Here is a 57671-nt window from a genome sequence, read left to right on the forward strand (position 1 = left end):
TGCCCGCCGGCTTGCTGAGGTTGTAGTGCAGGTTGCCGTCCCCGATGTGGCCGTACGTCACGATCCGGATGCCCGGGACGGTCTCCGTGAGCGCCCGGTCGGTGCGCGCCGCGAACGCCGGGATGCGACCGATCGGCACGCTGACGTCGTGCTTGAGGCTGGGACCCTCGTGGTTCTGCGCCTCCGAGATGCCCTCGCGCAGGGTCCAGAGGGCGGCCGCCTGCGCCGGTCCGGCGGCGACGACGCCGTCCCGCACCACCCCCCGCTCGACCGCCTCGCCCAGCGCGGACTCGATCATCCCGTCCAGGTCGGTGCCCGGCAGCGTGTCCCCCAGCTCCACCAGGGCGTACCAGGGGTGGTGGTCATTGAACGGGTCGCGTGCCCCCGGGACGTGCCGCAGCACGAACGCGACGCTCTGCCGGGACATGACCTCGAAGGCGGTCAGCCGGTCGCCGGCCAGCTCCCGCAGCAGACCGATCAGGTCGACCGCCGCTTGCGGATCCGGCAGGGCCACCCACGCCGTCGCCCGGCTCCGCACGGCGGGGAAGAGCTTCAGTACCGCGGCGGTGATGACGCCGAGGGTGCCCTCCGCCCCGATGAACAGCTGCTTGAGGTCGTAGCCGGTGTTGTCCTTCCGCAGTCCGCGGAGCCCGTTCCAGATCCGCCCGTCCGGGAGCACGACCTCCAACCCGAGGGTCAGGTCCCGCATCGTCCCGTAGCGGAGCACGCCCATGCCGCCGGCGTTGGTCGCGAGGTTGCCGCCGATCGTGCAGCTCCCCTCCGCGCCCAGGGACAGCGGGAAGAGCCGGCCGGCGGCCGCCGCGGCCTCCTGGACCGACCGCAGGACGGCGCCGGCCTCCACGGTGATGGTCTGGTTGGCGACGTCGAGGTCGCGGATGCGCCGCATCCGGGTCAGGGAGAGCACCACCTGACGGCCGGAGCGGTCCGGTACCGCTCCGCCGCAGAGTCCGGTGTTGCCGCCCTGTGGCACCACCGCGACGCCCGCCTCGGCGCAGAGCGCGACGACCGCCCCCACCTCGGCGGTGCTGCTGGGCCGCACGACGGCCGCGGCACGTCCCCGGTACGCGCCGCGCCAGTCGGCGAGGTAGCCGGCCATGTCGTCCGGGTCGCTGATCGCCGCGGCGGGCCCGACCACCTGCCGCAGCCGGTCGACGAGGTCCGCCGTCACGCCGCCCTCCCCTGGCTCGCCACCGCTCGACCCGCTCACGGCCTCACGCTAGGAGCCGAGGACGATGCCTGTCCAAGTCCGGCCAGACATGGCTGGATACCTTCCCGGCATCGTCCTCACTCGAGCAGCACGGCGATCCCGACGAGCACGGGCACGGACAGCACGGTCGTGAGCAGTACGACGTCCCGCGCCAGCAGGGTGCCCCGGTCGTAGGACGAGGCGTAGACGAAGACGTTCTGCGCGGTCGGCAGGGCCGAGGTGACGGTGACCGCCAGCAACGCCACACCGGAGAGGCCGGCGACCCACCGACCGAGCGCGTAGGCGAGGGCCGGCTGCGCGACGGTCTTGAGCGCCACGGCGAGCCACACCCGGGGGGCGCTCTCCCCGGCCGCGGGGCGGGGTGCGCCGTGCAGGCTCATGCCGTACGCCAGCAGCGCGGCGGGCACGGCCAGCGCGGCGGTGAGCTCCACCGGCTTCAGCACCGGCGACGGCAGCTGCACGCCGGCGGCCGCGACCAGCACACCGAGGCCGCAGCCCAGCACGACCGGCGTCCGGAGCGGCTGGGTGAGCAGCCGCCACCCGGGCACGGCCTCGCCCGCCGGGCGGGAGCCGGCCAGCACGGCCAGCCCGACCGGTGCCATCACGAGTACCTGGAACAGCAGCACCGGGGCCACGAACGACGCGTCGCCGAGGACGTAGACGGAGATGGGGATGCCCAGGTTGCCGGCGTTGACGTACGAGGAGGCGAGCCCGCCGACCGTCAGCTCGGCCGCCGGGCTCCGCCAGCGCCACCGGGCCAGCGCCGCGTACAGCAGGGCGCTGAGCAGCGCACTGCCCGCGGTCGCCACGAGCGCGGCGGACAGGAGCTCCCCCGGGTCGGCCCTGGCGAGCGTGAGCAGCAGCAGCGCGGGCGTCGCCACGAAGTAGGACAGCCGCGACAGCACCGGGCCGGCGTCGGCGCCCAGCGTGCCGGTCCGGCCCAGGAGCCAGCCGACCGCGATCACCGCCACCAGGGCGGCGAACCCGCCGATGACGCCGTTCACCCCGCCGTACCCCGGTCCGCGCCGCTCACGCGGTGCGAGCCGGCCCGGCCACCGCCCGCCGCCCGCCGCGGTGGCCGCCCGGGCGTCGTCCCGCCCGTTCCTCGCCGGCGGGCGGTGGTAGCTGTCCGCGCAAGGTCATCGGGGCAGCTCCAGAACGCCGTCGACGCGGCGCGGGATGCGCCGGTACTCGTCGGTGAGCTCGGCCGGGAGCAGGTCGGCGGGCGCGCCCTGCCAGGTGACCGGACGCAGGAAGCGCCGGATCGCGGTGGTGCCGACGGAGGTGTGCTGCGAGTTGGTCGACGGCCACGGCCCACCGTGGTGCTGCGCCCAGGAGACCGCCACGCCGGTGGGGTAGGCGTCGTAGACCAGCCGGCCGGCCAGACCCCGCAGCTGTGCGGACACCGCCCGGGGTAGCTCGGTCTCGCCCCGGCCGCGGAGCACGGTCGCGGTCAGCGACGAGGGCAGCGCCGCCAGCGCGGGGAACAGCTCGGCCTCGCCGGCGTAGCGGGCCACGACCGACACCGGCCCGAAGCATTCCTCGTTGACCTGCGGCGGCAGCTCGCCCGCCGCTGCGGTCAGCAGCAGCGGCGCGGCCTGGAAGCCGGTTCCCGCCGGCTCCGCGCCCCGGGCCAGCACCTCGACGCCCGGTGCCTCGGCGAGGCCACCGGCGATGGTGCCGTACGCGGCGGCGATGCCCGCGTTGAGCAGCACCGGGGCGGCGGTCCCGCGGACCGCGTCGGCCATCGCGCCGACCACCGCGTCGCCGTCGGGGCCGGCGGGCACGAACACCAGCCCGGGCTTGGTGCAGAACTGGCCGCCGCCGAGGGTGAAGGAGCCGACCAGCTCGGTGCCGATCGTCGACCCGCGCTCCGCGGCGGCGCACGGCGTCACGACGACCGGGTTGAGGCTGCTGAGCTCCCCGTAGAAGGGCACCGGGTCCGGGCGCTGCTCGATGATCCGCAGCAGCGCGCGCCCGCCGGTGAGCGAGCCGGTGAAGCCCACGGCCCGGACGGCCGGATGGGCGACGAGCGCCGCGCCGGCCGGTACGCCGTGGACGATGCCCAGGGTGCCGGCCGGGGCGCCCGCCTTGCCGGCCGCCGCGGCGAGGATGTCGAACACCAGCTGGGACGTCGCCGGATGGGACCCGTGGGCCTTGACGACGACCGGGCAGCCGGCCGCGAGCGCCGAGGCGGTGTCGCCACCGGGTACGGAGAACGCCAGCGGGAAGTTGCTCGCGCCGAAGACCGCGACCGGCCCGATCGGGACGAGCATCCGGCGCAGGTCGGGACGGGGCCCCATCGGGGTGTCGCCGGCGTGGTCGATGGCCGCCTCGAGGTAGCTGCCCTCGTCCAGCACCTCGGCGAAGATCCGCAGCTGGTAACAGGTGCGGGCCAGCTCCCCGGTCAGCCGTACCGGCCCGAGCGCGGTCTCGCGGTCGGCGACGGCGACGATCTCCTCCCGGCGCTCCTCCAAGGCGTCCGCGAGGCCGCGCAGCAGGGCCGCCCGGCCGGCGCGGCCGAGCGCCTCCAGTCCGGGGGCCGCGGCGAGGGCCGCCGCGCAGAGCGCGTCCACCTCCGTGCTGGTCGTCTCCGGCGCGACCTCCTCGACCGCCTGACCGGTGCGGGGGTCGATGCTGACGACTGCGGCCATCGGGTGTTCCTCCAATGCTGCGGTGAATGTGCTTCAGCGGGACGCGTTGACGTGGACGCGGTCCACCGTCCAGGCCCGGGCCTGCTCGCTCAGCGTGATGCCCAGGCCGGGGCGGTCCGAGAGGTACATGCGGCCGCCGCGCGTCTCCAGACGCTCGTTGAACAGCGGGTACAGCCAGTCGAAGTGCTCGACCCACGGCTCGTGCGGGTAGGCGGCCGCCAGGTGTACGTGGATCTCCATCGCGAAGTGCGGCGCCAGCTGCAGGTTGCTGTGCTCGGCCAGCGTGGCGAGCTTGAGGAACTGGGTGATGCCGCCGATCCGTGGCGCGTCGGGCTGCAGGATGTCCACCGCGCCGGCCCGGATCAGCTCGTAGTGCTCGGCGACGCTGGTCAGCATCTCGCCGGTCGCCACCGCCGTGTCCAGCGACCGGGCGAGCTGGGCGTGCCCCTCCGCGTCGTACGCGTCCAGCGGCTCCTCGATCCAGACCAGGCCGAACTCCTCCAGCGCCCGGCCGACCCGCATGGCGGTCGGCCGGTCCCACTGCTGGTTGGCGTCCACCATGAACGGCACCGTGTCGCCGAGGTGCTCACGGACGGCACGGACCCGGCGCAGATCCTCCGCCGAGTCGGGCTGGCCTACCTTGATCTTGATGCCGCCCACGCCCGACTCGAGGGTGCGGGTCGCGTTCTCCAGCACCTGCTCGATCGACTCGTGCAGGAAGCCACCGGAGGTGTTGTAGCAGCGCACCGAGTCGCGGTGCGCGCCCAGCAGCTTGGCCAGCGGCAGTCCGGCCCGCTTCGCCTTGAGATCCCACAGCGCCACATCGATCGCGGCGAGCGCCTGGGTCGCCGCGCCGCTGCGCCCGACCGACGCGCCCGACCAGACCAGTTTGGTCCAGAGCCGGCCGATGTCGCTGGGGTCCTCGCCGATCAGGTCCGGCGCGACCTCCCGGGCGTGCGCGAACTGCGCCGGCCCGCCGGCCCGCTTCGAGTAGCTGAAGCCGACCCCCTCGAGCCCCGCCTCGGTACGGATCTCGGCGAAGAGGAAGGCGACCTCCGTCATCGGCCGCTGCCGACCGGTGAGCACCTTCGCGTCGCTGATCCCGGTTGCCAACGGAAGGGTGACGGACGAGAGGGTCACCGACTCGATCCGGTCGAGGATTGCGGGAGGAGTGGCAGTGGTCATGTCTTTCCTTTCCCGCCAGGGCGGCGGTCAGCGGACCAGGCAGGGGCGCTTGGGGTCGAACGTCCAGCCCGGGAGGACGTACTGCATCGCGACGGCGTCGTCGCGAGCGCCCAGGCCGTGCTCCAGGTACAGCTCGTGCGCCGCGGCCAGGGCGTCGCGGTCGAGCTCGACCCCCAGCCCGGGCGCGGTGGGCACCTCGATCCGGCCGTTCCGGATCTGCAGCGGTCGGCGGGTGAGCGCCTGCCCGTCCTGCCAGATCCAGTGCGTGTCCAGGGCGGTGATCTCGCCCGGGGCGGCCGCCCCCACGTGGGTGAACATCGCCAGCGAGATGTCGAAGTGGTTGTTCGAGTGCGAACCCCAGGTGAGGCCGAAGTCGTGGCAGAGCTGGGCGACCCGGACGGAGCCGCGCATCGTCCAGAAGTGCGGGTCGGCGAGGGGGATGTCGACCGCGTCCGACCGGATCGCGTGGGCGAGCTGACGCCAGTCGGTCGCGATCATGTTGGTGGCCGTCGACAGCCCGGTGATCCGCCGGAACTCGGCCATCATCTCCCGTCCCGAGAACCCGCCCTCGGCGCCGACCGGGTCCTCGGCGTACGCGAGCACCCCGTGCAGGTCGCGGCAGAGCTCGACGGCTTCGGCCAGCAACCAGCCGCCGTTCGGGTCGAGCGTGACCCGCGCGTCCGGGAACCGTTCGGCGAGGGCGCGGACGGCAGCGACCTCCTGCTCGCCGGCGAACACGCCGCCCTTGAGCTTGAAGTCGGTGAACCCGTAGCGGGCCTGCGCCGCCTCGGCCAGCGCCACCACCGCGTCGGGAGTCAGCGCCGGCTCGCGGCGCAGCCGCTCCCACTCGTCGGCCGGCTCGGTCTCCGTGAGGTAGGGCAGGTCGGTGCAGCGGCGGTCTCCGACGTAGAAGAGGTAGCCGAGCATCGGGACGCTGTCGCGCTGCCGCCCGTCGCCGAGGAGTTCGGCCACCGGCACGCCGAGGTGCTGACCCAGCAGGTCCAGCAGGGCCGACTCCAGCGCGGTCACCGCGTGGACCGTCGTGCGCAGGTCGAAGGTCTGCAGGCCACGACCGCCGGCGTCGCGGTCGGCGAAGGTCCCGGCGATGCCCCGCAGCAGCCGGCCGAGGTGGGCCACCGGCTGTCCGACCAGCAGCGCGCCGGCGTCCGAGATCGTGCGGCGGATCGCCTCGCCGCCGGGCACCTCGCCGACGCCGACCCGGCCCTCGCTGTCGGTGACGATGGCGATGTTGCGGGTGAAGAACGGGCCGTGCGCGCCGCTGAGGTTGAGCAGCATGCTGTCGTGTCCCGCGACGGGTACCGCCTCGACACGGGCCACGGTCGGGGTGCGGCCGGTCATCGCCGTCCTCTCGCCGTCGGTGAAGGGGGTCACGGGACCTTCTGGATCAGGGTGGTCAGCTCCGCGAGCTCGGTGTCGGTCAGGTCGGACAGCGGGGGCCGCACCCGGCCGCCGTCCCGCCCCACCGCGGTCAGGCCGGCCTTGATGATGGAGACGGCGTACCCCTTGGCCCGGTCCCGGAGGTCCAGGTACGGGATCACGAAGTCGGTGAGCATCTGGTAGACCGCCGGCCGGTCCTGGGCGCGGACGGCCGCGTAGAACCGGAGCGCGAACTCGGGCAGGAAGTTGTACAGCGCCGAGGAGTAGGTGCTCACGCCGAGCTGGAGGAGCGGGAGCGCGAACGTCTCGGCCGTCGGCAGCCCGCCGATGTAGATCAGCCGGTCGCCGACCCGGGCGTAGGTGCGGGTCATCCGCTCGATGTCGCCGACGCCGTCCTTCAGCCCGATCAGGTTGGGGTTCCGGTCGGCGAGCTCGGCGACGGTGGCGTCGGTGAGCACGGCGTTCGCCCGGCTGTAGACGATGACGCCGAGGTCGGTCGCCCGGCACACCGCGCTGACGTGCTCGACCAGACCCTGCTGGCTGGCCTCGGTGAGGTACGGCGGGAACAGCAGCAGCCCGTCGGCCCCGGCGGCCTGGGCGGCCCGGGCCTGGGCCACGGAGACGGCGGTGCCGCCGGTGGCCGGCGCGATGACCGGGACCTTGCCGGCCACCTCGTCGACGGCGACCCGGACGACCCGGTCCAGTTCGGCGGAGGTGAGCGAGAAGCCCTCACCCGTGCCGCCCGCGGCGAACAGGCCGGCGACCTCGAAGCTCGCCTGCCAGGCCAGGTGCTCCCGGTAACGGGCCTCGTCGAACTGCAGGTCGGCGTCGAAGTGGGTGACCGGGAAGGAGAGCAGGCCCGACTTCAGCCGGTCGGCGAGAACGTCCGGGGGCAGCAGCGTCACGATGATCTGTCCTTGGGTCCGACGGGTCCGCGCCCGAGTTGGCGGGCGACGCGGACGGTGGTCGGGATCACCGTAGGAAGCTGTGACGATGCATGTCCAAGAGCGCTTCCGCATCGAACGATGCTCCTGGGGTATCAGGAGTTGTCCGTCCGTCGCTCCAGTGCGGCGAGCGCCCGCCACAGCGCGGGATTCTTCGACTCCCGGGACCACAACAGGTGCAGCTCCACGGGTTCCGGCACGGGGGTCTGCAGCGGGACGAAGCCCACCCCGTCGATCGGCAGCCGGGCGGCGCCGGCGGGGACGAACGCGACCCCCCGGCCCGCCGCCACCAGCCAGAGCATGGTGAGCACCTGACTCACGCTGTGCACGGTGTTCTCGGCGGCGATCGGTACGACGCCCGCGACCAGGTCGTAGAAGTACTTGGCCTTGGTGGGTGAGTGCATGATCACCGGCTCCGCCGCCAGGTCCGGCGCTGCCGCGGGCCGCCCCAGCCCCAGCAGCCGGTGCCCGGCGGGTGCCGCGATCAGCAGCGCTTCCCGGTGCAGCAGCCGGGAGCCGAAGGCCTGCTCGTCGAAGGGCGGGCGAGCCAGCCCCAGGTCGATCTCCTCCTTGAGCAGCCCGGCGACCTGCTCGCGGGTCACCATCTCGGCCAGGTCCACCCCGACGTCGGGCAGCTCGCGGGACAGGTCGTTCAGCAACCCGCCCAGAATCCCGTACGCCGAGGCGGCGGTGAACCCGATCCGGACCACGCCGCTGGCCCCGGACGACACCCGCCGGGCCAGTTCCGGCGCGGAGCCCGCGAGCGTGAGCAGCCGGCGGGCCTCGACCAGGAACGCCGCGCCGGCGGCCGTGAGGGCGACCCCCCGGTTGTCCCGCTCCAGCAGTTGGGCGCCGACGACCCGTTCCAGCTTCTGGATCTGCCGGCTCAACGGGGGCTGCGTCATCTGCAGCCGCGCGGCCGCGCGACCGAAGTGCAGCTCCTCCGCGACCGTGACGAATCCGCGAAGTTGCTCGAGTGTGAACGCCATGTCAAGAAGGTATCAATTGATGCCGCATTGGATTTGGACAGGCATGAGTCGAGGTCCCTAGGCTCCCGTCATCCAGGCGTCCGTGACTCGACTCACAGCGCCCACCGCTGAAACATGGCTCTGCTAATGAGGAGAACGACATGACGATCAACCGCGTGCGCCGGTGGGCGGCGGCGGGTGCCGGCTTCGGCCTGGCCCTCTCGCTCGCCGCCTGCGGCGGCAACGTCGGCGGCGGATCCAGCGACGACGCGAAGTTCCCGGGCAAGGCCCCCATCACGATCCTGGTCGGCCAGGACCCGGGCGGCAGCACGGACCTCATCGCCCGGGCGTTGGCGAAGCAGGTCTCGCACGACCTCGGCGTCCCCGTCACGGTGGAGAACAGGCCCGGCGCGAACGGCGCCCTGGCCGCCAAGGAGCTGGCCGGCGAGAAGGCCGACGGGCACACCCTGATGGTCTACAACGGCAGCCTCGCCTACATCACCCCGCTGGCGGTGGCCAAGGGTCAGGCGCCGGACATCGCCGACTACGAGATCGTCACCGGCATCAGCCAGGACGACTACGTGCTCGTGACCTCGCCCAAGTCCGGCTTCAAGACCGTCGACGACCTGGCCAAGGCCGGCCGGCAGATCACCTTCGGCACCACCGGCGTCGGCACCGGCAGCCAGCTCTCCCAGGCGCTCCTGTTCGCGCAGGCCGGCATCAAGGCCAAGGACGTCCCGTTCGACGGCGGATCGCCGACGCTGACGGCGGTCCTCGGTGGCCAGGTGGACGTCGGCTCGATCCAGCTCGGTGAGGCGATCGAGCAGATCAAGGCCGGCAAGCTCACCCCGATCGTGACCTTCGCCGAGAAGCGGCCGTCCTACCTGCCCGACACCCCCACCGCGGTGGAGACGGGCCGCGACGTGCCGGTCCAGCAGTCGCGGGCGATCTTCGCCCCGAAGGGCACGCCGAAGGAGGTCGTCGACGCCCTCCGCGCCTCGTTCCAGAAGGCGTTCCAGGCCGACGAGTACAAGAAGTTCAACGAGGACAACCAGCTCACCCCGAACGAGGTCGCCGGCGAGGAGCTGCGCACGCAGTGGACCGGCAACCTGGACAAGTACCGCGGCGTGATCGAGAAGTACCAGATCAGCCTCGGCGGAGCGAAGTGACTTCCGCACCCGACGGGACGCGCAGCGCGGGTGTCCCCGGCGGCCGGGTGGCCGCCGGGGACACCCCCCGCCAGGCCGGGGCGGCCGCGCTGGGCGGCCCCACCGCCGACGGGCCCCGCTCCGGCGAACCCCACCTCGACGAGCTCAGCCTCGAGGAGGCGATCCAGCGGGTCGAGGAGGTGGAGCACGAGGGGCGGCCACCCGCCGCCGGTCCGCTCAGCAACGCGCTCATCGCGGTCGCCGTCGTCGCGCTCGGCATCGCCGCGCTCGTCGGCTCCACCCGCCTCGGCCTCGGCACCCCCCGCAGCCCCGAGTCCGGCACGTGGCCGCTGCTGGTCAGCGCCGTGCTGGTCGTGCTGGGTATCGGCCTGCTCGCCACGGCCCGGCGGACGACGGACGCCGAACGCTTCTCCGGGGCGAGCTGGCTGGTCCTCGCCGGCCTGGCCACCATGATCGGGTTCGTCGCCGTCATCAGCGTCATCGGCTTCGAGATCCCCGCCACCCTGCTCACCTTCGTCTGGCTGCGGTTCCTCGGCCGGGAAGGCTGGCGTACGTCGATCGTGACGAGCATCGCCGTGGTGGTCGCGTTCTACCTCGTCTTCGTGGCGGCCCTCTCCGTCCCCATCCCGCACCTCTTCTAGGAGGGTCCGTGGACTTCGGCCCTGTCCTCGACGGTTTCGGCGTCGTACTCGAACCGACGAACCTGCTCTACTGCCTGATCGGTGTCGTCATCGGCATGCTGATCGGCGTCATGCCGGGCCTCGGCCCGGCGGCGACCATCGCGATCCTGCTCCCGGTCACCTTCGGCATCGAGCCGGTGACCGCGATCATCATGCTCGCCGGCATCTTCTACGGCGCCCAGTACGGCGGCACGATCACCTCGGTCCTGCTGCGGCTGCCCGGCGAGGCGTCCTCGGTGGTGACCGTCTTCGATGGGCACGCGCTGGCCCGCCAGGGCCGGGCCGGCACCGCCCTGGGCATCGCCGCCGTCGGCTCCTTCATCGGCGGCACTGTCTCGATCATCGCGCTCACGCTGGTCGCCCCCCTGGTCGCCGGGTTCGCGCTGGACTTCGGCCCGCCCGAGTACACGGCCCTGGCCCTGCTCGGCATCCTGCTGGTCGCCACGGTGAGCAGCGGGGGACGGATGAAGGCGGTGATCGCCGCCTGCGTCGGCCTGCTGCTGGCCACGGTGGGCCGGGACGGCTTCACCGGTGCCGAGCGGTTCACCTTCGACAACCTGTCCCTCGCCGACGGCCTGGACTTCGTCCCGATCGCCATGGGCCTCTTCGGCCTCGGTGAGATCCTCTACAACCTGGAGGAGCGCCACGGGGCGGTGCAGGCGCCGACGAAGGTGGCCAACGTCTGGCCGTCCCGCGCCGACCTGCGGGAGTCCGCCGGGGCCATCGGGCGCGGATCGCTGCTCGGCTTCGTCCTGGGCATCCTGCCCGGCGGCGGCGCCACGCTCTCCTCGCTGGCCGCGTACGCCCTGGAGAAGCGCCGGGCCAAGAACCCGGAGCGGTTCGGCCGGGGCGCGGTCGAGGGCGTCGCCGCCCCGGAGACGGCGAACAACGCCGCCGCGACGTCGTCGTTCATCCCGCTGCTGACGCTCGGCATCCCGGCCAACGCGACGATGGCGGTCATCTTCGGCGCGCTGCTGATCCAGGGCGTGAGCCCCGGCCCGCAGCTGGTCAGCCAGGAGCCCGAGCTGTTCTGGGGCGTGGTCAACTCGATGTACATCGGCAACATCCTGTTGCTGATCATGAGCATTCCGCTGGTCGGCCTGTTCGTGCGGATCCTCCGGGTACGAGCGACGATCCTCGCGCCGATCACGGTGCTGATCACGCTGGTCGGCGTCTACACGGTGAACAACGACGTCTTCGACATCGTGCTGGTGATCTTCTTCGGTGTCCTCGGGTACCTGATGAAGAAGTTCGGTTTCGAGCCGGGCCCGCTGGTGCTGGCCTTCGTGCTCGGCTCGCTGCTGGAGGACTCGCTGCGCCGCTCCCTGCTGATCTTCGACGGCGACGCGACCGGCTTCTTCACCCGGCCGATCTCCGGAACCCTGCTCGCCGTGTTCCTGCTCGTGGCCCTGCTGCCGCCGCTGCGGGCCGCCCTCCGCCGACGGCCGGCGGCGTCCCGTCCCGACCCCGCATCCCAGGACACCAAGGAGCTCGTGTGACCGTCCTCGTCGCCTACATCCCCACGCCGGAAGGGAACGCGGCCTTCACCGCCGCCGTCGCGGAGGCCGGCCGCCGCCAGGAACGGTTGGTGGTGCTCAACACCCCGCGCGAGGGCGCGCCGGTCAGCGCGGACCTCGCCGGCGGGGCCGAGATCGAGAGCCTCGTCCAGCGGGCGACGACGGCCGGTGTCGAGGTCGAGATCCGCCAGGACGCGCACGCCGGGGACCTCGCCGAGGAGGTCGTGCGCGTCGCCGAGGCGATCGACGCCTCGGTGGTCGTGATCGGCCTGCGCCGCCGCTCACCGGTCGGCAAGCTGATCATGGGCAGCGCGGCGCAGCGCATCCTGCTCGACGCCGACCGACCGGTACTCGCCGTCAAGCCCTGATCCGGGCGCCGGGCCGGGGAACACCCGGCCCGGCCTCACCTGTGGGCCAGGCCGAGCGCGCCGGCGGTGGCCAGCCCCCAGCCGGCCGCCACCGCCAGCAGCAGCCGCTCCAGCACCCCGACCAGGCCGCCCCGGCCCACGGTCAGCATGGCCAGCCCGACCGCCCCGGACAGCGGCAGGGCCAGGGCCGCGCCGACCCCGGCGATCCGGCGCAGCGGCGGGTCGGCCGCCGGGGAGACGAGCAGGACCAGCATCGCGAAGACCACCGCGGCGGTCGCCGCGATGCTCGCGCCGCCGTGCACCAGGTCCGCCACGGTGGCCGCCTCGAACGGCGGCAGCGGGCAGCCCGCGCTGCACGTCACCGCCCCGGAGAGCACCGTGCCGACCCCGCCGGCGGCGAGCAGCGCCGCCGCCGTCCGCAGCGCCGGGGGCAGCGCCGCGGCGAGCAGCAGCAGCGCCGCGGCCAGGGCGAACACCCCGATCCGGTACGCCCCGGCGTACCCGCTGTCGGTGACGCCGGCCTCGCTCACGTACCCGGTCAGGCCCGGACCGGGACCGGCGACCACGGCGACCGTCACCGCGACCGCCCCGGCGAGGGTGCAGCCGGCGGCGGCGGACGCGGCGGCGGCCCGGACGACGCCGGGCTCAGCCACGCCCGTGCGGCGTGGTCCAGCCGGAAAGGTCCGGACCCAGCGGCACGATCCGGGTCGGATTGATCATCTCGTGGGTGGCGTAGTAGTGCCGCTTGATGTGGTCGAAGTCCACCGTCTCGCCGAAGCCGGGGGTCTGGAACAGGTCCCGGGCGTACGCCCAGAGCACCCGCATCTCGGTCAGCTTCTGCCGGTTGCACTTGAAATGCCCGTGGTACGCCACGTCGAAGCGGACCAGCGTGGTGAACAGCCGCACGTCCGCCTCGGTGATCCCGTCGCCCATCAGGTAACGGCGACCGGCCAGCCGCTCCGACAGCGCGTCAAGCCGGGCGAAGAGCGCGGTGTACGCCTCGTCGTACGCCTCCTGGGAGGTGGCGAAGCCGCACCGGTAGACGCCGTTGTTGACGTCCCGGTGGATCTCCGCCATCAGCGCGTCCATCTCCGGCCGCAGCTCGACCGGGTAGAGATCCGGCGCGTCCGGCTTGTGGAACCGCCGCCACTCGGTGGAGAAGTCCAGGGTGAGCTGCGGGTAGTCGTTGGTGACCACCCGGCCGGTGAGCGTGTCGACCAGCGCCGGCACGGTCACCCGGCCGGTGTAGTCCGGGTCGGTGGCCAGGTACGCGTCGGAGAGGAAGCCGATCCCGAGGACCGGGTCGAAGCCGTCCGGGTCGAGGGAGAAGCGCCAACCCCGCTCGTCCCGGATCGGGTCGACCGTGCCCAGCGAGATCACGTCGTCCAGGCCGAGCAGGCTGCGGACGATCCGGGCCCGGTGCGCCCACGGGCAGGCCCGGCACCAGATCAACCGGTACCGGCCGGCCTCCAGCGGCCAGCGGTCCTGGTCGTCGGGGCCGCCGCCCTCCGGCGAGGTGGAGTGCGGGGTGACCCGACCGGTGAACCGGTTGGGCTGGCGGACGAACTGACCGCTGCGGGTGCTCTCTGCGCTGAACTGGGCCCGGGCCATGCCGCCAACCTAGCCGTTCCGGGCGTGGATATCCTGGCGCCGGGCGTCCCCGTGACCCGGTGGGCGACCCGCCGCCCGCCCCTTCCACCCCCGAAGGACGCAGCACCATGACCGTGGCATACCTCGTGGCCGGAGTCCGCACCCCGATCGGCCGGTACGCCGGTGCCCTCGCCGGGGTCCGCCCCGACGACCTGGCCGCCCATGTGATCCGCGAACTGGTCGCCCGTCACCCCGGCGTGGACTGGGCCCGCACCGACGATGTGATCCTGGGCTGCGCCAACCAGGCCGGCGAGGACAACCGCAACGTGGCCCGGATGGCGGCGCTGCTCGCCGGGCTGCCCGAGGAGGTCCCCGGCAGCACGGTCAACCGGCTCTGCGGCTCCGGCCTGGACGCCCTGGCCACCGCCGCCCGGTCGATCGTGGCGGGCGAGGCCGATCTGGTGGTCGCCGGCGGGGTGGAGAGCATGAGCCGCGCCCCCTTCGTGATGCCGAAGGCGACCACGGCGTTCGCCCGCACCGCCGAGGTCTACGACACCACCATCGGCTGGCGGCTGGTCAACCCGCTGATGAAGCAGGGCTGGGGCATCGACTCGATGCCGGAAACGGCGGAGAACGTCGCCGCCGACCACGGCGTGGACCGCGCGGCGCAGGACGAGTTCGCCCTCCGCTCGCAGCAGCGCGCCGCCAAGGCGCAGGCGGACGGCCGGCTGGCCGAGGAGATCGTGCCGGTGACCGTGCCGGCCGGCAAGCGCGAGACAAAGCTGGTCGAGGTCGACGAGCACCCCCGAGAGACCTCGCTGGACAAGCTCGCCGCGCTGCCCACCCCGTTCCGGGCGGGCGGCACGGTGACCGCCGGCAACTCCTCCGGCGTCAACGACGGCGCGGTGGCCCTGCTGGTCGCCTCCGAGGCGGCCGTCGACCGGTACGGGCTCACCCCGCTGGCCCGGGTCACCGGCGCGGCGGCGGCCGGCGTGCCGCCGCGGATCATGGGGATCGGGCCGGTGCCGGCCACCCGCAAGCTGCTCGACCGGTACGGCCTGGGCCTGGCCGACGTCGACGTGATCGAGCTGAACGAGGCGTTCGCGGCCCAGTCCGTGGCGGTGCTGCGCGAGCTGGGGCTGCCCGAGGACGCCGAGCACGTCAACCCGAACGGCGGCGCGATCGCGCTCGGCCACCCGCTCGGCGCCAGCGGCGCCCGGCTTGCGCTCACCGCCGCGCTGGAGCTGCGTCGCCGGGGCGGCCGGCGGGCCCTGGCCACCATGTGCATCGGCGTCGGGCAGGGCATCTCGCTGCTGCTGGAGTCGGCCGCCTGAGCCGCTGTCCGGACGGCCCGTCGGCTCCACCGCCGGACCGTCCGTCGACAGTGGATCTCCCGGATCTGGGGGCGCGCGAATAGAGTGGTGTGGACCACAGCTACGCGGTGACGACCTGGGGGACCGAGCGATGCAGACGCCGGACGGACTTCCCGCCGAGATCGACCTGAGCCGGCCGAGCGCGGCCCGGGTCTACGACTACTTCCTCGGCGGCGCGCACAACTTCGAGATCGACCGGCAGCTCGCCGAGCAGATCGCGGCGATGACCCCGAACCTGGCCGCCACCATGCGCTCCGGCCGGGAGTTCCTGCGCCGGGCGGTACGGGCGCTGCTCGACGCGGGCATCGACCAGTTCCTCGACATCGGCTCCGGGATTCCCACCGTGGGCAACGTGCACGAGGTGGCCCAGGCGGCCAACCCGCAGGCGCGGATCGTCTACGTCGACATCGACCCGGTCGCGGTGGCGCACAGCCGGGAACTGCTCGCCGGCAACGACCGCGCCGTCGCCGTCCACGGCGACCTGCGCGAGCCGAAGCTGATCCTGGACCAGGCCCGCACCAGCGGCCTGATCGACTTCGACCGGCCGCTCGGCATCCTGCTCGCCGGGGTGGTGCACTTCATCCCCGACGCCGACCGGCCCGCCGACATCCTGGCCACCCTGCGCGCCGCCGCCGCGCCCGGCAGCTTCCTGGTCATCTCCCACTCGACCTTCGAGGACCAGCCACAGGAGATGCTGGACGCGCAGCGGCTCTCCGCGCGTACCGCCACGGAGATCACCCTCCGGTCCCGCGCCGAGATCACCGGCTACTTCGGTGACTGGACGATCCTCGAACCGGGCGTGGTGCACATGCCGCTGTGGCGGCCCGACTCGCCGTCCGACGTGGACGACCACCCCGAGCGGTTCGGGGCGTTCGGCGGCGTCGCCCGGTACGACCGGCCCGCCGGCTGAGCCGACATGCGCGCCCCGGACCCCGACGGGGGCGGGTTCAGCCGACCGGGTGCCCAGGCGTACGCGGCCGAGTGGGCCCGGGCGGTGCGGCGCATCGGATTCGTGCCGCTCAGCGCGGCCGAGACCGAGCGGCTGCTGCTGGTGCACACCGTACGCCTCGGGCAGGCCGTGCTCGCCCCGGCGTTCTCCGCCGAGGCGGCGGAGGACGTGGGGCGGGCCCTGGTGGAGACGCACCTCACCGAGCCGGGCGTGCTGGACTGGTCGGTCCAGGCGCTCGGCGACCGGTTCCTGTCCTGGGTGCTGGCGTCCCGGGCGGAGCAGCCGGAGGCGCGGGAGCGGGTCGCCGCGCTGCAGGGCGCCCTCGCGGCGGGCTTCGCCCGGGCGCTGCGGGACCGGACATTCAGCCAGCAGGAGCGGATCTCCCGCTCCGCCTGGCAGGCCCGGGACGCGGTGGAGCAGGCGCTGCGGGACAGCGAGGCCCGGTTCCGCGCGGTGTTCACCGGCGCCGCGATCGGGATCGGCATCGCCGGCACCGACGGCACCATCCTGGAGGTCAACCAGCCCTTCGCGGACATGCTCGGCTACAGCGTCGCGGAGCTGCGCGAGATCAACGTCGCCGCGCTGTTCCACGCCGACGACGCGGCCGGCATGTGGGAGCTCTACCAGGAGCTGATCGAGGGCAAGCACGACAGCGTACGGGTGGAGAAGCGCTACCACCGCAAGGACGGCAGCATCGTCTGGACCGACCTCGCCGTCTCGCTGATCCGGTACGACGACGGCCGACCCCGGTTCACCGTCGCGATGATCGAGGACATCACCGAGCGGTACGAGCTCCAGCAGCGGCTGCGCTTCGAGGCGCTGCACGATCCACTCACCGGCCTGCCCAACCGGACCCTCTTCTTCGAGACCCTGGGCGAGGTCTTCGACACCGCCGGCCCGGAGCAGCGGGTCGGGATCTGCTTCATCGACCTGGACGGCTTCAAGGCGATCAACGACAGCCTCGGCCATGACCTCGGTGACCGGCTGCTCAAGGTGATCGGCCGACGGCTCGCCGACTGCGTGGCCGGCCAGGGGCACCTGGTGGCCCGGATGGGGGGCGACGAGTTCGTCATCCTGGTCGACTCCGACGGCGGCCTCGACGACGCGGTCGAGGTGGCCGAGCTGGCACTCGCGGCGGTCTCCGCCCCGGTCCACGTCGGGGACCAGCAGCTCGCCGTCTCGGCCAGCATCGGCATCGTGGAGTGCCCGGCGGTGGAGACCAGCGTGTCGGAGCTGATGAAGGCCGCCGACACCACCCTCTACTGGGCGAAGGCCGAGGGGCGGGGCCGGTGGGCGGTCTACGACCCGGAGCGCAGCGCCGCGGACATCGCCCGCTCGGCCCTGGCCGCCGGGCTGCCGGCCGCGCTGGACCGGGGCGAGTTCGTGGTGCACTACCAGCCCATCGTGTCCCTGCTCGACGGGTCGATGGTGGCGGTCGAGGCGCTGGTCCGCTGGCAGCATCCCGAGCTGGGGCTGATCGGCCCGGACCGGTTCATCGGGCTGGCCGAGGAGACCGGCCTGATCGTCCGGCTCGGCGCCTGGGTGCTGAAGCAGGCGTGCCGGGACGCCGAGAGCTGGCGGCGGGCGTACCCGGAGAGCCGGCTGGTGGTCAACGTCAACCTGGCCGCCCGGCAGGCCGACGACCCCGGCATCGTGGATACCGTCGCCGAGGCGTTGCAGCACACCGGGCTCCCCGCCGAGCTGCTGCAGCTCGAGCTGACCGAGAGCGCCCTGATGGGCACCGCCGGGGAGCCGCTGCGTTCCCTGTGCCGCCTGGCCGGTCTCGGCGTACGGCTGGCCATCGATGACTTCGGCACCGGCTACTCCAACCTGGCCTACCTGCGGCGGCTGCCGATCCACTGCCTGAAGCTGGCCGGCCCCTTCGTCGAGGGCATCCGGGCCGACGGGACGGATGCCGCCGCCGACCACCGGGACGAGCGGATCGTCGACGCGCTGGTCCGGCTGGCCCACGCCCTGGAGCTCTGGGTGACCGCCGAGGCGGTGGAGACCGAGGTGCAGGCCGAGCGGCTGCGGGCGCTGCGCTGCGACACCGGGCAGGGCCGCTGGTTCGGCGCCCCGATGCCCGCCGACCGGATCCACGCCCGGCTGGCCGGCGGCGGGCGGGCGGCGTGAGCGGACCGTCTTCCGGGCATCAGGGCGCGAGGACCGGACCGACGCCGGGTCGGGTCGGCGAGCAACGGGAGGCGGCATGGGTCTGACCGACACGCAGGCGGTGGTGTCGCTGGTCGCCGCGCTGGCGATCCTCACCGGGCTGGCCGGGGTGGTGGTGCCCGGGCTGCCGGCGCTGCCGCTCTGCTGGGGCGGGGTGCTGGTGTGGACGCTGTTCGGCGGGGCCGGTCCGGGGCGCTGGGCGGTGCTCGCCGCCGCCACCGTGGTCGCGGCCGGCGGCGCGGTGGTCAAGTACGCCTGGCCGGGGCGGAACCTGAAGCGGACCGGGGTGCCGACCTCGTCCCTGCTGGCCGGTGGCCTGCTCGGGCTGGTGGGGTTCTTCGTCATCCCGGTCGTCGGCCTGCCGATCGGCTTCGTCGGCGGGATCTGGGGCGCGGAGCGGCTGCGGCTGGGCAGCAACCAGCTCGCCTGGCCGGCCACCGTGCAGGCGCTCAAGGCGGCCGGGCTGTCCATGCTGGTCGAGTTCCTGGCCGGCGTGGTCATCGCCGCCCTCTGGGTGGCCGGCCTGCTGTTCGCCTGAGGGGCGCCGGCCGGGACGACGGGGCAACGTCGGCGGCGGTTAGGGTCGGCCCATGCGGATCACCGTCCTCGGCGGCCTCGGCGCCTGGCCCACCGCCGAGCAGGCGTGCTCCGGCTTCCTCGTCGAACACGACGGCTTCCGGCTGCTGATCGACCCCGGTTACGCGACCCTGCAACCGCTGCTGGCACGCGTCCCGGCGGCCCAGGTCGACGCCGTCTACGTCAGTCACGGCCACCCGGACCACTGCGCCGACCTGCAACCGCTGCTGCGGGCCCGGGTGCTCGCCGACCGGTCCGGCCCGCCGCTGCCCGTCCACGCGCCCGCCGGCAGCCTGGACCGGCTGCTCGCCCTGGACGAGCCGGGCCTGGTCGACCCGGCGTACGTCTGGCACGCCTTCGCGCCGGGCGACCGGTTCGACCTCGGACCGTTCGCGGTGCGGACCTGGGCGTTGCCGCACTGGGTGCCCAATGCCGGTGCCCGGTTCGCCGTCGGGGACCTGGCGCTCGCCTACACCGGCGACACCGGCCCCAGCCCGGACCTCGTCGAGCTGGCCCGGGACGCCGACGTGCTGATCGCCGACGCGACGTACCCCGAGGAGATCCCGGACCGGCACGCCGGCAACCTGTCCAGCGCCGCCGAGGTCGGCCGGTACGCGGCCGCCGCCGGGGCGCGGCGGGTGCTGCTCACCCACCTCTGGCCGGGCACCCCGCCGGACCAGGCGGTCGCGGCGGCCGGCCGGTCGTACCCGGGCCCGGTCCAGGTCGCCGCGCCGGGTCTGGTCCTGCGCGTCGCGGAGCCGGAACTCCCTCCGGCGGGGGAGGCGACCGACCCCACGGTGTGAGGCCGGCCGTCCGGCCGGTTCCTAGCGTCGGGTACATGGTCCTCCTGCGCCCCGCCGCCCGTCGGCGAGCGGACCGGGTCTGGGCGGTGCTCCGCCTGACCCGCCCGTGGTTCTGGCCGCTCGGCTGGGCGGCCGCGTACGCCGGTTCCGTGCTCGCCACCCGCGGCTGGCTGCCACCCGGCGCGGCGATCCCGCGGTCGCTGGCCGCGCTGGTCGTGCTCGGGCCGCTGGTCTGGGGCGCCGTCCTCGCGGTCAACGATCTGCACGACCTGCCCAGCGACCGACGGAACCCGCGCAAGGCGACCGCGCCGCTGGTCACCGGTCTGCTCACCGAGGCCGACCTGGTCCGCTGGCACACCGGCGCCTGCGTCGCGGCGCTCGGCGTGGCGGCCGCGGTCGGGCCGGGCTTCGCTCTGGGCACGGCCGCCGTGCTGCTGCTCGGCTGGCTCTACAGCGCCCCACCGGTCCGCCTCAAGGCCCGGCCCGGCCTCGACGTCGCCGTGAACGCGCTCACCGTCGGCGTGCTCGCGCCGATGGCCGGCTGGTCGCTGCACCGGCCCGTCACCGACTACCCGGTGCTGGTGGCGCTGCTGGGCCTGCTCCTGGTGGCCGCGCTCTACCTGCCGACGACGGTGCTGGACGTCGACGCCGACAGGGCGGCCGGTGACACGACCGCGGCGGTCCGCTGGACGCCTCGGGTGTGCCGGCGGGCCGGCCTCGTCCTCTGGACGGCGGCGACGGCGCTGTGGCTGGTCAGTTGCCACCTGGACCTGCTGGTCCGGCGGGACTCCTGGGTCCTGCAGACGGTCTGGGCGCCGGTGCTGGTCGCCGGGTACGCCGTCGCCGTCCGGCAGCCGTCCATCCCGCGGCTGGCCGCGGTCTGTCTGCTCTTCGCCGTGCCGGCCGCGGACTTCCTGCTGGCCTGGGTCGCGGGCGGCGGGCCGTCCTGAGGGCCGGTGGAGGGCGGCGGCGCGGGGCGTCCGGAGGGTACGGCGAATCGCCGTACGTCAGTGAGAGAGAGGTGGACGCCCCGCGCCGTCGCGGACCGGGCGTTGCCGAGCGCCCGGTGTCGGCCCGTCGCGATCGGGCCTGGTCACGGGCTCAAGGATCCCGCCGGACGGGCCGGTGGGGCAAGGCATTTAGGACGGCGGCGGGACGCCGGCATCGGTTAATGGTCTGATCCGGGCAACATTTTCGGTCGATCTCCATTGACCTCGCTGACCGTGGGGGCGATTATCCCGTCAGGCAGTGATCCAGGTCACAGCCCCTACCCCTGCGGTCCAAGGGAGACACGATGAGCTCATCGATCCAGGACGGCGTACCCCCGGCTTCCCCCGTCAGCGACGAGGAACGGCTCGCGCAGCTGGGATACCAGCAGGAGCTCCGCCGAAAGCTGTCCGGCTTCTCCAACTTCGCCGTCTCGTTCTCCATCATCTCCATCCTGGCCGGCGCGATCACGTCGTACGGCATCGCCATGACGGCGGGCGGCCCGCTGGCCATCACCCTGGGCTGGCTCTTCGTCGGCGTCATGGTCATCTTCGTCGCGCTGGCGATGGCCGAGATCTGCTCGGTCTATCCCACCGCCGGCGCCCTCTACTGGTGGGCCGCCGCGCTGGCCAAGCGGAACAAGGCCGCCTGGGCCTGGTTCGTCGGTTGGTTCAACTTCCTGGGCGAGGTGGCGGTGACCGCCGCGATCGACTTCGGGGCCGCGATCACCACGGCGGCCTTCCTGGGTCTCGCCTTCGACATGGAGGTGACCGCCGGCCGCACCTTCCTGATCTTCCTGCTGATCATCGTCGCCCACGGCCTGCTCAACACCTTCGGGGTCAACCTCGTGCGGGTCCTGTCGGACGTCAGCGCCTGGTGGCACCTCGCCGGCGTGGCGATCATCGTGGTCGTCCTCGCGGTCGTGCCGGACCAGCACAAGCCGGTCTCCGAGGTGTTCTTCGAGGTACGCAACGAGACCGGCTTCACCTTCGCCGGCGCCGCCGGGTACGCGGTCCTCATCGGACTGCTGATGGCGCAGTACACCTAAACCGGCTACGACGCGAGCGCGCACGTGGCGGAGGAGACGCACGACGCGACCCGCTCTGCGCCGCGTGGCATCGTCATGTCGGTGGTGGTCTCGGTCCTCGCCGGCTTCGTGCTCCTGTTCGCCATCACCTGGTCCATCCAGGACTACCAGGCGGAGCGGACGACCGAGCTGGGGCTGCCCCCGGCGCAGATCTTCATCGACGCCGCGGGCCGCGACCTCGGCACGTTCCTGCTCTTCATCTGCGTGGTCGCCCAGTTCTTCTGCGGCATGGCGTCGGTGACCGCGAACTCCCGGATGGCGTACGCGTTCAGCCGGGACGGCGCCCTGCCCGGCTCCGCGATCTGGAAGCGGGTCAACCCGCGCACGGGTACGCCCACCAACTCCATCTGGCTCTGCGTGGCGTGCTCAACGCTGCTGGTCCTGCCGTCCCTGTGGAACACCACCGCCTACCTGGCGGCCACCTCCATCGCGGTGATCGGCCTCTACATCGCGTACGTGGCGCCGGTCCTCCTGCGCCGGCGCACGCCGGACTTCGTGGTCGGCCCGTGGAACCTGGGTCGGTGGAGCGCGCCGGTCGGGTGGACGGCGATCGTCTGGGTCGCGATCATCTGCGTCCTGTTCGTGCTGCCCACCAGCAGCCCCGTCACCGCCGGCACCTTCAACTACACGATCGTCGCGGTCGGCGTGGTGCTCGGCGGCGCCTGGCTCTGGTGGGCGCTCAGTGCCCGGCACTGGTTCACCGGCCCCCGGCACAACGTGCCGGACCCGGTGATCCCCCGGCCGGCGACGGGTGCCGAGCCCGTCACCGAGCCCACCGTCGAGTAGGTTGCCGGGCATGGCGGGCGCGCTCCGGCGCGCCCGCCCGCGGACCGGACCCTGGGGAGAGGACGGCCGATGCGGACCGACGCCGGGACTGCCGAGCCGACCGCCACCGCCGCGCGCGCGGCGACCGGTGACGCGACGCCGGCGGGGGGTGACGGCGGCGTGCCCGCCCTGCCGGTGTGGCGTCCGGTGCGCGGCGGCAACGCCTTCGAGATCACCGTCGCGCGGCTCGTCCAGGCCATCAAGCTCGGCATGGTCCGGGTCGGCGAACGGCTGCCGGCCGAGCGCGACCTGGCCGAACGGCTCCAGGTCAGCCGGGTGACGCTGCGGGAGGCGATCGCGGCCCTGCGGGACGCCGGCTACCTGGAGTCCCGCCGCGGGCGGACCGGTGGCACCTTCGTCGTGTCGGCGCTGCCCGCACCCGGTGCCGGCGCCGGCCGCCCGGACGCGGGCGAGCTGGCCCGGGAGATGGGCGACCGCCTGCACGACGCGCTGGACTTCCGGCGCGTACTGGAGTCGGGCGCGGCGGCCCTGGCCGCCAACCGCAGCCTGTCGGCCCCGCAGCGGCAGCACCTGGTCGCCGCGCTGGCCGCCTCCCGGGACCGGGACCCGCTCACCCGGCGCGTCGCGGACTCCCGCCTGCACCTGGCGATCGCCGCGGCCGGCGGCTCACCGTCGCTGGCCGCGGCCGTCGCCGACGTGCAGTTGACCCTCGACCGGCTGCTCGCCGCGATCCCGGTGATCGATCGCAACCTCGACCACTCCGACGCCCAGCACATCCGCGTCGTCGATGCGATCCTGGGAGGCGACCCGGAGGGTGCGCGTTCGACCATGGAGGAGCACTGCGACGGCACGGCGGAGTTGCTGCGCGGGCTGCTCGTGTGAGCCGGACCGACCATTGACGGATGCAAAGGTCCAGTAGTAGACCTTTCCTATGGAGGCTCGCCGATGAGGAAAGCTCCGCTCACGCTCGAACAGCTCCGGGTCGCGGTCGCCGAGGGCGAGATCGACACCGTGGTGCTGGCGCTGACCGACATGCAGGGCCGTCTGCAGGGCAAGCGGTTCCACGCCCCCTACTTCCTCGACCAGGTGGTCGCGCACGGCAGCGAGGGCTGCAACTACCTGCTCGCGGTCGACGTCGACATGAACACCGTCGACGGGTACGCGATGTCGAGCTGGGAACGCGGTTACGGCGACTTCGCGATGCGGCCCGACCTGGACACCCTGCGCCGGATGCCCTGGCAGCCGGGGAGCGCGCTGCTCCTGGCCGACCTGGAGTGGCTGGACGGCTCCGGGCCGGTGATCGCCTCGCCCCGGCAGATCCTGCGCCGGCAGCTCGACCGGCTGGCCGCCCACGGGTTGACCGCGTACGCCGGCACCGAGCTGGAGTTCGTGCTGTTCCGCGACTCGTACGAGGAGGCGTGGCGGCGCGGCTACCGCGAGCTGACCCCGGCCAACCAGTACAACGTGGACTACTCGCTGCTCGGCACCGCCCGGGTGGAGCCGCTGCTGCGCCGGATCCGCACCGAGATGGCCGGGGCGGGGCTGACCCCGGAGAGCGCCAAGGGCGAGTGCAACCTCGGCCAGCACGAGATCGCCTTCCGCTACGACGCGGCGCTGGCCTGCGCCGACCACCACGTCATCTACAAGAACGGGACGAAGGAGATCGCCGCCCAGGAGGGCATGTCGATCACCTTCATGGCCAAGCCGAACGCCCGCGAGGGCAACTCCTGCCACATCCACTTCTCGCTGCGCGACGCCGACGGCCGCTCGGCGATGCTCGGCGACGGGCCGGCGCACCTGTCGGTGACCGGACGGCGGGTGTTGGCCGGACTGCTCGCCACCATGCGCGAGTTCAGTCTCTTCTTCGCCCCGAACGTCAACTCCTACAAGCGCTACCAGCCGGGCTCGTTCGCCCCGACCGCGCTGCGCTGGGGCACCGACAACCGCACCTGCGCGCTGCGGCTGGTCGGCCACGGCCAGGGGATGCGGGTGGAGAACCGGGTGCCCGGGGCGGATGTCAACCCGTACCTGGCGATCGCCGCGCTGGTGGCGGGCGCGGTGTACGGCATCGAGCGGGAGCTGGAGCTGGACGACGAGTGCAGCGGCAACGCGTACGACGACGCCGACGCCGAGCGCGTCCCCGGCACCCTCCGCGACGCCCTCACCCTCTGGCAGGACTCGACGGTGGCCCGCGACGCCTTCGGCGAGGAGGTCGTCGCCCACTACGCCAACCACGCGAGCGTCGAACTCGCCGCCTTCGACGCCGCCGTCACCGACTGGGAGCTGGTCCGTGGCTTCGAACGCCTCTGACCCCCGTCTCCCGCCGATCTTGCACCTACGGTTGCCGTTCCGGGCGGGTAGGCCGGAATTGTCGGCGCCACAACTGCAAGATCGCCAGGGCGGAGAGGAGTGGGGCGCGTGACCGAGGTGGTGAACCCGGCGAACGGGGAGGTGCTGGGGGAGGTGGCGGCGGCCTCGGTTGCCGAGACCGATGCGGCGATCTCACGGGCTGTCGCCGCGTACGAGACCTGGCGGGAGGTGGCGCCGGGGGAGCGGGGGCGGTTGTTGCGGCGGTTCGCCGCCGTGGTGGACGCGCACCTGGAGGAGTTGGCGCTGCTGGAGGTGCGCAACGCCGGGCACACCATCGGCAACGCCCGCTGGGAGGCGGGAAACGTCCGGGACGTCCTCGACTACTACGCCGGCGCGCCGGAACGGCTGACCGGACGGCAGATCCCGGTGCCCGGCGGGCTCGACGTCACCTTCCACGAGCCGCTCGGCGTGGTCGGGGTGATCGTGCCGTGGAACTTTCCCATGCCCATCGCCGGCTGGGGCTTCGCCCCGGCCCTCGCGGCCGGCAACACCGTGGTGCTGAAGCCGGCCGAACTGACCCCGCTGACCGCGCTGCGCCTGGCCGAGCTGGCCTTGGAGGCGGGGCTGCCGGAGGACGTGTTCACCGTGCTGCCCGGGCAGGGCAGCGTGGTCGGCGAGCGCTTCGTCACCCACCCGGCCGTACGCAAGGTCTGCTTCACCGGCTCCACCGAGGTCGGCACCCGGATCATGGCCGGCTGCGCCGCGCAGGTGAAGCGGGTGACCCTGGAGTTGGGTGGCAAGTCGGCGAACCTGGTCTTCGCCGACGCCGACCTGGCGAAGGCGGCGGCCAGCGCGCCGTACGCGGTCTTCGACAACGCCGGCCAGGACTGCTGCGCCCGCTCCCGGATCCTGGTCCAACGCCCGGTGTACGACCGCTTCCTGGAGCTGCTCGAACCGGCCGTGCGCGCGTTCCGGGTGGAGGACCCGGCCGCCGACAGCTCCGAGATGGGCCCGCTGATCTCGGCCGGCCACCGGGACCGGGTCGCCGGGTACGTCGACGGGGCGAAGGTGGCCTTCACCGGCTCCCGCCCGGACGGCCCCGGCTTCTGGTACGCCCCGACCGTGCTGCTCGCCGAGAGCCCGGCCGACCGGCACTGGCGCGAGGAGGTCTTCGGCCCGGTGGTCTCGGTACTCCCGTTCGACGACGAGGCGGACGCGGTCCGGCTGGCCAACGACACCGAGTACGGGCTCTCCGGCTCGATCTGGACCCGGGACGTCGGCCGGGCGGTCCGGGTGGCCCGGGCGGTCGAGTCGGGCAACCTCAGCGTCAACTCGCACTCCTCGGTGCGGTACTGGACCCCGTTCGGCGGGATGAAGCGCTCCGGCCTCGGCCGCGAACTGGGCCCGGACGCGCTGCATGCCTTCACCGACGTCAAGAACGTGTTCATCAGCACGGAGGAGTGAGCAGAGTGCAGGGTCGACTGACGGACCGGGTGGCCGTGGTGACCGGCGCGGGCAGCGGAATCGGGCTGGCCACGGTCCGGCGCTTCGCCGCCGAGGGGGCGCGGGTGGTCTGCGTGGACATCGACGCCGACGCCGGCAAGCGGGCCGCCGAGGAGGTGGGCGGGGATTTTGTCGCCGCCGACGTGGCCGACGAGGCGGCCGTGCGGGACCTCTTCGACGGGGTGGTCGCCCGGCACGGGCGGGTGGACGTGGCGTTCAACAACGCCGGCATCTCGCCGCCCGACGACGACTCCATCCTGGAGACCGGGCTGGACGCCTGGGAGCGGGTGCTGCGGGTCAACACCACCAGCGTCTACCTCTGCTGCAAGCACGTCATCCCGCACATGCGACGGCAGGGGAAGGGCTCGATCATCAACACCGCCTCGTTCGTCGCGCTGATGGGCGCGGCGACGTCGCAGATCGCGTACACCGCGAGCAAGGGCGGGGTGCTGGCGATGACCCGGGAGCTGGGCGTGCAGTTCGCCCGCGAGGGCATCCGGGTGAACGCGCTCTGCCCCGGCCCGGTCGCCACCCCGCTGCTGCTGGACCTGTTCGCCAAGGACCCGGAGCGGGCCGCCCGCCGCCTCGTCCACGTGCCGATGGGCCGGTTCGGCAACCCGGAGGAGATCGCCGCCGCGGTGGCCTTCCTGGCCAGCGACGACGCCTCGTTCATGACCGCCGCGCAGTTCGTGGTGGACGGCGGGATCACCGGCGCCTACGTCACTCCCCTGTGAGCGCGAGGAGTGAGCCGGGTCTGCGAGCCCCGCAGTCGCGAACGAAGACCGGCCCTGTGAGCGCGAGGAGTGAGCCGGGTCTGCGAGCCCCGCAGTCGCGAACGAAGACCGGCCCTGTGAGCGTCGCCCGGTGACCCGGCCGCTCATCGGGATCAGCGCGTACGTCGAGCCGGCCGGCTGGGCGGTGTGGCGGGACGTCCCGGCGGCGCTGGTGCCGCAGGCGTACGTCCGGGCGGTGACCGCCGCCGGCGGCCGGGCGGTGGTGCTGCCCCCGGACGACCGGGACGCCGACGTGCTGCGGGTGCTCGACGGACTGCTGCTGGCCGGCGGCGCCGACGTCGGCCCGGAGCGGTACGGCCAGCCGCCGGACCCGCGTACCGAGAGCCGGCCGGACCGGGACGCCGGGGAGTTGACGCTGCTGAGCGCCGCGCTCGCCGTCGGCCTGCCGGTGCTCGGCGTGTGCCGGGGGATGCAGCTGCTCGCGGTCGCGTACGGCGGCGCGCTGCACCAGCACCTGCCGGACGTGGTCGGCCACGACGGCCACCGCCCGGCGCCCGGCGTGTACGGGTCGCACCCGGTCACGTTCGCCCCCGGCAGTCGGGCCGGGGCGGTGATGGCCGGGGTGGACCGGGTCAACTCGTACCACCACCAGGGGGTGGCGGACGCGGGCGGCCTGACCGTGACCGGCTGGGCCGACGACGGGGTGGTCGAGGCGGTCGAGGACCCGGCGCGGCGGTTCCTGCTCGGGGTGCAGTGGCATCCGGAGAACGACCCGGACCCCCGCCCGGTGACCGCCCTGGTCCGGGCCGCGGCCGGTGGCCGGGACGAGGTGTAGCAGGGATCACAGAGCGGAGTTTCGGGAAGCGGGGATGCGGATTTCTGCGCCTACGCCACCGTTCCGCGAAGATCGACCCAACGGCGGACCACCCGGCCCGCGCCGCCCGGCTCGCCCTCCGGCGATGGTTACGTCAGGATGAGGCGTAAGTAACCAGCGGCGACCGACGGCGATGCGTTACGTTGCTCCTCCGTCGGGGTAGAAGGCGGGGATGGCCGGCGTGGCTGCGCGCCGGTCGTCGTCGACAAGGCCGGAGCAGGAGGCTGCATGGGCTCGGCCCAGGGGGGCGAGGACGGAGGTCGCGCGTCCTCGGGGACCGGCGAGGCGGAGCTCCCACCGCTGCTGGCCGCCGCGTTCGCCGCCGGCGGCGAGATGGGCGAACGGCTGCGCACCCTCGACTGGTCGGCCACCCCGCTCGGCTCGCCGCACGCCTGGCCGCCCGCGCTCTCCCACGCGATGAGCACGATGCTCTCGTCCCGCGCGCAGATGGTGCTCTTCTGGGGCCGGGATCATCTCGCCTTCTACAACGACGCCTACCGGCCGACCATCGGCGACAAGCACCCGGCCGTGATCGGCCGGTCCGCCCGGACGTACTGGGCGGAGACCTGGGACGTGCTCGGGCCGCTCCTGGACGGGGTCCACCGCACCGGCGTGCCCTACCGGGGCGAGAACCACCCCTTCGTGCTCGACCGACACGGCTTCCTGGAGGACGTCTACTTCGACATCTCGTACGACCCGATCCGCGACGCCGACGGCAGTGTCAACGGGGTCTTCTGCTTCGTCAACGAGACCACCGGGCGGGTGCTCGGTGAACGCCGGCTGCGCACGCTGGCCGAGCTGGGCACCGCGCTCGCCGACGTGCAGAGCACCGTCGAGCTCGGCCGGACCGTCGCCCGGGTGCTCGACGCACACCGGGCCGACGTGCCGTTCAGCGCGATCTGGCTGCAGGACGAGGACGGCGTCCCGGGACTGGCCGGCTGCGCGGGCGTGGCGCCGGGCGCGCTGTCCGGCGCGCCGCCCCAACCGGGCACGGCGGAGAGCGGCGCCCGCTGGGTCTCCGTCGCCGAGCTGCTCGGCGAGGTGCCGCCGGACGCCGCCGACCACGCCCTGGTGCTGCCGCTCACCGCCACCAACGAGCCGGCCGGGGTGCTGCTGCTCGGGGTGTCCCGCCGGTTGCCGTTCGGCGACGACTACCGGGACTTCGTCGACCTGGTCGCCGCGCAGATATCCCGGGCCGTCGGCCAGCAGCGGGCATACGAGCAGGAGCGGGCCCGGGCCGCCGCGCTGGCGGCGCTGGACCGCGCCAAGACCAACTTCTTCGCCAACGTCAGCCACGAGTTCCGTACCCCGCTCACCCTGGTCCTCGGCCCGCTGGAGGACCTGCTCGCCGACCCCGCGCTGCCGGCCCCGTACACCGAGCGGCTGAGCATGATGCACCGCAACGGGCTGCGGCTGCTCAAGCTGGTCAACACCGTGCTGGACTTCTCCCGCCTGGAGTCCGGCCGGCTGGCCGCCCGCTACCAGCCCACCGACCTGGCCGACTACACCGCCCGGCTGGCCAGCACCTTCCGCTCGGCAACCGAGCGGGCGGGGCTGCGCCTGGTGGTCGACTGTCCGCCGCTGCCCGCGCCGGTCTACGTCGACCGCGACATGTGGGAGAAGATCGTCCTCAACCTGGTCTCCAACGCCGTGAAGTTCACCTTCGACGGCGAGATCCGGGTCCGGATCCACCCCGGTGAGGGCGTCGCGGCGCTGGAGGTCGCCGACACCGGCGTCGGCATCGCGCCGGACGAGCTGCCGCACGTCTTCGAACGGTTCCACCGGGTGCCGGGCGCCCGCTCGCGTACCCACGAGGGCACCGGCATCGGGCTCGCCCTGGTCCGCGAGCTGGTCGAGATGCACGGCGGCACGGTCCGGGTGGACAGCGCCGTCGACCGGGGCAGCACGTTCACGGTGATCGTTCCGTTCGGGTACGGTCACCTGCCCGCCGACCGGGTGGCCGCGCTCGCTCCGGTGCCGCTCAGCGAGCCGGAACAGGCGCGGCTCTACGTCGCTGAGACGGCGCTCTGGACCGACGAGGTCGCGCGGCCCGGAGGTCTGCCGGAGCCGACCGCCGGGCCGGCCGGGTCGGGCCGGATCCTGCTCGCCGACGACAACGCCGACCTGCGCGAGCACGTCAGCCGGCTGCTCTCGCCCGCCTACCAGGTGGTCGCCGTGCCGGACGGGGTGGAGGCCCTGCGGCTGGCCGTCGACGCCCCGTTCGACCTGGTGCTGGCCGACGTGATGATGCCCCGGCTGGACGGCTTCGGCCTGGTCACCGCGCTGCGGGCCAACCCGGTCACTCGGCACGTGCCGATCGTGCTGCTCTCCGCCCGGGCCGGTTCGGCCGAGGAGGTCGCCGGGCTCGCCGTCGGCGCCGACGACTACCTGACCAAGCCCTTCTCCAGCCAGGAGCTGATCGCCCGGGTCCGGGCCAACGTCGAGCTGGGGCAGCTGCGCGGGCAGATCATCCGCCGGCTGCGCGCCCTCGCCGACGCAGCCGTCGCGATCAACACCGCCCGGTCCACCGCCGACGTGGTGCAGGTCGCCGCCCGACACGCGCTCAGCCTCGCCGAGGCAGCCCGGGTGGTGGTCACCGCGACCGGCGCCCGGTACGAGGCGGACGGCGGCGGTGACACGCCGCTCGAGCCGTCGGCGGTCCTCCCGCTGACCGGCACCACCGGCGAGCAGCTCGGCGAGCTGCGGGTCTGGCGCCGGGAGGGCGGTGGCACCGAGCAGGCCGCGCTCACCGAGCTGGCCCGGCTGGTCGGCGTACGACTGGAGAACGCCCAGCTCTACGAGGCCGAGCACCGGATCGCCACCACGCTCCAGCACAGCCTGCTGCCGCGGACCCTGCCGCAGCTGCCCGGTGCCGTGGTGGCCAGCCGCTACCTGCCGGGCAGCGCCGACGTCGAGGTCGGCGGCGACTGGTACGACGTGATCCGCACCCCGGACGACGAGCTGGTGCTGGTGATCGGCGACGTGGTGGGCAAGGGGGTCCGGGCGGCCGCCGCCATGGGCCAGCTCCGCAACGCGCTGCGGGCATACGTGCTGGAGGGCTTCGGCCCGGGCGCGGCACTGACCCGGCTCAACCATCTGGTCGGCTCCACCGAGGGCGGCTCCTTCGCCACCGTGGTCTGCCTCTGGTTCACCCCGCGCACCGGCCGGCTCCGATACGCCAGCGCGGGCCATCCCTCACCCCTGCTGATCCGGGGAGACGACGTGACGTTGCTGCACGACCGTGCCCTCGGCCCGCCGATCGGGGCGATCCCGCAGACCGAGTACCGGACCGTCGAGGGCGAGCTCGCCCCCGGCGGCCGGCTGCTGCTCTACACCGACGGCCTGATCGAGGACCGGCGGCTCGGCATCGACGCCGCCCTCGGCCAGCTGCGGCGGGACGCCACCACCCGGGGTGAGCACGTGGCCGACCTGGTCGACGCGGTGGTCGAGCGGGTGGCTGGGCGGGACCGGCACGACGACGTGGCGGTGCTGGCGTTGGAGGCGGCCGAGTTGAACCGCTTCGCGTTGCGGCTGCCGGCCGACCCGACCCGGCTCAGCGTGCTGCGCAAGCGGCTGGAGGACTTCCTCGTCGCCCACCACGTCGGCGAGACCGACCTGTTCGACCTGACGGTTGCGATCTCCGAGGCCGCCGCGAACGCCATCGAGCACCCGGTCGATCCGGCGGAGGCGGTGATCGCCGTCGAGGTGACGATCGAGGACCGGACGGTGACCGCCACGGTCCGGGACACCGGACACTGGCGGGAGTCGAGCGGGTCCAGCTTCCGGGGCCGGGGCCTGGCGCTGATCCAGGCCCTCGGCGATCTCTCGGTGACCCGGACCGCCGCCGGCACCGCGGTGATGCTGCGCCGTCGGCTGGCGGACTGAGGCGCCGCCGGTCGCCCGGTCGGTCAGGCGGGCGCCAGCCAGTCCTGCTCGCCGAGGCCGGAGATCTCCAGCACCCGGCGCACCTGGCGGGACGGCAGCACGGTGAGCGCGCCCGGGAACCGCTGGGCCAGCCGGACCACCGCGTGGATCGCCGCCGAGTCGAAGAAGGTGACCCCGCGCAGGTCGAGCGTGACCTGCCGGGCGGGCTCGCGGAGGACGGTCTGGAACATGCTGTCGGCGGTGGCCATGTCGACCTCGCCGGCCACGGTGACGTGGAGGTGGTCATCCTCGACCTCCGCGGTCGCGGAGAAGACGGAAGACTCGCCCTCTTGATCCACGGAGCAACAATGGCACAGCACTTGCGGCACGGCAACAACCCGGCCGAGCAGGCCGTGGCGGGGGTCACCCCGGCCCGCGGCGATAGGCTGTGGCCATGACCGTCCGTGCGCCGCTGACCCCTGGCACGCTCTCCCCGTGGCGAGCGGTGCCCGCCCCCATTCCGCGCCCCGAGTACGTGGGCAAGAAGCGTCCGCAGGAGTGGCGGGGCTCGCACGTGCAGACGCCGGAGACCATCGAGAAGATGCGCGTCGCCGGCCGGCTCGCGGCCCAGGCGACGCAGCTCGCCGGCGAGCACTGCAAGCCGGGGGTGACCACCGACGAGATCGACAAGGTGGTCCACGAGTTCCTCTGCGACCACGGCGCCTACCCGTCGACGCTGGGCTACAAGGGCTTCCCGAAGTCCTGCTGCACCAGCCTCAACGAGGTGATCTGCCACGGCATCCCGGATTCGACCGTGCTCCAGGACGGCGACATCATCAACGTCGACGTCACCGCGTATATCGGCGGCGTGCACGGCGACACCGACGCCACCTTCTGCGTGGGCGAGGTGAGCGAGGAGGCCCGCCTGCTGGTCGAGCGGACGCACCAGGCGATGATGCGCGGCATCAAGGCGGTCGCCCCGGGCCGGCAGATCAACGTCATCGGCCGGGTCATCGAGTCGTACGCGAAGCGGTTCGGCTACGGCGTGGTCCGCGACTTCACCGGCCACGGCATCGGCGAGTCCTTCCACAGCGGCCTGTACGTGCCGCACTACGACAGCCCGCGGCCCACCGACGTGATGGAGCCCGGCATGACGTTCACCATCGAGCCGATGATCACCCTCGGCACCCACCAGTACGACATGTGGGACGACGGCTGGACGGTGGTCACCAAGGACCGCAGGTGGACGGCGCAGTTCGAGCACACCATCGTCGTGACCGACGACGGCTACGAGATCCTGACCCTGCCGTGACCGAGACCCCGGCGGCGCTGCGCGAGGCGCACCACGCGGACGTGGCCGGCGGCTGGCTCCGGCCGGCCGTGTTTGGCGCGATGGACGGTCTGGTCACCAACATCGCCCTGATCGCCGGCGTCGGCGGCGGGGGCGTCTCGCCCCGCAGCGTCGTGCTCACCGGCACCGCCGGCCTGGTCGCCGGCGCGATCTCGATGGGGCTGGGGGAGTACACCAGCGTCCGGTCGTCCAACGAGCAGGTGGCCGCCGAGGTGGCCAAGGAGCGGCGCGAGCTGGAACGGCACCCCGAGGCGGAGGCCCGCGAGTTGGCCGACGCGTGGGTGGCCCGCGGCCTGCCCCGGGACCTCGCCACGCAGGTCGCCGAGGCGGTCCGGCGCAACCCGGAGGAGGCGCTGCGGGTGCACGTCCGGGAGGAGTTGGGCATCGACCCCGACGAGCAGCCGAGCCCCTGGGCGGCGGCCGTCTCGTCGTTCCTCTGCTTCTCGCTGGGCGCGCTGGTGCCCCTGATCACCTACCTGCTCGGCTTCACCAGCCTCTGGCTGGCGCTCGGCGTCGGCGGGGTGGGCCTCTTCGTGGCCGGCGCGGTCGTCGCCCGGTTCACCAACCGAGCCTGGTGGTCCGGCGGCCTGCGCCAGTTCCTGCTCGGTGCCCTGGCCGCCGCCGCCACCTACCTGGTCGGCAAGCTGATCGGCATCCAGGGCGGCCTCGGCTGACCCCACGCCACGGGGTGGGGTGGGGTGGGGGTCAGGGGGTGAGGAGGTCGTCCACTGTGCCGTCGACGGGGCGGCCCCGGGCGGCCAGTTCCTCGGCCTGCCGGGCGAGCACCGCGCCCACCTCGGTCATGTCCGCGCCGGCCAGCCCGGTACGCCTTACCGCGTCGCCGGGGTCGCGGAAATAGGTGCGACTGAACAGCCCCTGCACGGTGGCCGCCGCGAGGCGGGCCTCGCCGAGCATGAGCAGCGCCTGGTCGGTCTCGTACCACTCGGCGAGGCGCAGTGCCCGGGCGTGCGCCGCGCTGCCCCGGTACCAGGCCTGCCGGGCGGCGCCGGTGAACTCGGCCGGACGGGCCCGGGCCAGCCGGGCCAGGTGCTCGTCGCGCAGGGTGCGCAGCCAGCCCGTCGGGTCGTGCAGTGCGCGGGTGGTGACGTACCGGTCGGCGGCCAGCGGCCAGAGCGGGGTGATCGTCCGGGCCTGCCGCAGGTAGTCGTCGGCCCCGGCGACGGTGAGGTCGACCAGCACCCCGTCCACCCGTCGGGTGGCCGGGGCCGGTCCAGCGCCCGGCCGGTAGGTGGCCAGCAGCAGGCCCACCTCGCCGTTCCCGCCACCGTCGTCGTCGCCGTGTGCGAGCGGGCCGTGCACCGCCACGGCCAGGATGTCGGCCGGAAACCGGCGCAGCGCCGCGTCGCTCACCCGCTCGGCGACCCGCCAGCGGGGGTCGTCCAGGTAGCGGTCGGTCCCCAGTTCGGCGCCGCCGGCGTCCACGGTCCACCTCCGGTCCCGCGACCAGGCCACCCGGCGGCGACCCGGCGCACGTCAACCACCCTAGTCAGGCCGCGCGGACCCATCCGTACGCCGCGCCCGGGTCGTCCGCCGCCGGGCCCGACGCCGCCCCGCGAGGTCGTGCTCGATCCTGGTTCGAGTGGTGTCGGGCGCGCTCCGATGCCACGACCTTCGGCATCGCGCACGATCTCGCCGGTCAGCCCCCGGCGAGATCGGTGGGGACCAGGCGGAACACGCGGATCTCCCGGTCGCCGGCCCGTTCCACGTACGTCCGGTAGGCCGGCCACTCGTCGACCAGGCGGCCGAAGAGCCGCTCCCGCTCGTCGCCGTTGATCAGGTCGGCGCGGACCGGGATCCGGCGGCCCCGCACGTCGATCTCGGCGGCGGGCCGGGCGAGCAGGTTCAGCGACCAGGACGGCTGGTGCTGCTGCCCCCAGTTCGAACCGATCACCACGTACGCGTCGCCGTCCGGCACGTACAGCAGCGGGTTGCTGCGCGGCTTGCCGGAGCGGCGGCCCGTGGTGGTGATGACGAGGGAGGGCACCTGGCCGAACGCCACCACGCGACCCTTCGTCAGCCGGCCGACCAGCCGGTCGGCGGGGACGAGCAGGCGCATGGTGGCGGCGAACCACTTCTGGTGACCGAGGCGGCGGGCGAGGCTTCCCAGGGCGGACACCTGCCCAGTGTGCCGGCCACCGCCCCGGTGCGACACCCCTGACCCGTCGCGCCGGGCGGAGCGCTCAGTCCAGCCGGCGTTCCACCGGCAGCCGGGACCGGGTGAGCAGCCCCGCGCCCAGCATGGCCACCAGCGGCACCACCACCAGCACGGCGACGGTCAGCCCGGGCACCACCAGCGGGTACGGCTCCTGCACCGGCCACGCCTGCGTGTACCGCCGGTTGAGCGAGACCAGGATGATGGCGGCCGAGCCGAGGCCGGCGACCAGCCCGAGCACCGAGCCGAGCACCGCGATCACCCCGGCCTGGCAGACCGACAGCAGTCGGCGTACCCGGGGATCGGCCCCGACCGCGGCGAGCGTGGAGAGGTCGCGGCGGCCCTCGGCGGCGGCGAGGCCGGTGGCCACCCCGGCCGCGCCCAGCGTGATCAGCCCGGCGCCGACGGAGAGCAGCAGCAGCAACGGTCGCTGGTCGGACCGGTGCTCCTCCTCCACCTGCACGCTCAGGCCGGCGAGCGGGGCCAGTTCGGCGGCGAGCCGCTGCCGCTGCGCCGCAGTGGGCGGCCCGGTGGTGTCGATCACGTAGCCGAGCTGCCCGGCGACCAGTCCGACGGCGGCCGCCGCCGGCGGGGAGAGCACGAGCCGGTCGACCGGGAGGCCAGCACGCAGCAGGTACCCGGGGAAGGTGGCGCCGACCGTGAACGGAACCTCGGTGGCGCCGCGGCTGACGGTGACCGTGACCCGGCCGTCCACCATGAGCCGGGGGTCGGTGACCACCACCCCGCCCGCCCGGAGCACCCGGGTGGCGGCGGCGATCTCCGCCGCCGGGGCGCCGGTCAGTGCGGCCAGCGCGGTGCCGTCGTCCACCGACGCGGGCTCGTAGAGGCCGCTCGGCTCGCGGAACGGCCGGACGCAGCGCGGGTCGGCCCGGGCGTGGGCGCGTTCGGCGTCGGTGAGCAGGTCGCCCGGCCCGTACGGGCAGCGCCGTTCTGGCGGCAGCACCGCCGACGCCAGGCAGAAGTCCTCCTTGGCGGCCCGCTTCGCGCAGTCCGGGACGGCGAACGGGGCGACGGTCGCGGTCGGCAGCACCGCCCGCACCCGGTCCGCGACTTCGCCGGCCGGCGGCAGCGGGCCGTCGTCCAGGCTCCCGCTGCGCAGCAGCAGCACGTTGCCCGGGGGCATGCCGGGCTGCCACTGCGCCCGCTGGCGGGCGTCGTCGCCGGCCAGGTAGACGCCGAGGGCCACGCTGCCGGCGACCGCTGCCATCACGGCGGAGATGGCCGGCGCGGCCGACGAGCGGTTGCGGCTGGCGTCGCGCAGCGCGAGCCGGGGCGTCAGCGGCAGCAGCCGCCCGGCCCGGGCGAGCAGCCCGATCAGCGTCGGAGTGGCGAACACCAGGCCCAGCTCGCCGAGGATCAGCCCGGCCAGCACCACGGTCGGGGAGGTCCGGGTGGCGCCGAGCGCGGCGACGGTGGCCCCGACGGCGGTGAGCAGCACGCCGAGCACCAGCCAGCGCCGGCGGTGCCGGGGCGGCTGGCGCCGGCCGGCCAGCCCGGCCACCACGTCCTGCCGGGCCGCGGTCCACGCCGGGGCCAGCGCGGCCAGCACGCCGGCCAGCACCGCCACGACGGCGATCGCGGCCAGCGCCGCCGGGAAGACCCGGTACCCGCCGGACCGGGCGGTCACGACGTACTGCTCGACCAGCGGCCGCCCGGCGAACGCGGCGCCGACGCCGAGCAGCAGCCCGAGCGCCGCGCCGCCGGCACCGAGCACCACCCCGTCGGCCAGCACGATCCGGCGCAGGTGCGCGCCGTCGCCGCCGGCCACCGCGACCAGGGCGAGGTCCCGCCGCCGGCGGCGGACGCCGACCGCGAAGGCCGGGCCGACCAGCAGCACCACCTCCAGCAACCCCAACCCTCCGACGAGAACCACGTTGCCCGCCTGCTCCGCGTCGGGCAGGTTCGGTCCGGCGGCGACCTCCTCTCGGCCGGGCAGCGGGAGCCGGCCGCCGACCACGATCCCGCGCGCGTTGAGCCGGTCCACCAGCGTCCGGTCCACCGGCCCGGGCAGGTCCACCAGCCAGCTTTCGTCCGCAGGGGCGACCGCCCCCGCCGGCCGTTCGGGCCGCACCGCGACCAGCTCCCGCAGGTCGTCCGGGAACTCCACCACCCCGACCACCCGGTAGCTCGTGCCGTCGGCGGTGCGCACCGGCTCGCCGAGGCGTACGCCCAGCCGGCGCTGGGCCTGCGGGCTGACCGCGATCTCGTCGGGGGTGGCCGGGCGCCGGCCGGCGCGCAGCGTGGCGAGGGGCCGGGCGAGCGGGTCGGTGAGGTCGAGGGCCCGCGCGTCGATCGAGCCGATCCGGTCGCCGAACGGCAGCTCGAACGGCACCCACCAGCGGACCCGGGTGACCCGGCTGCCGGTGGGTAGCAGGGCGGTGATCTGGTCCGCCGTGACCGGCCGGGTACGCGGCACCGTCTCCTCGCCGGCCGGCCAGTAGCTGGTCCCCCAGGCGTCCTGGACCTGCGCGTTCTCCGCCACCCAGCGCAGCTCCACGTCGGCCGCGCCGAGCCGCCGGTCCAGCCGCTCCGCCCGGGTCAGGTGCGCCATGTCGTAGCTCGCGGCCGTGAAGGCGAGCCCCAGCACGGGGAGCGTGATCATCGCCAGCACCAGCGCCGTACGCCCCCGGGACCGGCGGGCCTCGCGCCGGGCGATCCGCAGCGCGGCCCGCCACGAGCCGAGCGCGGCGGCGATCCGGCCCCGGCTCACCGCCCGCTGCCGCTGAGCAGCTGTTCGACGCCGACCAGCGGTGCCGTGGAGTCGACCAGGTCCCCGTCCCGCAGGAAGACCACCCGGTCGGCCCACCCGGCGTGCCGGGCCTCGTGGGTGACCAGCACCCCGGCGGCGCCCGCGTCCACCCGGCGGCGCAGCAGGTGCAGCACCGCCTCGCCGGTCTGGGAGTCGAGCGCGCCGGTGGGTTCGTCGGCGAGCACGAGGCGGCGCTCGCCGACCAGCGCCCGGGCGATCGCCACCCGCTGCTGCTGGCCGCCGGACATCTGGTCGGGGAACCGGTCGCCCAGCCCCGCCACGCCCACCTCGTCGAGCGCGGCCAGCGCCGCCCGGCGGGCCGCCCGGACGCCGACGCCGTCGAGTTCCAGCGGCAGCGCGACGTTCTCCACCGCGGTGAGGCTGCCGAGCAGGTTCAGATCCTGGAAGACGTACCCGATCCGGCGGCGCCGCAGCCGGGCCAGCGCCCGCGCGCCCAGCCCGCCGAGCGGTTCCCCCTCGACCAGCACGTCCCCGCCGGTCGGGCGGTCCAGCCCGCCGGCCAGCGCCAGCAGCGTCGACTTGCCCGAGCCGGACGGGCCCATCACCGCGACCAGCTCGCCGGCCCGGACGGTCAGGCTGACCCCCCGCAGCGCGTGCACGGCCGCCTCTCCGGCACCGTGGGTCCGGTGCACGTCCCGCAGTTCCAGCACCACGCTCACCGCGGTCCCTCCGTCTCGCGCCGTCCCGGCGCCCGGCTCACCGGCGGGCCGCCTCGTCGGTCCGGTCCACCGCCTCGGGGTGGCCGGCCGGCCGGCTCGGTGCGGGACGGTAGCGGACCAGGCTGGTCTCGCAGTGGTCGAGCCAGCGGATCTCCGCCTCGGCCTGGAAGATCATCGCGTCCAGCACCAGCCGCCAGGGCAGATCCTCCGGCTTGTCGCTGGCGTACTTCAACCGGGTCAACTCCTGCAGCGCGCGCATGGTGGCGCTGCGCTGGGTCTGCACCACCGCGCGCACGTCCACGCCGGGCGTGGTGAGCGCCAGGGCCAGCTTGATCGACAGCTCGTCCCGGGGCCGGTCGGCGCGGCTGATCGGGGTGGCGAACCACAGCGTCAGGTCCGCCCGGCCGGCGTCGGTGATCTCGTACGGTCGCTGCCCCGCCTCGCTCTCCGGCAGCGAGCGGACCAGGCCGTCGCGTTCCAGCCGGGCGAGCGTGGTGTAGACCTGGCCGATGTTCAGCGGCCAGGTGGAGCCGGTGGACTCCTCGAACGCGGCGCGCAACTGGTAGCCGTACATCTGGCCACGTTCGAGCAGGGCGAGCAGGCCGTGACGGATGGACATGGCGTGGAGTATGCATACCTGGTATGCGGGCCGCAACCGGAGCGATCCGCCGCGTGACGGGGCCGCCGCTCAGACCGGCCGGCCGGGGAACGGAACCGTGATCGGGGTCATGCCGGCGGTGCGCCGCCAGCGGGTGGCCCGCAGCGCGCAGTCGGTCAGGGCGGCGAGCGCCCGGTTGCGGTCGGCGCCGGCGGTGTGCGGCAGCGCCGCCCGCCAGTGGCCGGCCGTGCGCTCCTCGACCTCGACCGCCAGCTTGAGCGCGCTCGCCCGGTCGGTCACCGGGTACGGCATGGCGTACCCGGCCCGGTCGGCGGGGACCTGCCCGCCGTTCGTGCTGAGCTGGAGGATCAGGGTGTCCCGGCGGGAGCGGTGTGCCGCCTCCGCGGTGCGGGCGGCCCGTCGGGCGTCCTCAGCGAGGTGCACGCCGATCACCCCGTACGCCCAGATCGCCGCGTACTCGGCGGTGAGCGCGTCGGCCAGGGCCTGGGCCGGCCCGCTGCTGGTCGGTGCGGTACGCGGGATCACTTCAGCGCCTCCACGTGGGTCGCCCGGGCGGCGGCGATCGAGCCGAGCAGCGCGGCGCGATCGGCCGGTGCGGCGGCGCACGCCTTCGCCGCGTTCTCCCGGCCCTGCTGCTCCGCCTGGCGCAGCTCGGCCAGCAGGCCGTCGGGGTCGGTCGCGGCCGGCGGCGGTGCGGCGGCGGGGGAGCCGCTGGGCGCCGGCCGACCGATCACCTTGCGCAGCTCCTCGGCGTGCGCGCGATGGGCGTCGGCGATCGCGGTGAGTCGGTCGGCCAGGTCCGGGGCGGCGGTGACGGCGGCCCGGTAGCGGGCCTCCAGCGCGACCGATTCCGCGGCGAGCGGTTCGAGGGGGTCCGGTCCCCGTGACTCGTCGTCACCGCGGTCGAAAAGATCACAGCCGGTCAGCGGCGCGGCGGTGCCGCCGAGCGCGACCAACGCCCCGGCGCGCAGCAGATTTCGCCGGGTATGTCCCGCTGCTTCCTGATGTCGTGTCGTTCTGCCGGTCGCCACCGGACAAGTCAACACCATCCGCGCCGCCTCGTGGGCCAGTGGCGTCGGTGCGCCGCCGGGTCCGCCGCCCGCCCCGCGCGTTACGCTCTGCGCAGCCACCGGGCGCGTACGCCCCGGTGGCGTGCCGGCATGGCGGGCCGACCGGCCCGTCCGAACACCAGAAGGGTGCGCAGATGACGCAGCGTGGCCGTGCCACCAGGCCGACGGGGCCCGTCGGGCGACCCCGCCGGCCCGCCGGGCCCCGTACCGGGGACCGGGCCGGCGCGCCCCGCGGTGATCTGGCCACCCGCCGGGAACGGCTGCGCGAGGTGATCGAGCCCGTGGTCACGGCCGCCGGGTACGACCTCGAGGACCTCTCCGTCTCCCGCGCCGGCCGCCGGCACGTGGTCCGGGTGATCGTGGACGCCGACGGTGGGATCAACCTGGACGCCGTCGCGGACGTCTCCCGGGCGGTCTCCGCCGCGCTGGACGCGGCCGAGGAGGCCGGCGGCGACATCGTGGCCGGCGAGTACCAGCTGGAGGTCAGCTCCCCCGGCGTGGACCGGCCGCTCACCCTGCCCCGGCACTGGCGGCGCAACGTCGGCCGGCTGGTCAAGGTGACCGTGCGGGGGCCCGAGGGGGACCGGCAGCTCACCGGCCGGGTGACCGGGGCGGACGACGAGCGCGTGGTGCTGGAGACCGACGCCGGCCGCGTGGACCATTCCTACGCCGAACTCGGCCCTGGCCGGGTCCAGGTGGAATTCAGCCGCCTCGACGAGGTGGCCGACGACGAGTTCGGTGACGACACCGACGACGACGAAGATGATGTGGAGGACGAGGAGAGGTGAACATCGACCTCGCGGCGCTGCGCGCACTGGAGCGCGAGCGGGAGATCCCGTTCGACACCATCCTCGCGGCGATCGAGACCGCGCTGCTGACCGCGTACCGGCACACCGAGGGCGCCGAGCCGCACGCCCGGGTGGAGATCGACCGCAAGACCGGGGCCGCCTCGGTCTACGCCCAGGAGTTGGACGCCGACGGCACGGTGGTGCGGGAGTGGGACGACACCCCGCACGACTTCGGCCGGATCGCCGCCATGACCGCGAAGCAGGTGATCCTCCAGCGGCTCCGGGAGGCCACCGACGAGGTGCACTTCGGTGAGTACGTCGGCCGCGACGGCGACCTGGTCACCGGCGTGGTGCAGGCGCACGAGGCGCGGGCCGAGAAGGGCATCGTCAGCGTCGACCTGGGCAAGCTCGAGGGCGTCCTGCCCCAGTCCGAACAGGTCCCCGGCGAGCGGTACGCGCACGGCGAGCGGATCCGCTGCGTCGTGGTGCACGTGGCCAAGGGAATGCGCGGCCCGCAGATCACGTTGTCCCGATCGCACCCGGCACTGGTGAAGAAGCTCTTCGCCCTCGAGGTGCCGGAGATCGCCGACGGCACCGTGGAGATCGGGGCGATCGCGCGTGAGGCAGGTCACCGCACGAAGATCGCGGTGCGCTCGACCGCCCCCGGCGTGAACGCCAAGGGCGCCTGCATCGGCCCGATGGGCCAGCGGGTGCGCGCGGTGATGAGCGAGCTGCACGGCGAGAAGATCGACATCATCGACTGGTCGGACGATCCGGCCACCTTCGTCGGCAACGCGCTCTCGCCGGCCAAGGCGCTCCGGGTCGAGGTGGTCGACCTGGCCAGCCGGACCGCCCGGGTCACCGTCCCGGACTTCCAGCTGTCGCTCGCGATCGGGCGGGAAGGGCAGAATGCCCGACTTGCTGCCCGGTTGACCGGTTGGCGGATCGACATCCGGTCCGACGCCGAGCAGGCCGGCGGGACGGCCCGGAGCGGAGCTGATCACGTACCGGAGCCGGGCGGCGCGATCTCGAACAGCTAGGGGTAGACTTACTCCAGTGGTACGACGCGCGCTACCGGAGCGCACCTGTGTGGGCTGCCGGAAGCGGGCGCCGGCCAGCGAGTTGCTGCGGATCGTCGCGGTCGGCGACGAGGCTGGTTGCTACAGCCTCCGGCCCGATCCGGCTCGCAGACTGCCGGGTCGGGGAGCGAACATGCACCCTGATCCGGCCTGCTTCGCGCAGGCGGTGCGGCGCCGCGCCTTCGGGCGGGCGCTGCGTGTCACCGGGGTCGTCGACCACGGTGCGCTGGCGGAGCACGTTGACGCGCAACCCCCGACGACCGGTCAACCCGACCGGTCGAGGGTCGCTAGCAAGGTAGGACGACCGACATGAGCACACGATGAAGTCCCTGAAATGACCAGGCTTCAAGTGCACGAGTGAGGTCGCTGCGGGTGCTGCCCGCACGACCTCGGAGTGAGGAGTGCAGTGGCAGGTAAGGCCCGCGTACACGAGCTCGCCAAGGAGCTCGGGGTCGAAAGCAAGACCGTTCTCGCCAAGCTCAAGGAGATGGGCGAGTTCGTGAAGTCCGCGTCCAGCACCGTCGAGGCGCCCGTCGCCCGACGGCTGCGTGGCGCCTTCGTCGCATCCGCCGGTGGTTCCTCGGCGCCGGCCGCCCCGGCGGCGGCCGCCCCGAGCCCGGCACCGACCCCGACCCCGACGCCGACCCCGACCCCGGGTGCCCCCCGGGTCTCGGCCAGGCCGATGCCGCCCCGGCGGCCGGCTGCGCCGACCCCTGGACCGAAGCCCAAGGGCCCGGTCCCCGGCCCGCCGCAGCCGGCGACTCCGGTCGCCAAGCCGGCGAGCGCGCACGACATCGAGGTGGCGGCCGCCGAGGCACGTGCCGCCGCGCTGAAGGCTGAGCAGGAGGCCGCGGTCAAGGCCGCCCAGGCCGCCCGCCAGCAGCAGCGCGAGAACGTCCGCCGGGAGCCCCCGACCGAGGGCGGTCCCCGTCCCGGTCCGCGTCCCGGCCCGAACGCCGTGCCGCCGCGTCCGGGTGCCCAGGCCGCCGGTCGTCCCGGCGCGCCGACCCCGGGTCCGGGCGGACGCCCGGGCGGCCGTCCGCCGGCGCGCGGCGCCGGTAACAACCCGTTCGGCATCCAGGGCGGCCAGCAGCAGCGGCCCCCGGCCGCCGGTGCGGGCGGTCCCCGTCCCAGCCCGGCGGGCATGCCGCCGCGGCCCAGCCCGGCCTCCATGCCGCCGCGGCCCAGCCCGGCGTCCATGCCGAGCCAGCGTCCGACCACGGGTCGCCCCGGCGGCCCCGGTGGCGGTCGTGGCGGTCCCGGTGGCGGCGCGGGTCGTCCCGGCGGCGGTGGCGGTGGCTTCCGTGGCGGTCCCGGTGGCGGCGGCGGTGGCGGTGGCTTCCGTGGCGGTCCCGGTGGCGGCGGCGGTGGCGGTGGCTACCGTGGCGGTCCCGGTGGCGGCGGCGGTGGCGCCGGTGCCGGTGGCGGTTTCCGTCCCGGTGGTCCGGCCGGTGGCGCCGGTCGTCCGGGTGGTGGCGGTCGTGGCCGTGGCGGCGGCGCCGCGGGTGCCTTCGGGCGTCCGGGTGGCAGGCCGACCCGTGGTCGCAAGTCCAAGAAGCAGCGCAGACAGGAGTTCGACAACCTGTCGGCCCCGACCATGTCCTCGGGTGCTCCCCGCGGTCAGGGTCAGGTCGTCCGGTTGTCCCGTGGCGCCTCGCTGTCGGACTTCGCCGACAAGATCAACGCCAACCCGGGTTCGCTGGTCCAGGAGATGTTCAACCTGGGCGAGATGGTGACCGCGACCCAGTCGTGCTCCGACGAGACCCTGCTGCTGCTGGGTGAGCACCTCGGTTTCGACGTGCAGATCGTCAGCCCGGAGGACGAGGATCGCGAGCTGCTCGCGCAGTTCAACATCGACCTCGACGCCGAGGTCGCGGCGGACCGCCTGGTCAGCCGTGCGCCGGTGGTGACCGTCATGGGTCACGTCGACCACGGTAAGACCAAGCTGCTCGACGCGATCCGCAAGGCGAACGTCGTGGCCGGCGAGGCGGGCGGCATCACCCAGCACATCGGTGCCTACCAGGTCCACGTCCCGCACGAGGGCGTCGACCGCGCGGTGACCTTCATCGACACCCCGGGTCACGAGGCGTTCACCGCCATGCGTGCCCGTGGTGCCCAGGTCACGGACATCGTGATCCTGGTGGTGGCGGCCGACGACGGCGTGATGCCGCAGACCATCGAGGCGCTCAACCACGCCAAGGCGGCGGACGTGCCGATCGTGGTCGCGGTCAACAAGGTCGACAAGCCCGAGGCGAACCCGGACAAGGTCCGCCAGCAGCTGACCGAGTACGGCCTGGTCGCCGAGGAGTACGGCGGCGACACCATGTTCGTCAACGTGGCGGCCAAGCCCGGCATCGGCATCGAGGACCTCCTCGAGGCCGTGCTGCTGACCGCCGACGCGTCGCTGGAGCTGACCGCTCCGATCGACGGGCCGGCGCAGGGTGTCGCGATCGAGGCGCACCTGGACAAGGGTCGGGGTGCGGTGGCGACCGTGCTGGTGCAGAAGGGCACCCTCCGGGCCGGCGACTCGATCGTCGCCGGTGGGGCGCACGGCCGGGTCCGGGCCATGCTGGACGAGAACGGCAAGCCGGTCGACGAGGCCGGTCCGGCGCGTCCGGTCATGGTGCTCGGTCTGACCACGGTGCCGGGAGCGGGTGACACCTTCCTGGCCGCCGAGGACGACCGGACCGTGCGGCAGATCGCCGAGCAGCGGCAGGCGCGGCGGCGGGCGGCGGCATTCGCCAACTCCCGTGGTCGGGCGACCCTCGAGACGCTCATGGAGCAGCTCAAGGAGGGCGAGAAGACCTCGCTCAACCTGGTGCTCAAGGGCGACGTCTCCGGTTCCGTGGAGGCCCTCGAGGACGCGCTGTTCAACCTCGACATCCCGGAGGAGGTCCAGCTTCGGATCATCCACCGGGGCGTGGGTGCGATCACCGAGAGCGACGTCATGCTCGCGAGCGCCTCGTCCGAGGCGGTCACGATCATCGGCTTCAACGTGCGGGCCGCGAACAAGGTCCGCGAGATCGCCGACCGCGAGGGCGTGGAGATCCGGTACTACACGGTCATCTACCAGGCCATCGAGGAGATCGACGCCGCGCTCAAGGGGCTGCTCAAGCCGGAGTACGAGGAGGTCGAGCTGGGGACCGCGGAGATCCGCGACGTCTTCCGCTCGTCCAAGATCGGCAACATCTCCGGATGTATCGTCCGGTCCGGCCTCATCCGCCGCAACGCCAAGGCGCGGCTGCTGCGGGACGGGGCGGTCGTGGCGGACAACCTCACGATCAGCTCCCTCAAGCGGTTCAAGGACGACGCGACGGAGGTCCGCGAGGGCTTCGAGTGTGGTCTGACGCTGGGCGGTTTCAACAACGTCCAGGTCGGCGACATCATCGAGACCTTCGAGATGCGGGAGAAGCCGCGCGCCTGAGCGGCGTGAACGACCGGCGACGGCCGGGGCCCACGGGCCCCGGCCGTCGCCGTTTTCGCAGGCTGGGACAATCTCCGGCGTGCTCAGGTACGCGCTGCTTCTCGCCCCCTCCACCAACCGGGTCTACGCCGACGCCGCCGGCCGGCTGGCCCGCGCCGAGCTGGAGATCTTCGCCGGCTCGGGAGTGCTCGACGCGGCCCCGGTGGACGCCGCGGTGGAACGGATCGGCGGGGTCGAGTACCTGACCTTCGCCAGCCCCGGGCCGGGCCTCGGCGCCCGGGACCTGGCCTACCTGGCCAACCTGTCGGCGGCGTACGCGCTCTTCGAGCGGGTCGGGGAGGATCTGCTGCGGCCGGTGCCGCTGTCTCCCCTGGCCCGGTACGACTCCGACCTGATCACCATCCCCAAGTACGCCGGCAAGACCAACGAGCAGTTCACCCGGCTGCTGCTCAACGCCACCCTGCTCGCCTCCGCCTCGGCCGGCGCGATGCTGGACCGGCAGCTGGTGGTCCTCGATCCGCTCTGCGGTCGGGGGACCACCCTCAACCAGGCCCTGATGTTCGGCTACGACGGCATCGGTGTCGAGCACGACGGCAAGGACGTCGACGCGTACGCGGCGTTCCTGCGTACCTGGCTGCGGCGCAAGCGGCTCAAGCACACCGCCGAGACGGTGCCGGTGCGCCGGGACCGCAAGCTGGTCGCGCGCCGTTTCGAGGCGGTGCTCGCCCCCTCCCGGGACGAACACCGGGCCGGGGCCACCCAACGGGTCACTGTGCTGCACACCGACACCACCCGGGCCAGGGAAGTGCTCCGCCCCCGCTGCGCCGACGTGATCGTGACCGACGCCCCGTACGGGGTGGCCCACGGCAGCCGCACCGAACAGGGCCTGTCCCGCAGCCCCCTCGATCTGCTCACCGCCGCCGTGCCGGTCTGGCGGGAGCTGCTGCGTCCCGGCGGGGCGCTCGGGCTGTCCTGGAACACCCACGTGGCGCCCCGGGCGGCCGCCGAGTCGGTGCTGGCCGGCGCCGGCCTGCGGGTGGTGGACGGGCCGGGCTACCTCGGCCTGGCGCACCGGGTCGACCAGGCGATCGAGCGGGACGTGCTGGTGGCCGTCGCCCCGGCGACCTGAGCTCGGCGCGTCTGACGCCGCGCAACGACCTGGAGCCGTCGGAAAACGGGTGACCGGGGCGCGGCCCTGCCGTACCGTTGCTCGCCGTGTACACGGGAACCGCGCACTTCGACCTGTTGCTGCCGGGGGACTCCCGGTCCCTGAAGACCAAGCGGTCGTACGTCCGGCCGATCGTCGCCGCGTTGCGCCGCTTCGAGGTGTCCGCAGCGGAGGTCGGGGCGCTCGACCTGCACGGCCGGGCCCAGATCGGGGTGGCCGTGGTGGCCGCGGAGGCGGCGCACGTCCGGGAGGTGCTCGACTCCTGCGAGCGCCTGGTCGCCGCCCGGCCGGAGACCGAGCTGCTCTCGGTCCGCCGCCGGCTGTACGGCGCCGAGGACTGAGCGGCCGGGGGCCAGCGGGCCCTTCCTGGCAAGCCGGCGGCGCTGCGCGGGTGGCCGGGCGGCGCGGGTAGTGTTCGAGATGTTGGACGGTCGGACCGGGGGCGCACCGCGCCGTCGGCGCCGGCCGACGGCTCCCGGTAGCGGCGCGGCGTCAGACGTGCCGAGCTGGAGTCGTCGTAGGGAGCAGGGTGACCCTGGAGGTGGGGGACATGACGGATCCGGCCAAGGTACGCCGGCACGCGGAGCGCATCCGTGAACTGGTCGCGTCGGTGGTGCGGAGCCAGATCAAGGACCCCCGGCTCGGGATGATCACCATCACCGACGCCCGGATCACCGCCGACCTGCGCGACGCCACGGTCTTCTACACGGTGCTCGGCGACGCGGCGGCCCAGGCCAGCACGGCCGCCGCGCTGGAGAGCGCCAAGGGCATGCTGCGCAGCACCGTCGGCAAGGCGCTCGGGCTGCGCCACTCGCCGACCCTGACCTTCGTCCTCGACGACGTGCAGGACCAGGTCAAGCACATCGACGACCTGCTCGCCGCAGCCCGGACCGCCGACGCCGAGGTGCAGCGGCTGGCCGCCCACGCGCAGTACGCGGGCGAGGCCCAGCCGTACCGGGTGGAGGCCGAGGACGTCGAGGACTCCGACGACGAGACCGAGGACGACGACGAGCCGCGCGGCGGCGTCGGCCGGTGACCGCACCCGCCGAGGGCGGCGTGTCGGCCGGCCCGACCGACGCCGACTGGGCGGCCGCCGTCGCGGCGGTACGCGGGCTCCCCGCCGACGCCCGGGTGCTGCTGATCTGCCACATCAACCCGGACGGCGACGCGCTGGGCAGCATGCTCGGCTTCGCGCTGGGCCTGCGCCGGTTCGGCGTGCGGCACCTCCAGGCGACCTTCCCCGGGCCGCCGGGGGTGCCCGAGCCGTTCCGCTGGCTGCCCGGCCTGGAGCTGCTGGTCCCGCAGGACGAGGCGTACCCGGATCCGGATCTGGTGATCTGCTTCGACGCGGCCAGCGAGTCCCGGCTGGGTGACCTGGTCGACCGGCTGGACAAGGCCGGCGCGACGCTGGTGCTGGACCATCACGCCTCCAACACCCGATTCGGCGGCATCCACCTGGTCGACCCGCACGCGGCGGCCACCTCGGTGGTCGCCGAGGGGCTGCTGGACCGCCTCGGGGTGCCGCTGGACGCGGAGATCGCGACCTGCCTCTACGTGGCGCTGAGCACCGACACCGGCTCGTTCCGCTTCGAGGCCACCACCCCGGCCGTGCACGAGATGGCCGCCCGGCTGCTGGCCACCGGCATCCGCCCCGGGGACATCTCCCGGCGGATCTTCGACACCCGGCCGTTCGGCGCGGTCCGGCTCTTCGGCGAGGTGCTGGTCCGCGCCCGGCTGGAGCCGGCGGCCGCCGCCGGGCGTGGGCTGGTCTGGACGTACGCCACCCGGGCGGACCTGGCCCGGCACGACCAGCCGGCGTACGTCCTGGAGGCGCTGATCGACTCGGTCCGCTGCACCGCCGAGGCGGACGTGAGTTGCGTGCTGAAGCAGGTGACCGCGGCCGAGTGGGCGGTCTCGCTGCGCAGCAAGGGCGCGGTGGACGTCAGCGCGGTGGCGGTGGCCCTCGGCGGCGGCGGCCACCGGTTCGCGGCCGGTTTCACCGGTCGGGGCAGCGTCGACGAGGTGGTGGACCGGATCCGCGCCGAACTGGTCGGCGCCCTGCTGACCGGCTGAGATCAGGGATCACTCCGGGGCGTGCCGCTCTTCCCGCGCTCCGTGACGCTGAGGACAATCGGGAGATGGATCACCCCCGAGAGCTCACCGTCGAGGCGCCCCGAGCCTGGGACCGCCCGATCGTCTCCGTGCCGGTGCTGATCTGCCTCTCCCTGGTGGGCGGCCAGCTCCCGTCCTTCTCCGCGCAGGCCAACCTCTACACCCTCGGCACCGGTGGCGCGCTGATCTGGATCGGCCTCAGCAACCGGGTGCCGCGCCGGCCCGCCCCCCGCCGGTTGCCCCGGGGCGCGGTCTGGTGGCTGCTGCCGGTCACCGTCTTCGGGGTGTTCGAGGGGGTGACCTTCGTGGTGTCGGTGGGGGACGAGTTCCCCACCTTCTCCCTGCTGGCCGACCCGTTGCTGGAGGACCACCTGGTCCGCTCGGCGGCCTGGTTCGGCTGGCTGTCCGCGTTCTGGGGACTGGTCCGCCGGTGATGCGCGCCCTGGCGATCGGCGGCTTCCTGGCCGCGCTGCTGCTCTTCGCGGCCGTCGAGTGGGCCGCCCGACGGGAGTGGGCGCGGATTCCGTCCCTCGCCGACGTCTGCGCCTTCGTCATGCGCTACGAGGTCGGGCCGGTGCCGGTGGGCCGGATCGGTCTGTTCGGCTTCTGGTGGTGGCTGGGCTGGCATTTCCTGGCCCGCTGAGCCGCCGCTGCCCGTGTCCGTATCGCGGGAACAGTGGGCAGCATGTGGAAAATGAACGTTAACTTGGGTGCGTGACCGGCGCTCTCCGGCGCTGGTCACGGGCGGTGGCGCCACACCCGGTGCCGCCTCCCTCCAGGGTCAGACCGACCCGGGCTCACGCCGCCAGGCGAGCCGCTCCGGTGATCCCGGACCGCTGCCGGGCGCGCTCAGCAGGCCGACGGCTCCAGCGAGGGCTTCAGGTCGCGGCGCGGCGTCAGACGCGCCGAGCTGAAGTCGTCGTAGCGCCGAGCTGGAGTTGTCGGGCGCCCGTAAGGGCCACCGTGCCGGTGGTCCGCACCCTGGAAGGAAACTCCGATGGCGACCAAGCACAAGCCGCAGACCGAGACCACCACCGACGAGGCGCGCGAGCAGATGCGCCGCGCGCTGCAGACGTCGATGGACACCCGTCAGTGACGACGGGCTTCAGGTCGCAGCGCGGCACCAGACGCGCCGAGCTGAAGTCGTCGCAGCTGGCCGTCCGGCGGTGACGCCGGCTGGACCGACGTCACCGCCGCACCGGTCGCCTGCCTTCCCGCCCGACGTCCCCGGCGCTACCGTCGCCCGGTGCGCCGCATCCTGATCGTTGGCAGCTCGGGCGCCGGCAAGAGCACCCTCGCCCGTGAGCTCGCCCGACGGCTCGACCTTCCCCTGATCCACCTCGACCGGCACTACTGGCGCGCGGGCTGGGCCGCCCCCGCCGAGGCCGACTTCCGCATTGAGGTGACCGCGCTCGCCGACCGCCCGGCCTGGGTGATGGACGGCAACTACGGCAGCACCCTCGATCTCCGTCTGCCTCGTGCGGACCTGCTGGTGCTCTGCGACCCGTCCCGACTGCGCTGCCTGTTCCGGGTGCTTCGCCGCCGCTGGACGTACCGCGCCACGCCCCGGCCCGACCTCCCCGAGGGCTGCCCCGAGCAGCTCGACCTCCCGTTCCTCCGCTACATCTCGGCGTATCCCCGCCGCTCCCGCCCACGGGTCCTGGCCGCCGCCCGCACGATCGCGCCGGATCTCCCGGTGCTCCGCCTCCGCACCCCCGCCGACACCCGCCGTTTCCTCGCCACCCTCGCCATCCTCCCCGCCGCTCCGCGTTGATCATGAGGTTGGCGGCGGTGTCGATCTTCTAAACTGCCGCCAACCTCATGATCGAGTGGTCGGGTCAGTGGCGGACGGTGGGACGGTGCCCTGGGCCATGCGGCGGCTGGTGCGGCCGCCGCCGCGGCCGCGGAGAAGGGCGGCCACGCCGACGGCCACCGGGACCGCGAGGAGCGGCCCGAGCAGGTACGCCCACCAGGCCCGGGGTTGCCCGTAGACCAGGGCCGGGCCGAGGGAGCGGACGATGTTCATCGACGCCCCGGTCAACGGTGAGGCCCAGAGCCCGCCGAGCGCCAGGTAGCCGCCGACCGCCACGGCGGCGAGGGGCCCGACGTTCTGCGCGCCGGAGGCAGTGCCGAGGACGGTGCTGATCAGCCCGACGGTGAGGACCAGCTCCCAGACCAGCGCGAGCGGAGCGCCGATGCCCGGTCCGGGCACGGTCAGGCCGGCGGTGCCGTGTCCGCCGAGCAGCCCGGCCAGCAGGCCGGCCGCGGCCACCGCCCCGGTGAACTGGGCGGCCAGGTAGCCGGGCACGCGCCGCCAGGGGAAGTCCCGGCGCAGCGCGAAGGCGAGGGTGATCGAGGGGTTCAGGTGGGCGCCGGAGACCGCGCCCATGAACAGGATGATCGAGGCGAGCATCAGCCCGGGGGCGACCACGGCGGCGGTCCGGCTCACCACCTCGGCGCCGATCCGCTGGTTCACCACCCCGGGGCCGACCGAGACCAGCACCAGGAAGAACGTGCCGAGCAGTTCCCCGAAGACCCGGCGCCACCAGGCCGGGTCGGCGCCGTTGACGATCGGGTCGCCGCTGGCCGTCATGGCCTCACGGTACGACGCCGCACGGGCGGGTCGTCCCGGTACGGAGAGGTAAGTGATGCAGAGGCTTGCGTCCCTTACCTGACGCGTGCCAGGATCGGCGGCGATGAGCCAGACCGCCACCTCCGCCCCCGCCGCCACACCCCGCCGGATCGCCGCGCTCGCCCTGCCCGCACTGGTGGTGCTCGCCGCCGAGCCGCTCTACGTGCTGGTCGACACGGCGGTGGTCGGGCACCTGGGCCGCGTCCCGCTCGCCGCGCTCGCCGTCGGCGGCACGGTGATGACGCTGACCGCCTGGCTCGGCACCGTCGTCGCGTACGGCACGACGGGGCGGTCGGCCCGCCGGTTCGGCTCGGGGGACCGGGCCGCCGCGGTGGCCGAGGGCGTGCAGGCGTCCTGGCTCGCGGTGACCGTCGGCGTGCTGGTGGCGCTCGCCATCGGGATCGGCGGCGGATGGCTGGCGCGTACCCTCGTCGGCGGCCCGGGCGCGGTGGCGGACGAGGCCGCGGCGTGGCTGCGGATCGCGGCGCTCGGCGCGCCCGGCCTGCTGCTCGCCGCCGCCGGCAACGGCTGGCTGCGCGGCATCCAGGACACCCGCCGACCGCTGCTCTTCGTGCTCGCGCCCAACCTGCTCTCCGCGCTGCTCTGCCCGCTGCTGGTCTACCCGGCCGGGCTGGGGCTGGCCGGTTCGGCGGTGGCGAACGCCGTCGCGCAGACCCTCTCCGGCGGCCTCTTCGCGGCGGCGCTGGTGCGCGAACGGGTCTCCCTGCGCCCCCGCCCCCGGATGATCCGCCAGCAGCTCGTGTTGAGCCGGGATCTGCTCATCCGGGGCGTCGCCTTCCAGGCGAGCTTCCTGTCCGCCACCGCGGTCGCGGCCCGGTTCGGCGCCGCCGCGGTCGGCGCCCACCAGATCGCCGTACAGCTCTGGTTCTTCACCGCGTTGGTGCTGGACGCCCTCGCGATCGCCGCGCAGGCGCTGATCGGGGCCGCGCTCGGCGCGGGTGACGCGGCCGGCGCCCGGTTCCTCGCCCGCCGGATCGCCCTGCTCGGCGGCCTCTGCGGCGTGGCCTTCGCGGTGCTGATCGCCGCCGGCGCCGGCCTGGTGCCGTCCTGGTTCAGCTCCGACCCGCAGGTACGCGAGCAGGCCATGATCGCCTGGCCCTGGTTCGTCGCGCTGCAGCCGATCGGCGGCGTGGTGTTCGCCCTCGACGGCGTGCTGATCGGCGCGGGGGACGTCCGCTACCTGCGCAACCTCACCATCGTGGCGGCGCTGGGCGGCTTCCTGCCGGCCATCTGGCTGGCGTACGGGTTCGACCTCGGTCTCGGCGGGATCTGGGCCGGGCTGACCCTGTTCGTGGTGCTCCGGCTGGTCGCGCTGCTGCTGCGGCTGCGCTCCGGCGGCTGGGCGGTGGTCGGCGCGGTCCGCTGAGGTTCCCGGTACGCCTCAGCAGGTGTCCGGCAGGTCCAGCGTCTTGTCCGGGTCGAAGACCGCGTCCGGGTTCGGGTCGTCCGCGCCGCCGTAACTGGGCCCGCCCAGGTCGAGCAGGCCCTTGTCGAAGGCCGCGCAGTCGATGTTGGCGGCGTAGGAGTCCGCCTTCTCGATCCACAACCCGTTCGAGCCGCGGCTGACGTCGTCGGGATGCGGCACGCTCCAGACCACCGTGTCGTGCACCACGACCAACCCGTCGCCCGGCGCCGTGCTGTCGGTCGGAAAGGCGTACGCCCAGACGAAGTTGGTGGTGACCGCCAGGATCCGGATGCCGTCGGCGTCCCTGGTGGCGCGGTAGCTGATCCGCCCCTTCACCCGGGGCTGGTCGGCGGTGAGCCGGGCGCCCGGCGCCAGCCGGGTGGCGTACGCGGCGAAGGTGTCGGAGGCGAAGTCCTTGCGCAGGTCGGCGCGGGCATCCCGGGCGAACTGCCGGATGAACGGCTCGGCGTCCGTCGTGGTCATGAACCGGCGGTCCAGCCGCGCGGTCACCAGGGCGGTGCGGACCTTCGCCAGCGCGGCCGCCACCTGCTGCTCGGTGAACGGACCGGTCCGCTTCGCGGCCGGCAGGGCGATCCCCGCCTGCCCGTGCCGGAACGCGGCGGCCGGAGTGCCGTCGAACGGACCGGCCGCCGGGGGTGTCGACGCGGACGTGGCGGCCGGCTCGGCGGCGGGCCGGCTGATCGTCGGGTAGACCACCGGCCGCCCGTCGGATTGCGGCATCGACACCAGCACGGCGACGCCGACCACCCCGACGAACGCGAGGAGCAGCAGTACCGTCACGCCGGTCAGCAGCGACCCGGAGTGCCGGGCCAGGCGGCTGCGCAACCGGTCGTCCCGGCTCGGCCCGGCGTCGGCGGGCGGCTGGCGCGGCCACGCCGGGGCGGGGCCCGGCCCGCCCGCGTGGGGGACCGGCGGGTCGGGTCTGCGCGGTGCGGTGGCGTCCGGCCGATCGTCGGTCATCGCGGTTCCCCGATGCACGAAATGGGCGAGGTGTCCCTGACTCTGACACTTCGCCGCCCCGCGCGGTATCCCCCGCCCGGCCCGGAGCCGGGGTCTGGCAGGCTTGGCGGCCGTGAGCACAGACGGTCTGATCGTGGTCGACAAGCCGGCCGGTATGACGTCGCACGACGTGGTGGCGCGGATCCGGCGGCTGGCGCGTACCCGGCGGGTGGGGCACGGGGGAACGCTGGATCCGATGGCCACCGGGGTGCTGGTGATCGGTGTGGGGCGGGCCACCCGGCTGCTCACCTACGTGATCGGCGCCGGCAAGAGCTACACCGCGACGATCCGGCTCGGCCAGGCCACGGTCACCGACGACGCCGAGGGCGACGTCATCGCCACCGCGTCCACCGTCGGCGTCACCGACGACGCGGTCCGGGTCGCGCTCGCCGCGCTCACCGGCGAGATCGACCAGGTGCCGAGCGCGGTGAGCGCCATCAAGATCAACGGCGAGCGGGCGTACAAGCGGGTCCGCGAGGGGGAGAGCGTCGAGTTGCCCGCCCGCCGGGTCACCGTCTCCCGGCTGGCCGTCCTGGCGATCCGTCGGGACGCCCCGGACGTGGTGGACGTGGACGTGGACGTGACCTGCTCGTCCGGGACGTACATCCGGGCCATCGCCCGGGACGCGGGCCTGGCCCTCGGGGTCGGTGGCCACCTGACCGCGCTGCGCCGCACCGCGGTCGGCGGCTTCCCGCTGGCCGAGGCGGCCACCCTCGACGAGCTGGAACGGCGCGCGCCCGACGTGGTCAACCTGCCGCTGGACGCCGCCGCCGACCGGTTCTTCCCGCGCCGGGACGCCACGCCGGAGGAGGCGAAGATCCTCTCCCACGGCGGTCCGCTGGACCCGGCCGGCATCACCGGGCCGTACGCGGTGTTCGGCCCCGACGGCGGGCTGATCGCTATCGTCAGCGAGCGGGACGGCCGGGCCCGCGCGGAGATCGTGCTGGCCCCGGCCTGACGGCGGCGGCGCGGAGCACGTGGCGAGCAGGGGAGGAGCGGGAATGCAGCGGTGGCGGGGGTACGAGGCGGCACCTGGCGGCTGGGGCCGTTCGGTGGTCACCATCGGCGTCTTCGACGGGGTGCACAAGGGGCACCAGGCCACCATCGGGCACGCCGTGGCGCGCGCCCGGGAGTTGGGCGTCAAGTCGGTGGTGGTCACCTTCGACCCGCACCCGGCCGAGGTGGTCCGGCCCGGCTCCCACCCGGCGGTGCTCACCGAGCCGGCCCGCAAAGCGGAGCTGATCGAGGCGCTCGGCGTCGACGTGCTCTGCGTGGTGCCGTTCACCCCGGAGTTCTCCCGACTGCCCGCCGAGGCGTTCGTGCACGACATCCTGGTCGAGCACCTGCACGCCGCGCTGGTGGTGGTCGGCGCCAACTTCCGGTTCGGGCACAAGGCGGCCGGCGACGTGGCCCTGCTGGAGCGGCTCGGCCGCACCTTCGGCTTCGCGGTGCAGGGCGCGCCGCTGGTCGCCGAGGCGGGGACGGTCTTCTCCTCCACGTACATCCGCTCCTGCGTCGACGCCGGCGACGTGACCGCGGCGGCCGACGCCCTCGGCCGCCCGCACCGGGTCGAGGGCGTGGTGGTCCGCGGTGACCAGCGCGGACGTGAGCTGGGCTACCCCACCGCCAACCTGCTCTGCCACCGCTACGCCGCGGTCCCCGCCGACGGGGTCTACGCCGCCCGGCTGGTCCGCCGGGGCGCCGAGCCGCTCGCCGCGGCCGTGTCGATCGGCACCAACCCGACCTTCTCCGGCCGGGAGCGCCGGGTGGAGGCGTACGCGCTGGACTTCACCGGCGACCTGTACGGCGAGCGGCTGGCCCTGGACTTCGTGGCACACCTGCGGGAACAACGGACGTACGACTCGATCGAGCCGTTGGTGGCCCAGATCGCCGAGGACGTGGAGCGCACCCGGCGGGCGGTGTCCTGACCCGCTTACCGACCTTGACCGGGTGCGCCCGGGGTGGGCTGGTAGTCTGGCAGGGACGTCGGCTGACCGACTCGGGGCCTCGCGTGCCTGCACGACGCCGCGGGTGCGAGGAACCGGTCCGTCCCCCGGTCGCTATGACCGCTCCGACGGATCTCATCGAACGACCCACGAAACAGGGAGAACATGGCGCTCGACCAGGAAGCCAAGGCCAAGATCCGCGCGGAGTACGCGACCGCCGAGGGCGACACCGGTTCGCCGGAGGTGCAGGTCGCGGTCCTCACCAAGCGGATCGCCGAGCTCACCGAGCACCTGAAGGTGCACAAGCACGACCACCACAGCCGCCGTGGGCTGCTGCTGCTGGTCGGCCGTCGCCGTCGGCTGCTCAACTACGTCCAGAAGAAGGACATCAGCCGCTACCGGTCGCTCATCGAGCGGCTCGGCCTGCGCCGGTGACCTGACGGGGGAGTGGCCTGCGGCCGCTCCCCCGTTCCGGTACCACTGAACGAACCGGGCCAGGCGACCACCTGAGAGGGAGCCGGTCGGCGTACCGGTCTCCGGTAGTGGCCTCCGGGCACCCCGGCATCCGCCGGTCACCCGGGCGCTTCGATCGAAGACCGGCCGTCCGAGCAGCTCCCGTGTCGCGGGCCCACGACGCGAAGGAGCACGACAGCACATGACCGAGACCAGACTCGGCACCGAATCCCGCACCGCCGTGATCGACAACGGGTCCTTCGGCACCCGGGAGATCACCTTCTCCACCGGCCGGCTGGCCCGCCAGGCCGCCGGCTCCGTCATCGCCCAACTCGGCGAGACGGTCGTCCTCTCCGCCACCACCGCCGGCAAGCAGCCGAAGGAGCAGTTCGACTTCTTCCCGCTGACCGTCGATGTCGAGGAGCGGATGTACGCCGCTGGCCGGATCCCCGGCTCGTTCTTCCGCCGCGAGGGTCGGCCCAGTGAGGACGCCATCCTCACCTGCCGCCTGATCGACCGACCGCTGCGCCCGTCGTTCGTCAAGGGCCTGCGCAACGAGGTCCAGGTCGTCGAGACCGTGCTGGCGCTCGACCCGCAGCACCCGTACGACGTCGTGGCGATCAACGCCGCCTCGATGTCGACCAAGCTTTCCGGCCTGCCGTTCTCCGGCCCGATCGGGGCCACCCGGGTCGCGCACATCGACGGCCAGTGGGTCGCCTTCCCGACCCTGGAGGAGCTGGCCCGAGCCACCTTCGACATGGTCGTGGCCGGCCGGGCGCTGGCCGACGGCGACGTCGCGATCATGATGGTCGAGGCCGAGGCGACGCCGAACGCCGTGACCCTGATCGCGGGCGGCGCCACCGCCCCGACCGAGGAGATCGTGGCCAGCGGCCTGGAGGCCGCGAAGCCGGCGATCCGCGAGCTGTGCCGCGCGCAGAGCGAGCTGGCCGAGGTGGCCGCCAAGCCGGTCGCCGAGTTCCCGGTCTTCCTGGACTACCAGGACGACGCGTACGACGCGGTGGCCGACCTGGTCCGCGCCGAGGTCGCCGAGGCCCTCAAGATCGCCGGCAAGCATGACCGCGAGGAGGCCCTGGACCGGGTCAAGGCCAAGGTCGCCGAGGAGCTCGGCCCGCGCTTCGAGGGCCGGGAGAAGGAGCTCAGCGCCGCCTTCCGGTCGCTGACCAAGTCCGAGGTCCGCAACCGGGTGCTGCGCGAGCAGGTCCGGATCGACGGCCGCGGCC

Annotated in this window: 52 protein-coding genes and 2 pseudogenes (2 of these 54 only partly in view); 35 read left to right on the plus strand and 19 right to left on the minus strand. The window is 73.9% G+C overall.

Translation table 11 applies throughout. The annotated features are described in order from the left end of the window. The 7 genes from ACZ6S5_RS06970 to ACZ6S5_RS07000 form a co-directional block, all read right to left on the minus strand. Positions 1-1189 carry the 5' portion of an FAD-binding oxidoreductase gene (locus tag ACZ6S5_RS06970; RefSeq protein WP_465998544.1) on the minus strand. Its footprint begins 239 nt before the window's first position, so the window shows 1189 of its 1428 coding nt (coding positions 1-1189); the start codon lies at positions 1187-1189; its stop codon lies off the left edge, out of view. A 116-nt stretch (positions 1190-1305) separates the two neighbouring features. Beyond that, positions 1306-2232, minus strand: coding sequence for an AEC family transporter (locus ACZ6S5_RS06975; RefSeq protein WP_465998546.1), 927 nt, complete (start codon positions 2230-2232; stop codon positions 1306-1308). Positions 2233-2367: 135 nt separating this feature from the next. After that, entirely contained in the window at positions 2368-3882 is a 1515-nt protein-coding gene (locus tag ACZ6S5_RS06980; RefSeq protein ID WP_465998548.1) for an aldehyde dehydrogenase (NADP(+)), read from the minus strand. Positions 3883-3915: 33 nt separating this feature from the next. After that, positions 3916-5067, minus strand: coding sequence for an L-talarate/galactarate dehydratase (locus tag ACZ6S5_RS06985; RefSeq protein WP_465998550.1), 1152 nt, complete (start codon positions 5065-5067; stop codon positions 3916-3918). Positions 5068-5094: 27 nt separating this feature from the next. After that, positions 5095-6459: an enolase C-terminal domain-like protein gene (locus ACZ6S5_RS06990; protein ID WP_465998552.1), complete on the minus strand. Its 1365-nt coding sequence runs from the start codon at positions 6457-6459 to the stop codon at positions 5095-5097. Further along, positions 6456-7370, minus strand: a complete 915-nt coding sequence (kdgD, locus tag ACZ6S5_RS06995) for a 5-dehydro-4-deoxyglucarate dehydratase (protein ID WP_465998553.1) — start codon at positions 7368-7370, stop codon at positions 6456-6458. The genes ACZ6S5_RS06990 and kdgD overlap by 4 nt, the downstream gene beginning before the upstream one ends. A 134-nt stretch (positions 7371-7504) precedes the next feature. Next, a complete protein-coding gene (locus ACZ6S5_RS07000) occupies positions 7505-8398 on the minus strand; it encodes a LysR family transcriptional regulator (RefSeq protein ID WP_465998555.1) in 894 nt (297 codons plus the stop codon). Between the two features lie 140 nt (positions 8399-8538). Between ACZ6S5_RS07000 and ACZ6S5_RS07005 the strand changes: the two genes are divergently transcribed. The 4 genes from ACZ6S5_RS07005 to ACZ6S5_RS07020 are packed head-to-tail and all read left to right on the plus strand — an operon-like array spanning position 8539 to position 12111. Further along, entirely contained in the window at positions 8539-9546 is a 1008-nt protein-coding gene (locus ACZ6S5_RS07005; protein WP_465998557.1) for a tripartite tricarboxylate transporter substrate binding protein, read from the plus strand. Beyond that, a complete protein-coding gene (locus ACZ6S5_RS07010) occupies positions 9543-10187 on the plus strand; it encodes a tripartite tricarboxylate transporter TctB family protein (protein WP_465998559.1) in 645 nt (214 codons plus the stop codon). Before ACZ6S5_RS07005 ends, ACZ6S5_RS07010 begins: the two co-directional genes overlap by 4 nt. A gap of 8 nt (positions 10188-10195) precedes the next feature. Then, positions 10196-11725: a tripartite tricarboxylate transporter permease gene (locus ACZ6S5_RS07015; protein ID WP_465998561.1), complete on the plus strand. Its 1530-nt coding sequence runs from the start codon at positions 10196-10198 to the stop codon at positions 11723-11725. After that, entirely contained in the window at positions 11722-12111 is a 390-nt protein-coding gene (locus tag ACZ6S5_RS07020; protein WP_465998563.1) for a universal stress protein, read from the plus strand. Before ACZ6S5_RS07015 ends, ACZ6S5_RS07020 begins: the two co-directional genes overlap by 4 nt. A gap of 35 nt (positions 12112-12146) precedes the next feature. Here the strand turns inward: ACZ6S5_RS07020 and ACZ6S5_RS07025 are convergent, their stop codons facing one another. Continuing rightward, positions 12147-12689 (minus strand): DUF998 domain-containing protein, encoded by a 543-nt coding sequence (locus ACZ6S5_RS07025; protein ID WP_465998564.1) that lies wholly within the window; start codon positions 12687-12689, stop codon positions 12147-12149. Beyond that, a pseudogene (locus ACZ6S5_RS07030) lies at positions 12686-13722 on the minus strand (glutathione S-transferase family protein). Before ACZ6S5_RS07030 ends, ACZ6S5_RS07025 begins: the two are co-directional and overlap by 4 nt. Positions 13723-13829: 107 nt before the next feature. Here ACZ6S5_RS07030 and pcaF point away from each other — a divergent pair. From pcaF to ACZ6S5_RS07095, 13 genes and pseudogenes are all read left to right on the plus strand, one after another. After that, positions 13830-15035: a 3-oxoadipyl-CoA thiolase gene (gene pcaF, locus ACZ6S5_RS07035; protein ID WP_465998566.1), complete on the plus strand. Its 1206-nt coding sequence runs from the start codon at positions 13830-13832 to the stop codon at positions 15033-15035. Between the two features lie 130 nt (positions 15036-15165). Further along, the gene (locus ACZ6S5_RS07040) at positions 15166-15984 is read left to right on the plus strand and encodes an SAM-dependent methyltransferase (protein WP_465998568.1); all 819 of its coding nucleotides are present in this window, start codon (positions 15166-15168) and stop codon (positions 15982-15984) included. A 6-nt stretch (positions 15985-15990) separates the two neighbouring features. Continuing rightward, positions 15991-18156 (plus strand): putative bifunctional diguanylate cyclase/phosphodiesterase, encoded by a 2166-nt coding sequence (locus tag ACZ6S5_RS07045; protein ID WP_465998570.1) that lies wholly within the window; start codon positions 15991-15993, stop codon positions 18154-18156. A 76-nt stretch (positions 18157-18232) separates the two neighbouring features. After that, a complete protein-coding gene (locus tag ACZ6S5_RS07050; RefSeq protein WP_465998572.1) occupies positions 18233-18733 on the plus strand; it encodes a DUF456 domain-containing protein in 501 nt (166 codons plus the stop codon). 52 nt (positions 18734-18785) lie between these two features. Next, a complete protein-coding gene (locus ACZ6S5_RS07055) occupies positions 18786-19574 on the plus strand; it encodes an MBL fold metallo-hydrolase (RefSeq protein WP_465998574.1) in 789 nt (262 codons plus the stop codon). Positions 19575-19609: 35 nt separating this feature from the next. After that, positions 19610-20524, plus strand: a complete 915-nt coding sequence (locus ACZ6S5_RS07060) for a UbiA family prenyltransferase (protein WP_465998576.1) — start codon at positions 19610-19612, stop codon at positions 20522-20524. 344 nt (positions 20525-20868) lie between these two features. Next, a pseudogene (locus tag ACZ6S5_RS07065) lies at positions 20869-22434 on the plus strand (amino acid permease). 69 nt (positions 22435-22503) lie between these two features. Further along, positions 22504-23316 carry a FadR/GntR family transcriptional regulator gene (locus ACZ6S5_RS07070; protein ID WP_465998578.1) on the plus strand — a complete coding sequence of 271 codons (813 nt, stop codon included), beginning with the start codon at positions 22504-22506 and terminating at the stop codon, positions 23314-23316. A 63-nt stretch (positions 23317-23379) separates the two neighbouring features. Further along, positions 23380-24744, plus strand: coding sequence for a glutamine synthetase family protein (locus ACZ6S5_RS07075; protein WP_465998580.1), 1365 nt, complete (start codon positions 23380-23382; stop codon positions 24742-24744). Between the two features lie 108 nt (positions 24745-24852). Continuing rightward, positions 24853-26208, plus strand: coding sequence for an aldehyde dehydrogenase family protein (locus tag ACZ6S5_RS07080; RefSeq protein WP_465998582.1), 1356 nt, complete (start codon positions 24853-24855; stop codon positions 26206-26208). Positions 26209-26213: 5 nt separating this feature from the next. Further along, positions 26214-26981, plus strand: a complete 768-nt coding sequence (locus ACZ6S5_RS07085) for a 3-oxoacyl-ACP reductase (protein ID WP_465998584.1) — start codon at positions 26214-26216, stop codon at positions 26979-26981. A 130-nt stretch (positions 26982-27111) separates the two neighbouring features. Next, entirely contained in the window at positions 27112-27816 is a 705-nt protein-coding gene (locus ACZ6S5_RS07090; RefSeq protein ID WP_465998586.1) for a gamma-glutamyl-gamma-aminobutyrate hydrolase family protein, read from the plus strand. A gap of 267 nt (positions 27817-28083) precedes the next feature. Further along, positions 28084-31740, plus strand: coding sequence for a SpoIIE family protein phosphatase (locus tag ACZ6S5_RS07095; RefSeq protein WP_465998588.1), 3657 nt, complete (start codon positions 28084-28086; stop codon positions 31738-31740). A 23-nt stretch (positions 31741-31763) separates the two neighbouring features. Here ACZ6S5_RS07095 and ACZ6S5_RS07100 read toward each other — a convergent pair whose 3' ends face one another. Next, a complete protein-coding gene (locus tag ACZ6S5_RS07100; protein ID WP_465998590.1) occupies positions 31764-32078 on the minus strand; it encodes an STAS domain-containing protein in 315 nt (104 codons plus the stop codon). Between the two features lie 95 nt (positions 32079-32173). Between ACZ6S5_RS07100 and map the strand changes: the two genes are divergently transcribed. Next, a complete protein-coding gene (gene map, locus ACZ6S5_RS07105; protein ID WP_465998592.1) occupies positions 32174-33031 on the plus strand; it encodes a type I methionyl aminopeptidase in 858 nt (285 codons plus the stop codon). Beyond that, positions 33028-33744: a VIT1/CCC1 transporter family protein gene (locus ACZ6S5_RS07110; protein ID WP_465998594.1), complete on the plus strand. Its 717-nt coding sequence runs from the start codon at positions 33028-33030 to the stop codon at positions 33742-33744. Before map ends, ACZ6S5_RS07110 begins: the two co-directional genes overlap by 4 nt. Before the next feature lie 31 nt (positions 33745-33775). Here ACZ6S5_RS07110 and ACZ6S5_RS07115 read toward each other — a convergent pair whose 3' ends face one another. The 7 genes from ACZ6S5_RS07115 to ACZ6S5_RS07145 form a co-directional block, all read right to left on the minus strand. Continuing rightward, a complete protein-coding gene (locus ACZ6S5_RS07115) occupies positions 33776-34513 on the minus strand; it encodes a nucleotidyltransferase domain-containing protein (protein WP_465998596.1) in 738 nt (245 codons plus the stop codon). Between the two features lie 214 nt (positions 34514-34727). Then, complete coding sequence (locus tag ACZ6S5_RS07120; RefSeq protein ID WP_465998598.1) at positions 34728-35207, minus strand: nitroreductase family deazaflavin-dependent oxidoreductase; 480 nt, start codon at positions 35205-35207, stop codon at positions 34728-34730. A gap of 64 nt (positions 35208-35271) precedes the next feature. Continuing rightward, on the minus strand, positions 35272-37974 hold the full coding sequence (locus ACZ6S5_RS07125) for an FtsX-like permease family protein (protein ID WP_465998600.1): 2703 nt from the start codon (positions 37972-37974) through the stop codon (positions 35272-35274). Continuing rightward, positions 37971-38687, minus strand: coding sequence for an ABC transporter ATP-binding protein (locus ACZ6S5_RS07130; protein ID WP_465998686.1), 717 nt, complete (start codon positions 38685-38687; stop codon positions 37971-37973). The genes ACZ6S5_RS07125 and ACZ6S5_RS07130 overlap by 4 nt, the downstream gene beginning before the upstream one ends. Positions 38688-38730: 43 nt before the next feature. Beyond that, positions 38731-39312 carry a PadR family transcriptional regulator gene (locus ACZ6S5_RS07135; protein ID WP_465998602.1) on the minus strand — a complete coding sequence of 194 codons (582 nt, stop codon included), beginning with the start codon at positions 39310-39312 and terminating at the stop codon, positions 38731-38733. A gap of 69 nt (positions 39313-39381) precedes the next feature. Beyond that, positions 39382-39834, minus strand: a complete 453-nt coding sequence (locus ACZ6S5_RS07140) for a ferritin-like domain-containing protein (RefSeq protein WP_465998688.1) — start codon at positions 39832-39834, stop codon at positions 39382-39384. Next, positions 39834-40286 (minus strand): hypothetical protein, encoded by a 453-nt coding sequence (locus tag ACZ6S5_RS07145; protein ID WP_465998690.1) that lies wholly within the window; start codon positions 40284-40286, stop codon positions 39834-39836. Before ACZ6S5_RS07145 ends, ACZ6S5_RS07140 begins: the two co-directional genes overlap by 1 nt. 230 nt (positions 40287-40516) lie before the next feature. Between ACZ6S5_RS07145 and rimP the strand changes: the two genes are divergently transcribed. The 11 genes from rimP to ACZ6S5_RS07200 all read left to right on the plus strand — a co-directional run bounded on the left by rimP (position 40517) and on the right by ACZ6S5_RS07200 (position 50727). Then, the gene (gene rimP, locus ACZ6S5_RS07150) at positions 40517-41170 is read left to right on the plus strand and encodes a ribosome maturation factor RimP (RefSeq protein ID WP_465998604.1); all 654 of its coding nucleotides are present in this window, start codon (positions 40517-40519) and stop codon (positions 41168-41170) included. Further along, complete coding sequence (nusA, locus tag ACZ6S5_RS07155; protein ID WP_465998606.1) at positions 41167-42210, plus strand: transcription termination factor NusA; 1044 nt, start codon at positions 41167-41169, stop codon at positions 42208-42210. Before rimP ends, nusA begins: the two co-directional genes overlap by 4 nt. Positions 42211-42226: 16 nt before the next feature. After that, positions 42227-42562, plus strand: a complete 336-nt coding sequence (locus tag ACZ6S5_RS07160) for a YlxR family protein (RefSeq protein ID WP_465998608.1) — start codon at positions 42227-42229, stop codon at positions 42560-42562. A 93-nt stretch (positions 42563-42655) separates the two neighbouring features. After that, entirely contained in the window at positions 42656-45673 is a 3018-nt protein-coding gene (infB, locus tag ACZ6S5_RS07165) for a translation initiation factor IF-2 (protein ID WP_465998610.1), read from the plus strand. Between the two features lie 79 nt (positions 45674-45752). Continuing rightward, positions 45753-46802, plus strand: coding sequence for a TRM11 family SAM-dependent methyltransferase (locus ACZ6S5_RS07170; RefSeq protein ID WP_465998612.1), 1050 nt, complete (start codon positions 45753-45755; stop codon positions 46800-46802). A gap of 86 nt (positions 46803-46888) precedes the next feature. Continuing rightward, positions 46889-47182 (plus strand): DUF503 domain-containing protein, encoded by a 294-nt coding sequence (locus ACZ6S5_RS07175; protein ID WP_465998614.1) that lies wholly within the window; start codon positions 46889-46891, stop codon positions 47180-47182. A 209-nt stretch (positions 47183-47391) separates the two neighbouring features. Further along, positions 47392-47877: a 30S ribosome-binding factor RbfA gene (gene rbfA, locus ACZ6S5_RS07180; protein WP_465998616.1), complete on the plus strand. Its 486-nt coding sequence runs from the start codon at positions 47392-47394 to the stop codon at positions 47875-47877. After that, entirely contained in the window at positions 47874-48914 is a 1041-nt protein-coding gene (locus tag ACZ6S5_RS07185; protein WP_465998618.1) for a DHH family phosphoesterase, read from the plus strand. Before rbfA ends, ACZ6S5_RS07185 begins: the two co-directional genes overlap by 4 nt. Positions 48915-48979: 65 nt before the next feature. Further along, positions 48980-49387 (plus strand): hypothetical protein, encoded by a 408-nt coding sequence (locus tag ACZ6S5_RS07190; RefSeq protein WP_465998620.1) that lies wholly within the window; start codon positions 48980-48982, stop codon positions 49385-49387. After that, the gene (locus ACZ6S5_RS07195; protein ID WP_465998622.1) at positions 49387-49596 is read left to right on the plus strand and encodes a DUF6186 family protein; all 210 of its coding nucleotides are present in this window, start codon (positions 49387-49389) and stop codon (positions 49594-49596) included. The genes ACZ6S5_RS07190 and ACZ6S5_RS07195 overlap by 1 nt, the downstream gene beginning before the upstream one ends. Before the next feature lie 603 nt (positions 49597-50199). After that, complete coding sequence (locus tag ACZ6S5_RS07200) at positions 50200-50727, plus strand: P-loop NTPase family protein (protein WP_465998624.1); 528 nt, start codon at positions 50200-50202, stop codon at positions 50725-50727. Between the two features lie 45 nt (positions 50728-50772). Here the strand turns inward: ACZ6S5_RS07200 and ACZ6S5_RS07205 are convergent, their stop codons facing one another. Beyond that, positions 50773-51546, minus strand: a complete 774-nt coding sequence (locus ACZ6S5_RS07205; RefSeq protein WP_465998626.1) for an aquaporin — start codon at positions 51544-51546, stop codon at positions 50773-50775. A gap of 103 nt (positions 51547-51649) precedes the next feature. Between ACZ6S5_RS07205 and ACZ6S5_RS07210 the strand changes: the two genes are divergently transcribed. Next, positions 51650-52972 (plus strand): MATE family efflux transporter, encoded by a 1323-nt coding sequence (locus ACZ6S5_RS07210; protein WP_465998628.1) that lies wholly within the window; start codon positions 51650-51652, stop codon positions 52970-52972. 15 nt (positions 52973-52987) lie between these two features. Here ACZ6S5_RS07210 and ACZ6S5_RS07215 read toward each other — a convergent pair whose 3' ends face one another. Beyond that, entirely contained in the window at positions 52988-53992 is a 1005-nt protein-coding gene (locus ACZ6S5_RS07215) for a hypothetical protein (protein WP_465998630.1), read from the minus strand. A 112-nt stretch (positions 53993-54104) separates the two neighbouring features. Between ACZ6S5_RS07215 and truB the strand changes: the two genes are divergently transcribed. The 4 genes from truB to ACZ6S5_RS07235 form a co-directional block, all read left to right on the plus strand. Beyond that, the gene (gene truB, locus ACZ6S5_RS07220) at positions 54105-54989 is read left to right on the plus strand and encodes a tRNA pseudouridine(55) synthase TruB (protein WP_465998632.1); all 885 of its coding nucleotides are present in this window, start codon (positions 54105-54107) and stop codon (positions 54987-54989) included. 43 nt (positions 54990-55032) lie between these two features. Further along, the gene (locus ACZ6S5_RS07225) at positions 55033-55959 is read left to right on the plus strand and encodes a bifunctional riboflavin kinase/FAD synthetase (RefSeq protein ID WP_465998634.1); all 927 of its coding nucleotides are present in this window, start codon (positions 55033-55035) and stop codon (positions 55957-55959) included. Between the two features lie 183 nt (positions 55960-56142). Continuing rightward, positions 56143-56412, plus strand: a complete 270-nt coding sequence (gene rpsO, locus ACZ6S5_RS07230) for a 30S ribosomal protein S15 (protein WP_007075299.1) — start codon at positions 56143-56145, stop codon at positions 56410-56412. A gap of 220 nt (positions 56413-56632) precedes the next feature. Next, a protein-coding gene (locus ACZ6S5_RS07235; RefSeq protein ID WP_465998636.1) for a polyribonucleotide nucleotidyltransferase crosses the window boundary here: on the plus strand, positions 56633-57671 show its 5' portion. 1331 nt of this gene lie beyond the right edge of the window; the window shows 1039 of its 2370 coding nt (coding positions 1-1039); its start codon is at positions 56633-56635; its stop codon lies off the right edge, out of view.

The organism is Micromonospora sp. NPDC051924, from assembly GCF_055586005.1.

Bases quoted from the DNA above. Each gene is read 5' to 3' on its own strand.
- ACZ6S5_RS06980 (WP_465998548.1), bottom strand. From the start codon at position 3,882: ATGGCCGCAGTCGTCAGCATCGACCCCCGCACCGGTCAGGCGGTCGAG.
- ACZ6S5_RS06985 (WP_465998550.1), bottom strand. From the start codon at position 5,067: ATGACCACTGCCACTCCTCCCGCAATCCTCGACCGGATCGAGTCGGTG.
- ACZ6S5_RS07000 (WP_465998555.1), bottom strand. From the start codon at position 8,398: ATGGCGTTCACACTCGAGCAACTTCGCGGATTCGTCACGGTCGCGGAG.
- ACZ6S5_RS07005 (WP_465998557.1), top strand. From the start codon at position 8,539: ATGACGATCAACCGCGTGCGCCGGTGGGCGGCGGCGGGTGCCGGCTTC.
- pcaF (WP_465998566.1), top strand. From the start codon at position 13,830: ATGACCGTGGCATACCTCGTGGCCGGAGTCCGCACCCCGATCGGCCGG.
- ACZ6S5_RS07040 (WP_465998568.1), top strand. From the start codon at position 15,166: ATGCAGACGCCGGACGGACTTCCCGCCGAGATCGACCTGAGCCGGCCG.
- ACZ6S5_RS07045 (WP_465998570.1), top strand. From the start codon at position 15,991: ATGCGCGCCCCGGACCCCGACGGGGGCGGGTTCAGCCGACCGGGTGCC.
- ACZ6S5_RS07050 (WP_465998572.1), top strand. From the start codon at position 18,233: ATGGGTCTGACCGACACGCAGGCGGTGGTGTCGCTGGTCGCCGCGCTG.
- ACZ6S5_RS07055 (WP_465998574.1), top strand. From the start codon at position 18,786: ATGCGGATCACCGTCCTCGGCGGCCTCGGCGCCTGGCCCACCGCCGAG.
- ACZ6S5_RS07060 (WP_465998576.1), top strand. From the start codon at position 19,610: ATGGTCCTCCTGCGCCCCGCCGCCCGTCGGCGAGCGGACCGGGTCTGG.
- ACZ6S5_RS07070 (WP_465998578.1), top strand. From the start codon at position 22,504: ATGCGGACCGACGCCGGGACTGCCGAGCCGACCGCCACCGCCGCGCGC.
- ACZ6S5_RS07075 (WP_465998580.1), top strand. From the start codon at position 23,380: ATGAGGAAAGCTCCGCTCACGCTCGAACAGCTCCGGGTCGCGGTCGCC.
- ACZ6S5_RS07095 (WP_465998588.1), top strand. From the start codon at position 28,084: ATGGGCTCGGCCCAGGGGGGCGAGGACGGAGGTCGCGCGTCCTCGGGG.
- map (WP_465998592.1), top strand. From the start codon at position 32,174: ATGACCGTCCGTGCGCCGCTGACCCCTGGCACGCTCTCCCCGTGGCGA.
- ACZ6S5_RS07135 (WP_465998602.1), bottom strand. From the start codon at position 39,312: ATGTCCATCCGTCACGGCCTGCTCGCCCTGCTCGAACGTGGCCAGATG.
- rimP (WP_465998604.1), top strand. From the start codon at position 40,517: ATGACGCAGCGTGGCCGTGCCACCAGGCCGACGGGGCCCGTCGGGCGA.
- rbfA (WP_465998616.1), top strand. From the start codon at position 47,392: ATGACGGATCCGGCCAAGGTACGCCGGCACGCGGAGCGCATCCGTGAA.
- ACZ6S5_RS07190 (WP_465998620.1), top strand. From the start codon at position 48,980: ATGGATCACCCCCGAGAGCTCACCGTCGAGGCGCCCCGAGCCTGGGAC.
- ACZ6S5_RS07195 (WP_465998622.1), top strand. From the start codon at position 49,387: ATGCGCGCCCTGGCGATCGGCGGCTTCCTGGCCGCGCTGCTGCTCTTC.
- ACZ6S5_RS07205 (WP_465998626.1), bottom strand. From the start codon at position 51,546: ATGACGGCCAGCGGCGACCCGATCGTCAACGGCGCCGACCCGGCCTGG.
- ACZ6S5_RS07210 (WP_465998628.1), top strand. From the start codon at position 51,650: ATGAGCCAGACCGCCACCTCCGCCCCCGCCGCCACACCCCGCCGGATC.
- ACZ6S5_RS07215 (WP_465998630.1), bottom strand. From the start codon at position 53,992: ATGACCGACGATCGGCCGGACGCCACCGCACCGCGCAGACCCGACCCG.
- ACZ6S5_RS07225 (WP_465998634.1), top strand. From the start codon at position 55,033: ATGCAGCGGTGGCGGGGGTACGAGGCGGCACCTGGCGGCTGGGGCCGT.
- rpsO (WP_007075299.1), top strand. From the start codon at position 56,143: ATGGCGCTCGACCAGGAAGCCAAGGCCAAGATCCGCGCGGAGTACGCG.